Origin of the sequence: Streptomyces afghaniensis (genome assembly GCF_044327915.1) — a bacterium.
GTDB classification, from domain to species: Bacteria; Actinomycetota; Actinomycetes; order Streptomycetales; family Streptomycetaceae; genus Streptomyces; species Streptomyces afghaniensis.
Map to the genome: position 1 here is coordinate 451462 of NZ_JBIRGJ010000008.1, position 55268 is coordinate 506729.

At 71.8% G+C, this 55268-nt stretch carries 55 protein-coding genes, 2 pseudogenes and 1 riboswitch (1 of these 58 running past the window's edge); of the genes and pseudogenes, 31 read left to right on the plus strand and 26 right to left on the minus strand.

Features of this window, described 5'->3' with window-relative positions:
* Positions 1-14: 14 nt before the first annotated feature.
* Both ACH4G3_RS30910 and ACH4G3_RS30915 read right to left on the minus strand, forming a co-directional pair.
* Positions 15-881 carry a calcium-binding protein gene (locus ACH4G3_RS30910; RefSeq protein WP_397627598.1) on the minus strand — a complete coding sequence of 289 codons (867 nt, stop codon included), beginning with the start codon at positions 879-881 and terminating at the stop codon, positions 15-17.
* 173 nt (positions 882-1054) lie between these two features.
* Positions 1055-4201 carry a sacsin N-terminal ATP-binding-like domain-containing protein gene (locus tag ACH4G3_RS30915; RefSeq protein WP_397627599.1) on the minus strand — a complete coding sequence of 1049 codons (3147 nt, stop codon included), beginning with the start codon at positions 4199-4201 and terminating at the stop codon, positions 1055-1057.
* Positions 4202-4444: 243 nt separating this feature from the next.
* Here ACH4G3_RS30915 and ACH4G3_RS30920 point away from each other — a divergent pair.
* Positions 4445-4657 (plus strand): annotated as a pseudogene (locus tag ACH4G3_RS30920) (hypothetical protein); the annotation flags it as partial.
* Between the two features lie 111 nt (positions 4658-4768).
* On the opposite strand, the gene ACH4G3_RS30925 reads toward ACH4G3_RS30920, so the two are convergent.
* The gene (locus tag ACH4G3_RS30925; protein ID WP_397627600.1) at positions 4769-5683 is read right to left on the minus strand and encodes a DUF3027 domain-containing protein; all 915 of its coding nucleotides are present in this window, start codon (positions 5681-5683) and stop codon (positions 4769-4771) included.
* A gap of 280 nt (positions 5684-5963) precedes the next feature.
* On the opposite strand from ACH4G3_RS30925, the gene ACH4G3_RS30930 reads away from it, so the two are divergent.
* The 4 genes from ACH4G3_RS30930 to ACH4G3_RS30945 all read left to right on the plus strand — a co-directional run bounded on the left by ACH4G3_RS30930 (position 5964) and on the right by ACH4G3_RS30945 (position 9445).
* On the plus strand, positions 5964-7397 hold the full coding sequence (locus tag ACH4G3_RS30930; RefSeq protein ID WP_397627601.1) for an MFS transporter: 1434 nt from the start codon (positions 5964-5966) through the stop codon (positions 7395-7397).
* A 62-nt stretch (positions 7398-7459) separates the two neighbouring features.
* Complete coding sequence (locus tag ACH4G3_RS30935; protein WP_397627602.1) at positions 7460-7933, plus strand: DUF2771 domain-containing protein; 474 nt, start codon at positions 7460-7462, stop codon at positions 7931-7933.
* Entirely contained in the window at positions 7903-8607 is a 705-nt protein-coding gene (locus ACH4G3_RS30940) for a futalosine hydrolase (protein ID WP_397627603.1), read from the plus strand. Before ACH4G3_RS30935 ends, ACH4G3_RS30940 begins: the two co-directional genes overlap by 31 nt.
* Positions 8597-9445, plus strand: a complete 849-nt coding sequence (locus tag ACH4G3_RS30945; protein WP_397627604.1) for a 1,4-dihydroxy-6-naphtoate synthase — start codon at positions 8597-8599, stop codon at positions 9443-9445. The genes ACH4G3_RS30940 and ACH4G3_RS30945 overlap by 11 nt, the downstream gene beginning before the upstream one ends.
* A 7-nt stretch (positions 9446-9452) precedes the next feature.
* On the opposite strand, the gene ACH4G3_RS30950 is transcribed toward ACH4G3_RS30945, so the two are convergent.
* Positions 9453-9836, minus strand: a complete 384-nt coding sequence (locus ACH4G3_RS30950) for a cold-shock protein (RefSeq protein ID WP_010035896.1) — start codon at positions 9834-9836, stop codon at positions 9453-9455.
* Positions 9837-10000: 164 nt separating this feature from the next.
* Between ACH4G3_RS30950 and ACH4G3_RS30955 the strand changes: the two genes are divergently transcribed.
* Complete coding sequence (locus ACH4G3_RS30955) at positions 10001-10249, plus strand: hypothetical protein (RefSeq protein WP_010035898.1); 249 nt, start codon at positions 10001-10003, stop codon at positions 10247-10249.
* Here the strand turns inward: ACH4G3_RS30955 and ACH4G3_RS30960 are convergent.
* Both ACH4G3_RS30960 and ACH4G3_RS30965 read right to left on the minus strand, forming a co-directional pair.
* Positions 10228-10851 carry an HAD family hydrolase gene (locus tag ACH4G3_RS30960; protein WP_397627605.1) on the minus strand — a complete coding sequence of 208 codons (624 nt, stop codon included), beginning with the start codon at positions 10849-10851 and terminating at the stop codon, positions 10228-10230. The two genes, ACH4G3_RS30955 and ACH4G3_RS30960, sit on opposite strands and share 22 nt — an antisense overlap.
* A 59-nt stretch (positions 10852-10910) precedes the next feature.
* Positions 10911-11945: a hypothetical protein gene (locus ACH4G3_RS30965; protein WP_397627606.1), complete on the minus strand. Its 1035-nt coding sequence runs from the start codon at positions 11943-11945 to the stop codon at positions 10911-10913.
* A gap of 129 nt (positions 11946-12074) precedes the next feature.
* Between ACH4G3_RS30965 and ACH4G3_RS30970 the strand changes: the two genes are divergently transcribed.
* From ACH4G3_RS30970 to ACH4G3_RS30980, 3 genes are all read left to right on the plus strand, one after another.
* Positions 12075-14609, plus strand: coding sequence for a helicase-associated domain-containing protein (locus ACH4G3_RS30970; RefSeq protein ID WP_397627607.1), 2535 nt, complete (start codon positions 12075-12077; stop codon positions 14607-14609).
* Positions 14610-14789: 180 nt separating this feature from the next.
* The gene (locus ACH4G3_RS30975; protein WP_020270984.1) at positions 14790-14921 is read left to right on the plus strand and encodes a hypothetical protein; all 132 of its coding nucleotides are present in this window, start codon (positions 14790-14792) and stop codon (positions 14919-14921) included.
* 108 nt (positions 14922-15029) lie between these two features.
* A complete protein-coding gene (locus ACH4G3_RS30980; RefSeq protein WP_397627608.1) occupies positions 15030-15218 on the plus strand; it encodes a hypothetical protein in 189 nt (62 codons plus the stop codon).
* Here the strand turns inward: ACH4G3_RS30980 and istB are convergent.
* Entirely contained in the window at positions 15196-16473 is a 1278-nt protein-coding gene (gene istB / locus ACH4G3_RS30985; RefSeq protein ID WP_397627609.1) for an IS21-like element helper ATPase IstB, read from the minus strand. The genes ACH4G3_RS30980 and istB overlap by 23 nt on opposite strands.
* Before the next feature lie 199 nt (positions 16474-16672).
* On the opposite strand from istB, the gene ACH4G3_RS30990 reads away from it, so the two are divergent.
* A complete protein-coding gene (locus ACH4G3_RS30990; protein ID WP_397627610.1) occupies positions 16673-18316 on the plus strand; it encodes a DNA repair helicase XPB in 1644 nt (547 codons plus the stop codon).
* Here ACH4G3_RS30990 and ACH4G3_RS30995 read toward each other — a convergent pair whose 3' ends face one another.
* Positions 18317-18505 carry a hypothetical protein gene (locus ACH4G3_RS30995; protein WP_397627611.1) on the minus strand — a complete coding sequence of 63 codons (189 nt, stop codon included), beginning with the start codon at positions 18503-18505 and terminating at the stop codon, positions 18317-18319.
* A 296-nt stretch (positions 18506-18801) separates the two neighbouring features.
* Between ACH4G3_RS30995 and ACH4G3_RS31000 the strand changes: the two genes are divergently transcribed.
* Positions 18802-20856, plus strand: coding sequence for a HelD family protein (locus ACH4G3_RS31000; RefSeq protein ID WP_397627612.1), 2055 nt, complete (start codon positions 18802-18804; stop codon positions 20854-20856).
* An 80-nt stretch (positions 20857-20936) separates the two neighbouring features.
* Here the strand turns inward: ACH4G3_RS31000 and ACH4G3_RS31005 are convergent, their stop codons facing one another.
* The 4 genes from ACH4G3_RS31005 to ACH4G3_RS31020 form a co-directional block, all read right to left on the minus strand.
* Complete coding sequence (locus tag ACH4G3_RS31005) at positions 20937-21677, minus strand: SDR family NAD(P)-dependent oxidoreductase (RefSeq protein ID WP_397627613.1); 741 nt, start codon at positions 21675-21677, stop codon at positions 20937-20939.
* Between the two features lie 83 nt (positions 21678-21760).
* The gene (locus tag ACH4G3_RS31010; RefSeq protein ID WP_397627614.1) at positions 21761-23278 is read right to left on the minus strand and encodes an AfsR/SARP family transcriptional regulator; all 1518 of its coding nucleotides are present in this window, start codon (positions 23276-23278) and stop codon (positions 21761-21763) included.
* Positions 23279-23360: 82 nt separating this feature from the next.
* A complete protein-coding gene (locus ACH4G3_RS31015; protein WP_397627615.1) occupies positions 23361-24053 on the minus strand; it encodes a copper homeostasis protein CutC in 693 nt (230 codons plus the stop codon).
* A 117-nt stretch (positions 24054-24170) separates the two neighbouring features.
* Positions 24171-24848: a maleylpyruvate isomerase family mycothiol-dependent enzyme gene (locus ACH4G3_RS31020; protein ID WP_397627616.1), complete on the minus strand. Its 678-nt coding sequence runs from the start codon at positions 24846-24848 to the stop codon at positions 24171-24173.
* Positions 24849-24895: 47 nt separating this feature from the next.
* Here ACH4G3_RS31020 and ACH4G3_RS31025 point away from each other — a divergent pair, with 47 nt between their 5' ends.
* Both ACH4G3_RS31025 and ACH4G3_RS31030 read left to right on the plus strand, forming a co-directional pair.
* Positions 24896-25558: an HD domain-containing protein gene (locus tag ACH4G3_RS31025; RefSeq protein WP_397627617.1), complete on the plus strand. Its 663-nt coding sequence runs from the start codon at positions 24896-24898 to the stop codon at positions 25556-25558.
* Between the two features lie 34 nt (positions 25559-25592).
* Complete coding sequence (locus tag ACH4G3_RS31030) at positions 25593-26645, plus strand: GNAT family N-acetyltransferase (protein ID WP_397627778.1); 1053 nt, start codon at positions 25593-25595, stop codon at positions 26643-26645.
* Here ACH4G3_RS31030 and ACH4G3_RS31035 read toward each other — a convergent pair.
* The gene (locus ACH4G3_RS31035) at positions 26618-26905 is read right to left on the minus strand and encodes a DUF4031 domain-containing protein (RefSeq protein ID WP_397627618.1); all 288 of its coding nucleotides are present in this window, start codon (positions 26903-26905) and stop codon (positions 26618-26620) included. The genes ACH4G3_RS31030 and ACH4G3_RS31035 overlap by 28 nt on opposite strands.
* The gene (locus ACH4G3_RS31040) at positions 26902-27285 is read right to left on the minus strand and encodes a hypothetical protein (RefSeq protein WP_397627619.1); all 384 of its coding nucleotides are present in this window, start codon (positions 27283-27285) and stop codon (positions 26902-26904) included. The genes ACH4G3_RS31035 and ACH4G3_RS31040 overlap by 4 nt, the downstream gene beginning before the upstream one ends.
* Before the next feature lie 55 nt (positions 27286-27340).
* Here ACH4G3_RS31040 and ACH4G3_RS31045 point away from each other — a divergent pair, with 55 nt between their 5' ends.
* The 3 genes from ACH4G3_RS31045 to ACH4G3_RS31055 all read left to right on the plus strand — a co-directional run bounded on the left by ACH4G3_RS31045 (position 27341) and on the right by ACH4G3_RS31055 (position 29758).
* Positions 27341-28243, plus strand: coding sequence for a MurR/RpiR family transcriptional regulator (locus ACH4G3_RS31045; RefSeq protein WP_397627620.1), 903 nt, complete (start codon positions 27341-27343; stop codon positions 28241-28243).
* A gap of 47 nt (positions 28244-28290) precedes the next feature.
* Positions 28291-29226, plus strand: a complete 936-nt coding sequence (gene murQ, locus ACH4G3_RS31050; protein ID WP_397627621.1) for an N-acetylmuramic acid 6-phosphate etherase — start codon at positions 28291-28293, stop codon at positions 29224-29226.
* Between the two features lie 67 nt (positions 29227-29293).
* On the plus strand, positions 29294-29758 hold the full coding sequence (locus ACH4G3_RS31055; protein WP_397627622.1) for an SRPBCC family protein: 465 nt from the start codon (positions 29294-29296) through the stop codon (positions 29756-29758).
* An 80-nt stretch (positions 29759-29838) separates the two neighbouring features.
* On the opposite strand, the pseudogene ACH4G3_RS31060 reads toward ACH4G3_RS31055, so the two are convergent.
* Positions 29839-30054 (minus strand): annotated as a pseudogene (locus ACH4G3_RS31060) (hypothetical protein); the annotation flags it as partial.
* Here ACH4G3_RS31060 and ACH4G3_RS31065 point away from each other — a divergent pair.
* The 5 genes from ACH4G3_RS31065 to ACH4G3_RS31085 all read left to right on the plus strand — a co-directional run bounded on the left by ACH4G3_RS31065 (position 29996) and on the right by ACH4G3_RS31085 (position 33382).
* On the plus strand, positions 29996-30820 hold the full coding sequence (locus tag ACH4G3_RS31065; protein ID WP_397627779.1) for a helix-turn-helix domain-containing protein: 825 nt from the start codon (positions 29996-29998) through the stop codon (positions 30818-30820). The pseudogene ACH4G3_RS31060 and the gene ACH4G3_RS31065 overlap by 59 nt on opposite strands.
* Positions 30804-30995 (plus strand): DUF397 domain-containing protein, encoded by a 192-nt coding sequence (locus tag ACH4G3_RS31070; RefSeq protein ID WP_354738517.1) that lies wholly within the window; start codon positions 30804-30806, stop codon positions 30993-30995. Before ACH4G3_RS31065 ends, ACH4G3_RS31070 begins: the two co-directional genes overlap by 17 nt.
* 208 nt (positions 30996-31203) lie before the next feature.
* Positions 31204-32058, plus strand: coding sequence for a hypothetical protein (locus ACH4G3_RS31075; protein WP_397627623.1), 855 nt, complete (start codon positions 31204-31206; stop codon positions 32056-32058).
* A 59-nt stretch (positions 32059-32117) separates the two neighbouring features.
* Positions 32118-32798: a Uma2 family endonuclease gene (locus tag ACH4G3_RS31080; RefSeq protein WP_397627624.1), complete on the plus strand. Its 681-nt coding sequence runs from the start codon at positions 32118-32120 to the stop codon at positions 32796-32798.
* Between the two features lie 14 nt (positions 32799-32812).
* Entirely contained in the window at positions 32813-33382 is a 570-nt protein-coding gene (locus ACH4G3_RS31085; protein ID WP_397627625.1) for a hypothetical protein, read from the plus strand.
* A gap of 2 nt (positions 33383-33384) precedes the next feature.
* Here ACH4G3_RS31085 and ACH4G3_RS31090 read toward each other — a convergent pair whose 3' ends face one another.
* The 6 genes from ACH4G3_RS31090 to thrC form a co-directional block, all read right to left on the minus strand.
* Entirely contained in the window at positions 33385-34935 is a 1551-nt protein-coding gene (locus tag ACH4G3_RS31090) for a carboxylesterase/lipase family protein (RefSeq protein WP_397627626.1), read from the minus strand.
* 89 nt (positions 34936-35024) lie between these two features.
* Positions 35025-36152, minus strand: coding sequence for an NADH:flavin oxidoreductase (locus ACH4G3_RS31095; RefSeq protein WP_397627627.1), 1128 nt, complete (start codon positions 36150-36152; stop codon positions 35025-35027).
* 180 nt (positions 36153-36332) lie between these two features.
* Positions 36333-37955, minus strand: a complete 1623-nt coding sequence (gene groL / locus ACH4G3_RS31100) for a chaperonin GroEL (protein WP_221755515.1) — start codon at positions 37953-37955, stop codon at positions 36333-36335.
* Positions 37956-38495: 540 nt separating this feature from the next.
* A complete protein-coding gene (locus ACH4G3_RS31105) occupies positions 38496-38699 on the minus strand; it encodes a cold-shock protein (RefSeq protein WP_010035953.1) in 204 nt (67 codons plus the stop codon).
* A gap of 447 nt (positions 38700-39146) precedes the next feature.
* Entirely contained in the window at positions 39147-39422 is a 276-nt protein-coding gene (locus tag ACH4G3_RS31110) for a ubiquitin-like small modifier protein 1 (RefSeq protein ID WP_010035955.1), read from the minus strand.
* 128 nt (positions 39423-39550) lie between these two features.
* Entirely contained in the window at positions 39551-40837 is a 1287-nt protein-coding gene (gene thrC, locus ACH4G3_RS31115; protein WP_397627628.1) for a threonine synthase, read from the minus strand.
* An 18-nt stretch (positions 40838-40855) separates the two neighbouring features.
* Positions 40856-41011, minus strand: a riboswitch (SAM riboswitch).
* Positions 41012-41166: 155 nt separating this feature from the next.
* Between thrC and ACH4G3_RS31120 the strand changes: the two genes are divergently transcribed.
* From ACH4G3_RS31120 to otsB, 3 genes are all read left to right on the plus strand, one after another.
* A complete protein-coding gene (locus ACH4G3_RS31120; RefSeq protein ID WP_397627629.1) occupies positions 41167-42111 on the plus strand; it encodes a glucosyl-3-phosphoglycerate synthase in 945 nt (314 codons plus the stop codon).
* Between the two features lie 73 nt (positions 42112-42184).
* The gene (locus ACH4G3_RS31125; protein WP_397627630.1) at positions 42185-43573 is read left to right on the plus strand and encodes an alpha,alpha-trehalose-phosphate synthase (UDP-forming); all 1389 of its coding nucleotides are present in this window, start codon (positions 42185-42187) and stop codon (positions 43571-43573) included.
* A gap of 7 nt (positions 43574-43580) precedes the next feature.
* On the plus strand, positions 43581-44435 hold the full coding sequence (gene otsB, locus ACH4G3_RS31130; RefSeq protein WP_397627631.1) for a trehalose-phosphatase: 855 nt from the start codon (positions 43581-43583) through the stop codon (positions 44433-44435).
* A 6-nt stretch (positions 44436-44441) separates the two neighbouring features.
* Here the strand turns inward: otsB and ACH4G3_RS31135 are convergent, their stop codons facing one another.
* Positions 44442-44687, minus strand: coding sequence for a DUF3263 domain-containing protein (locus ACH4G3_RS31135; protein WP_397619618.1), 246 nt, complete (start codon positions 44685-44687; stop codon positions 44442-44444).
* 35 nt (positions 44688-44722) lie between these two features.
* Entirely contained in the window at positions 44723-45976 is a 1254-nt protein-coding gene (locus ACH4G3_RS31140; protein ID WP_397627632.1) for an ABC transporter substrate-binding protein, read from the minus strand.
* Between the two features lie 133 nt (positions 45977-46109).
* On the opposite strand from ACH4G3_RS31140, the gene ACH4G3_RS31145 reads away from it, so the two are divergent.
* From ACH4G3_RS31145 to ACH4G3_RS31155, 3 genes are all read left to right on the plus strand, one after another.
* A complete protein-coding gene (locus ACH4G3_RS31145) occupies positions 46110-47051 on the plus strand; it encodes an ROK family protein (protein WP_397627633.1) in 942 nt (313 codons plus the stop codon).
* Positions 47051-48262: an N-acetylglucosamine-6-phosphate deacetylase gene (nagA, locus tag ACH4G3_RS31150; RefSeq protein ID WP_397627634.1), complete on the plus strand. Its 1212-nt coding sequence runs from the start codon at positions 47051-47053 to the stop codon at positions 48260-48262. The genes ACH4G3_RS31145 and nagA overlap by 1 nt, the downstream gene beginning before the upstream one ends.
* A 123-nt stretch (positions 48263-48385) precedes the next feature.
* Positions 48386-49315 carry a 1-phosphofructokinase family hexose kinase gene (locus tag ACH4G3_RS31155; RefSeq protein ID WP_397627635.1) on the plus strand — a complete coding sequence of 310 codons (930 nt, stop codon included), beginning with the start codon at positions 48386-48388 and terminating at the stop codon, positions 49313-49315.
* A 12-nt stretch (positions 49316-49327) separates the two neighbouring features.
* Here the strand turns inward: ACH4G3_RS31155 and ACH4G3_RS31160 are convergent, their stop codons facing one another.
* Positions 49328-50275, minus strand: a complete 948-nt coding sequence (locus ACH4G3_RS31160; RefSeq protein WP_397627636.1) for a carbohydrate-binding protein — start codon at positions 50273-50275, stop codon at positions 49328-49330.
* A gap of 118 nt (positions 50276-50393) precedes the next feature.
* Positions 50394-52052 (minus strand): diguanylate cyclase CdgB, encoded by a 1659-nt coding sequence (cdgB, locus tag ACH4G3_RS31165; RefSeq protein WP_397627637.1) that lies wholly within the window; start codon positions 52050-52052, stop codon positions 50394-50396.
* A gap of 338 nt (positions 52053-52390) precedes the next feature.
* Here cdgB and ACH4G3_RS31170 point away from each other — a divergent pair, with 338 nt between their 5' ends.
* Together ACH4G3_RS31170 and ACH4G3_RS31175 are read left to right on the plus strand one after the other, a co-directional pair.
* Positions 52391-52975, plus strand: a complete 585-nt coding sequence (locus ACH4G3_RS31170; protein WP_082319751.1) for a flavin reductase family protein — start codon at positions 52391-52393, stop codon at positions 52973-52975.
* A gap of 49 nt (positions 52976-53024) precedes the next feature.
* A complete protein-coding gene (locus tag ACH4G3_RS31175) occupies positions 53025-53507 on the plus strand; it encodes a GNAT family N-acetyltransferase (protein ID WP_397627638.1) in 483 nt (160 codons plus the stop codon).
* A 1-nt stretch (position 53508) separates the two neighbouring features.
* Here the strand turns inward: ACH4G3_RS31175 and arfB are convergent, their stop codons facing one another.
* Positions 53509-53946 carry an alternative ribosome rescue aminoacyl-tRNA hydrolase ArfB gene (gene arfB, locus ACH4G3_RS31180; RefSeq protein ID WP_397627639.1) on the minus strand — a complete coding sequence of 146 codons (438 nt, stop codon included), beginning with the start codon at positions 53944-53946 and terminating at the stop codon, positions 53509-53511.
* 146 nt (positions 53947-54092) lie between these two features.
* Between arfB and ACH4G3_RS31185 the strand changes: the two genes are divergently transcribed.
* Together ACH4G3_RS31185 and ACH4G3_RS31190 are read left to right on the plus strand one after the other, a co-directional pair.
* On the plus strand, positions 54093-54668 hold the full coding sequence (locus tag ACH4G3_RS31185) for a TerD family protein (protein ID WP_033312269.1): 576 nt from the start codon (positions 54093-54095) through the stop codon (positions 54666-54668).
* Between the two features lie 106 nt (positions 54669-54774).
* Positions 54775-55268 carry the 5' portion of a GNAT family N-acetyltransferase gene (locus tag ACH4G3_RS31190; protein ID WP_397627640.1) on the plus strand. Its footprint extends 31 nt past the window's final position, so the window shows 494 of its 525 coding nt (coding positions 1-494); it begins with the start codon at positions 54775-54777; the stop codon falls past the right edge of the window.

Sequence of the window (55268 nt, forward strand, 5' to 3'; positions counted from 1 at the left end):
CGTGCGGGACGGTGTTATCGCACGTCGACGAAGTCACCCGTGGCGTTGACGGCCGGGGTGGTCGTCGTGCCCGCGAAGGAGTAGCGGAAGTAGCCGTCGGTGGCGGCCTTGACGGTGGTCTTCAGCTCACCCGTGCTGTTCGAGGTGATGGTCTTCACCGTGGTGTAGGTGTCGGAACCCTTCTTGCGGAACTGCAGCTTCACCGGCTGGTTGGTGTAGCCGTGGTACTTGTGGTCCTCCCAGTTGGCCCGGGACAGCTTGCCGGTGACGGTGATGGTCTTGCCCTTGGCCACCGGCTCCGGGGAGGCGTTGACCGTCAGCTTCGAGGCGCGCTGGACCTTGGCGGTCTTGTAGGCGTCGCGGATGATGTAGTCACCGTCGTTGCCGACGGCGCCGACCCACACCTTCCAGGTGCCGGCCAGGATGTTGCTGTAGAGGTCCACGGCCGGGTCGGCGATGATCGTCACCTTGCAGGTGGCGGTGGTGGCACTGGAGTTGGTGCAGTCGCCGACGAACTCCTGGTCCAGGCTCTCCGGGACGAGCGCCCCGTCGGCGGTGTCCGGGTCCGTGCCGTGCCACAGGACGGGGTAGGCGTCGTAGATGCCCTCCGGGTCGGTGGCCGTCACGGAGACGGTGAAGGACTTCTTGACGGTCGTACCGACGACGATGTTCTTGCCGCCGTTGACGGTGACGCTCGTGATCTTCGTGTCGCCCTCGCCCTCGTCCGTCGGGGCGGCGGCCGCGAACGGCGTGGCCTTCGAGGTGGAGGGGACCAGCGAGGCCAGGTTCGGCATGTGGTCGTCCGCCTGCGCGGCGGGGACGGCCAGGGCGGAAAGGGCCAGGGCACCGGTGACGGCGGCCACAGTGGCTCGGATACGCATGCGTTCTCCAGGTGGAGAGGGGCCCCGGCGCTCGTCGTCGGCTCCTGGGGCCCAAGTGATCGTGGAGTCTGTTGACTCACGTGATCAGATACGCGAGCAAGGCGCTTGGTTGTACGAACGGTGAAAAATTTGTGCGGGAGTTTTCACCGAACAGCCAAGCGCCACCGCATGCTTCAGTCGAACCACCGGTCCCGTGCCAGCTCCTCCGTCCGCGACGGATCCTCCAGCAGTGCCGCCACCTCGAACCGCCGCGGCCACTGCCCCGCCGCCCAGGCGAGCCCCGCGGCGACGCCCTCCAGCGTGGCGGCGTGCAGGACGCCGTCGTCGGTGAGCCGCCAGTCGATCTCCACGCCGTCGACGACGAGTTCCTCGTGCTCGAGGTAGGAGGAGGGGGTGCGGGGGCCGAGCAGGACGCGGACGGAGTCCGGGACGTCGTGTTCGGTGCCCTCGGAGGTGACCTGCCCCGTGACCGACTCGCTCAGGCGCCGTACCTGGAAGAGTTCGGCCAGTTCGGCGGCCCGGGACGGGCGGACCGGCAGCAGGGGGACGCCCGCGGTGAAGGGCAGCAGGTCCGGGGAGTCGCACACCACGGCGTCGGCCGCGTCCACGACCTCCACCCGGCCGTCGATGACGGCACGCAGCTCGTCCGGCAGGGTCACCTGCTCCGGGTCCAGTTCGGCCAGGGCCCCGTACAGCGCGTGCAGTTGGGCGTCCGTCACCTCGCGTTCCGGGTCGGCCAGCCGGTCGAGGAGTTCGGCGGCGCCGCCGGGCTCGTCCAGCAGCGCGGCGACGGACGTCCGTACGCCCAGCGCCCGCAGCACCTGCTCGTCCTCGAAGCCGGTCGCGTCGGCCTCCTCGTAGAGGCCGCGCAGCAGCGGATCGCCGCCGGCGGCCCGCAGTCCGGCCGGGCGGCGGCCGTCGAGCACCGGGTTGCCGCGCAGCCACCACGCCGTGTACGGCCGTACGACCTCGTGCGTGCCGTCCGGCAGCAGGACGCGCACGGTCTGGACGATCGCGTCCCGCAGCGGCGGCTGCGACAGCAGGGACAGGGCCTGGGGCCACTTGTCCTCGTCGACCAGGTCCAGATCCCGTACGGCGATGATCTCGGTCGCGACCGGCGGCACCGGGCTGTCCGGGAAACGGTCGAGGACGTCCTCCGCCCACACATCGACCGCGTCCAGCAGGCCCGGGTCGTCGGGCTCGGCGAAGTCGCCCTCGCGCGGCTCCAGTTCGTCGGGGTCGAGGACGACGTCGGTGGCGCGGACGAGGGCGAAGTTCACCAGGACCCCGCAGGCGGCCAGCGGCTGCTCGCCCCACTTCGAGGCCAGCTCGGCGTCCACCGCGGCCAGTTCGCCCTCACGCATGACCTGGGCGAACGGGCCACCAGGGAAGACGAGTTCGCAGGCCGGGGCCGGTTCGCCGTCCTCGTCGGGCAGCGCGAGCGCGCCGAGCCAGGGCTCGTCACCGGGCTCCAGACCGGCGTCCCGCACCAACGCGAGGACGGTGTCGGCGAGTTCCTCGGCGTCGAGGGCGTCCTCCTCCCACAGCGCGCCGCCCTCGTCGTCGAGCGACGCGGCGACGGCGGCCCTGACCTGCGGGGTGGTGAGCACGGCGCGCGGGGTCGCGGGCAGGGCGCCCAGCTTCTCCAGGATCGGGTGCGCGGCGTCCGGATGGGCGACCTTCAGACCGAGCCGGGCCAGGGTCTCCGGGTCGATACCGGTGGCGTCGGGGCTGGGCAGCAGGACCTGCCGGGGGCCGATCGTCGTACGGCCGTCCGCGAGCGGCACCGGCAGGCCCGACAGCCGGTCCGGGTCGACCCCGGCCAGGCTGTCGTAGAGCCGTCGCCACCAGCCGGGCTCCTTCTCCAGGCCGGCCAGCCGGTCGATCGCGTCGGTCAGCGGCACCCGGGCGACGCCCAGGGTGCGCAGCTCCGCCCGGCGTTCGAGACCGGCGGGCAGCAGCGTGGGCAGCACCTCGGCGAGCACCCGCACCGTGTCCGCGCCCGCGCCTTCGACGACCTCGGCGTCCCGGGGCCGCAGCGACTCGGGCAGCTCGTCGCCGTCGTGCTCGCGGCGCTCGGCGGCGGGCGGCAGGAACGACGTGCGCGGCAGCCGCTCCAGGATGGCCTGGCGCAGGGCGCCGTCCAGCTCGCCCTTGCCGAGCGGGCCGGGCACGAGGTCGATGAGCCCGGCCGTCACCGGCCGCCACTCGCCGAGGAGTCCGGCGTAGGAGTCGGCCGCGCGCTGGATCAGGAAGTCGGTCAGCGGGCCGGGGGCGGCGTGCCGGCGCGTGGAGTCCAGCGGGAACGAGGCGATGAGCAGGGCGGGGACGCCGAGCGGCTCGTCGCTGGGGGTGGGGGCGTGCACGACCGGGCTGGTGCGGGGCCGGGCCGGGCTGCCGTCGGAGTCCACGGGCACGGCCCAGGTGACCGACCAGTGGGGGCGCAGCCGTTCCTCGACGGGCCGGTCGGTGAGCAGCTCGGGGGTGAGGGGGCCGTGGGCGGCGGCGGTGCGCCAGTAGGTGACGCCGTCGCCGGAGTCGTCGACGACGGTGAAGGGGCCGTCGGTGCGGCGGGAGAGCGTCCGGGGGCTCTCGCCGTTGATCTCGACGACGACCTCTTCGAGACCGGCGAGGGTGAGCAGGAGCGCGTCGTCGACGGCCCGCAGCAGCCGTTCGGCGAGGTCGGCGGCGGGGGTGTCGCGCAGGGGCAGGATGACGGCGGTGTCGTACGGGTCGGGGGCGGTGCCCTCGGCGGCGAACGGCAGCCGCAGCAGCGGTACGTGACCGTCGCGCCGCCGGACCTCGTCCCCGAGGCCGGGGCTGTGCCGGGCGGTGTCGGCGGCCAGTTCCCGGGCCTCGGCCAGGGACCAGCGCACGCCGCCGTGCCGGCCGACGACGGCGGGCTCGTCGGTCACGGCGAGCACGGCGGCGAACCCGACGCCGAACCGCCCGACGGCCTGCTCGTGGGTCTCCCGCTTCGCGGAGGCACGCAGAGTGGACAGCGACTCCACGCCGGCCGCGTCGAGCGGCGCGCCGGTGTTCGCGGCGACGAGCACACCGTCACGCAGGGTGAGGCGCAACCGGCCCGGCACCCCGGCCCGGGCCGCCGCGTCGGCGGCGTTCTGCGCGAGCTCGACGACGAGCCGGTCCCGGTAACCACCGAGAACGAGGTCCTCCTCGGCGTTGGCGTCCTCACGGAACCGGGCGGGGCTGGTGGCCCACGCGTCCAGCACTCCACGCCGCAGACGTGCCGTACCGAACGGATCGGCACCCTCGGCGGCGGGCCGCACGAACTTGCTGCTCACGTTCCTTCTCCTCATCGACGAGAGGACGAAGGTACCGCCTGGGGAGCGGGGCTGCGCGCCCCGTCCGGCCCCCGTTCAACTCCCGGAGGCGAACGTCACGAAATCCGCCCATGCGGCGGAGACGACGACGAGCCGGGGACCGCCCTCGCTGGCATCCCGACCCCTGGCGCCCGCTCACCCGCCCGGGTGAGCCTCCCCAACTCGGCTGGCCTGGCGCCTGGTTGTCGGCCCTACTCGCAGCGCAACACAACCGCAGACATGCGACGGCCCCCGCCGGGACGGTGCCGCCCCCACCGCACCCTGCTCCGGTTGGAGACCGAGGACGACGACCCGTTACTTCTCGCGGTCGAGGCGCAGGGCAAGAAGGACCCGGACAAGCCCGCGAGCTGGGCGTACTACGCCTCGTACCTGCTCACGAAATACCGGCTCCAGCCACTGCTCCTGGTCGTCTGCCTAACGAGCGCATCGTCAGCTGCGGTGATCCCGAGACTCTGCGCCGCTGGCACCGGCGTGCCGTGATCGCCCCCTCCGCCGAGCAGATCTTCTCGGAGGAGCAGGACGAGTAGGCGATGGCGGCTGCGGCTACGAGTGGCCCAGTTCCTCCGTGTCCTCGTCCGGCGTCGCCGGGACCGAGCCCGAGTCCGCGGCCGGGCGCAGGGGGAACGGGTCCACTCGGGTCTCGTCGATGACCGGCGGGGCCGGCTGCGGCGGCTTGGGCATGACCGCGGCCTCGGAGTGGCCGCCGCAGCCGTAGGCCAGGGAGACGACGCGGCCGTCGGCCGGGGAGAACTCGTTGGCGCAGACGCCGAAGGCCTGCCCCAGGGAACCGCCGATGCGGAGCAGGAAGCCGCAGCTCACGCAGGCCGCGGGGGCCGCCTGCGCCATCGGGGTCTTGGGACCGAACGCTTCCTCCCAGCGGTCGGCAGCGATGTGCAGGCCATAGCGGGACAGCACCCGGGCACGGCGCACGCCGAGTTCCTCGGCCACCGCCGCGATCGAGCCGCGGGCGGGCACGGCCAGGGGCCCCGCCGTGACCTCCGCGTCCTCGGCCTCCGCCAGTGCTGCCATCTCGTCGGAGACGACGGAGTTCGGCGGCGGCTCGTCCTCGCCGGTCCAGCCCGGCTCCAGACGCAGATCCTCGGCGTCGGTGGGCAGCAGATCGCCCGGGCCCATGTCGCCGGGGCGCAACCGCTCGCTCCACGGCACCCACTCGGGCGCGAGCACCGCGTCCGGGCCGGGCAGCAGCACCGCCTCGTCCACCGTGACGATCTTCGCCCGGGAGGCCCGGGCCACGGTCACGGCCCAGCGCCAGCCCCGGTACCCGAGCTCCCGGCACTCGAAGAAGTGCGTGACAACGCGATCCCCCTCGGAGACCAGCCCCACGTGCTCGCCGACGATGCCGGGTGCCGCGGCCTCCTCGGCGGCGCCCCGTGCGAGGTCGACGGCCTCGGCGCACAGACGGTCAGGGGTGCGGCTTCGCGTTGTCGCTGCGCTCACAGGTATCGCTTCTCTCCATACGCCGTCTCACGTGTGCGCCACTCCCAGCGCCGGGGGCGGACGGAGCGGACCAGGGGACCGCGTCGACGTCCTTCATCCATTTTGCGGGATGGCTGAGATACGCACGCTACCCCTCCGCCCCACTTCGCGTACACCGACGGTCCTGACCGACGGCTCCGGCGACCGTACCGACCGGCCCCGCAACCCGGACAGTCACCCCACAGGCCCTATACACGCGGTAATGGCACTACCCACAGCCATCTCGGGGCACTATGACGTCGTGGCAGCCGCGAGGACGCCCCAGGGCGCCACCGGGACCGGTGGTTCGAAAGGGGTCAAGGGAAGCAGCCGACTGAACGGACCGGGCCGTCTGGGCGGCTCCCTCCGCGCGGTCGGCCGTGCCCTGCACTCCCCGTTCACCGGCACCGCCCGCGGCATCCGCAAGGCCACCCACGCGCACGGCGCCGGCGAGTCCGGCCTCGGCAAGCTGATCGAGCTGCACGGCGTGAACGGCGCCGGAGACATGATGATCACCGTCGCCCTCGCCTCGACGGTGTTCTTCTCCGTGCCGACCGACGAGGCCCGCGGCCGGGTCGCGCTGTACCTCGCCATCACCATGGCGCCCTTCACCCTCCTCGCGCCGGTGATCGGCCCGCTCCTCGACCGCATCCCGCACGGCCGCCGGGCCGCGATGGCCGGGGCGATGCTGGCCCGGGCGCTGCTCGCGCTCATCCTGTCCGGCGCGGTCGTCAGCGGCAGCCTCCAGCTGTATCCGGCGGCGCTCGGCGTCCTCGTCGCGTCGAAGGCCTACGGGGTGGTCAGAAGCGCCGTCGTGCCCCGGCTGCTGCCGCCGGGCTTCTCGCTGGTGAAGGCCAACTCGCGCGTCACCCTCGGCGGGCTCCTCGCCACCGGCATCGCCGCGCCGGTCGGCGCCGGACTCCAGCAGATCGGGCCGCGCTGGCCGCTCTACGGCGCGTTCGTGATCTTCGTGGCAGGGACGTTCCTGTCGTTCACGCTGCCGCCGAACGTCGACTCCGCCAAGGGCGAGGACACCGCCCTGCTGGCCGCGGACGAGGAGCACCTGCACGGGCCGCACCGCCGTCCCGTCAAGCGCCCCGGGCTGCGCACGGTCGGCCCGGCCGTCACCCACGCCCTGGCCGCCAACGCCTCCATCCGCTGCCTCACCGGCTTCCTGATCTTCTTCCTCGCCTTCCTGCTGCGCGAGCATCCGATCTCCGGCCAGAGCGCCGCCGTGTCCCTGGGGATAGTGGGCGTGTCGGCCGGCGTCGGCAACGCGCTCGGTACGGCCGTGGGGGCGTGGCTCCGGTCCCGGGCGCCGGAGATCATCATCGTGACGGTCGTGGCGTGCGTGCTGGGCGCGGCGATCACGGCCGCGCTGTTCTTCAGCACGGTCCTGGTGGCCGGCCTGGCCGCGATCGCCGGCTTCGCGCAGGCCCTGGCCAAGCTGTCGCTCGACGCGCTGATCCAGCGGGACGTGCCCGAACTGGTCCGCACGTCGGCCTTCGCCCGCTCCGAGACACTGCTCCAGATGTCCTGGGTGCTCGGCGGGGCGGTCGGCATCGTGATGCCGCTCAACGGCACGCTCGGGCTGGCGGTGGGCGCCGCGATCGTCGGCACGGGCTGGCTGACGACCGTGCGGGGGCTGATCGGCTCGGCCCGGCGCGGTGGTGCGGCACGGCCGCGTGTGGCGTAGGCCGACGGGCACGCCGTACCCCGCGTGGGCGGTCCGGGCGGTGGGGCAGATAGCCTTCGCCCATGACCAGGTTGCAATCCGCTGTGCGACGCCGCCGCGCCGTCGCCGCCGCCGGCGTCGTGTCCGCCGGACTGCTCGTCCTCTCGGCCTGTGACAAGCCGACTCCGATGGCCACGGTCACCGTGGGCCAGGATTCGGTGAACTCCGAGGCCACCTGTGGCGGCGAGGGCGATGCCCTGAAGCCGTCCGATCTCAATCAGTGCCTGAAGGACAAGGGCATCAAGAGCATCTCCGTCGACCCGGACGAGACCGTGCGCTTCGGGGTCGACCCGGAGATCGCGGACAAGGGCTGGACGATCCTGATGAACGGTCAGCCGCTGACCGACTCCAGCACGAAGACGTACCGCACCATTCCGGGCAGCGTGTTCTTCAACGCGCAGTACGGGGCGCAGGGCGACTCGACGCTGGTGTCCATCAAGGAGGGCGAGAAGGACGCGTCGGGGTTGTGGAACTTCAAGCTGGAGAAGGACGCGTAATCACTGCCGCTGGGCTGGGCAGGGTGCTTGTCGCCACCGCGGTTCCTGTGGAACGGGACGCGGTGGCCGCCACTGCCCACGGCGGTGTCGATGTGATCGCGGCCGGTGTGGGGCCCGCCCTCGCCGCTGCCTCCACCGCTTCCGCCCTGACCGCCGCCGCCCTCGAAGGTACCCCCTACGACCTCGTGGTTTCCGCCGGGATCGGTGGGGGGTTCCTGCCCGAGGCGCGCGTGGGATCGCTCGTTGTCGCCGATGAGATCGTCGCGGCCGACCTGGGGGCCGAGACCGATGACGGGTTCGTGCCGGTCACCGAGCTCGGGTTCGGGACCGTGCGTCATCAGCCGCCCGCGGAGCTCGTGCGGCTGGTCGCCGACGCCGTCGGGGCGCGTACCGGGGCCGTCCTCACCGTGTCCACCGTGACCGGGACCGCCGAGCGGGCCGCCGTGCTCCGGGAGCGTCACCCCACCGCCCTCGCCGAGGCCATGGAGGGCTTCGGCGTGGCCGAGGCCGCCGCCGTGCACGGGGTGCCCGTGCTGGAGGTACGGGCGATCTCCAATCCCGTCGGGCCGCGCGACCGCGCCGCCTGGCGGATCCCCGATGCCCTGGCGGCCCTCACCGAGGGTTTCGGGAAGCTCGTGCCCGTACTGGAGAGTTGGAACCGGCATGACCAGTGAGCAGCTGAAGATCGCCTACTCCCCCTGCCCGAACGACACCTTCGTCTTCGACGCCCTGGCCCACGGCCGCGTCCCCGGCGCCCCCGCCCTCGACGTGACCTTCGCCGACATCGACATCACCAACGGCATGGCCGAGCGCGGCGAGCTCGACGTGCTGAAGGTGTCGTACGCCGTGCTGCCGTACGTGCTGGAGCAGTACGCCCTGCTGCCGTGCGGGGGCGCGCTGGGGCGGGGGTGCGGGCCGCTGGTGCTGACGCGGGAGCCGGATGCCGACCTGACCGGCCGTACGGTCGCCGTGCCCAGTGAGAAGTCCACCGCCTATCTGCTGTTCCGGCTGTGGGCCGCGGACACGCTGGGCGACGGGGTCGGCGAGATCGTCGTCATGCCGTTCCACGAGATCATGCCGGCCGTGCGGGACGGGAAGGTCGACGCGGGGCTCGTCATCCACGAGGCCCGCTTCACGTACCGGAACTACGGACTGCACAAGCTCGCCGACATGGGCGAGCACTGGGAGAACACCACCGGGCTGCCGATCCCGCTGGGCGCGATCATCGCCAAGCGGTCGCTGGGCGAGCAGAAGCTGCGGCTGCTCGCCGACTCCGTCCGGACGTCCGTGCGCGCCGCCTGGGACGACCCCGAGGCGTCCCGGCCCTACGTCATGGAGCACGCCCAGGAGATGGACCCGGCCGTCGCCGACCAGCACATCGGGCTGTACGTCAACGAGTTCACCGCCGACCTTGGCGAGGACGGCTACGCCGCCGTACGCGGGCTGCTGACACGCGCGGCGGCCGAGGGGCTGGTGCCGCCCCTCGGCCCGAACGCGCTCGCTTTCCCCTGAGCGGGCGTCACACGTCCAGCTGGTCGGCGACCGCGCGCAGGAGGCCGGCGATCTTCTTGCCGGCGGTCTTCTCGGGGTAGCGGCCCCGCTCCAGCATCGGCGTGATGTTCTCCAGGAGGGTCGTCAGATCCTGGACGATGGAGGCCAGCTCGTCCGGCTTCTTGCGGGTCGCGGCGGCGACCGAGGGGGTCGGGTCCAGAATCGTCAGGGACAGCGCCTGGTCGCCGCGCTGTCCTGCGACGACGCCGAACTCCACCCGCTGTCCCGGCTTGAGCGTCTCGACTCCGGCGGGGAGGACCGAGGAATGGACGAAGACGTCACCGCCGTCGTCGCGGGAGAGAAAGCCGAAGCCCTTCTCGCTGTTGAACCACTTGACCTTGCCGGTAGGCACGTCTGTCCTCGTCCTCGTACTCGTCGGAAAACTGCTTCTGGAAACGGCTCTTGATAGCACTCGGGCGGGTCGTACGGACCCGCCGGTACCAAGGCTAATGGTCTTCAGGCCGGTGACAAGACGTCACCCGGTTGTTCCTTCGCGCTGGGAACTACCCTGGTCGGGTGCGTGACAAAACCCAAACGAATTCCGCCGCTCCCGGTGACCGTCTGGTCCGTGCCGGTGCCATCGTCTTCTTCATCGGCGCCGTGGCCACACTGGTCACGGTCGCCCCGCTGTTCCTGGGGACGACGCCCTTTCCGACGTACATGTTCGGCCTGAGCATGCTCATGGCGGTCGGATTCCTGATGGCCGGAGCGGGAGTGCTGCGTTCCGTCGCCGCGGGCCGGCGTCAGGCGCGTGCGGGACGGTAGTCCGAAAACCACCCGGGGAATTCCGTCAGGTCGGAGAGGACGACGTCCGCGCCCGCCGCGCGCAGTTCCTCCGGCGGGCAGGGGCCGGTGGCCACCGCGACCGACAGCGCGCCGGCCGTCCGGGCGCCGCGCACGTCCCCGACGTGGTCGCCGACGTAGACGCCCGCGTCGTGCTCGCGCAGCGCCTCCGCCTTCTGTTCGGCCCACAGGTCACCGATGACGGCGTCGGGCTCGATGCCGAGGTGGGCGAGGTGCAGTTTGGCGTTGGGCTCGTACTTGGCCGTGACGACTATCGCGCGTCCCCCGGCCTCCCGTACGGCCGCGATGGCCTCCCGGGCGCCGGGCAGCGCGGGGGTCGCGGCGATCGCGATGGACGGGTACATCTCCCGGTAGACGTCCGCCACCGTCTCGACCTCGTCGGCCGGGAACCAGTTGATCAGCTCCTCGGCCAGCGGCGGTCCGAGCCGCGTGACCGTCAGATCGGCGTCGATGTACGTCCCCGTCCGCTCGGACAGCGCCTGGTAGCAGGCGCGGATGCCGGGGCGGGAGTCGATGAGGGTCATGTCGAGGTCGAAGCCGACGGTGATTGCCATATGGGCCATTGTGCCCACACGGTGTGCACGGCAGACGTCCCCCTGTGATGGGCTGGAGCCGACAGGGCCTAACGAGAGCGCTGGGAGCGCCAGACCAGGAACAGTGCCGACGCCACCGCCGCGCCCCTGACCACCCACGGCCAGGTCTCCGCCACCGCGTCGTTCATGTGGCCCTCCGCGATCGGGGCGCCCCAGCGGTCGTTCGTCCTGCCCCACAGCCAGAGAACGCCGGCCGCGACGGAGAGGCCGGGGAGGATCACCACCGCCCACTTCGTCTCCGCCGGGGTCAGGCGGCGCGAGGCGTAGGCGATGAGCCAGCCGAGGATCAGCACGAACCAGTTGCCGAGCACGGCACCCGCGACGAGGAGACCGGCGGCGATGAGGAGGAGCGGGTTGCTCCAGCCGCCCGCGGGCAGGCCCGGGAGACGCCGGCGGGCCGCCTTGCCCGCCGTTTCCTCCGGCGCCCCGGCCACCTCGACCGCCGGCGCCGGCTCCTCGTCGGCCGCCTGCTTCTCCAGCTCCGGCTTCCTCGGTCCCGGCGGCTTCAGCAGGTCCGGCAGCTCCACACCGCCCACGAAGCCCGGCACGTCGTCGCCCGCCCCGAAGGGGCTGCTGTCCACCCGCCACCAGTCCGGCTGGACCGCGCTGTCCCCGAGTTCGTGCCCGGCGGCCAGGTGCGGCGGGGCCGCGCCCCCGGCGGCGGGATGTGACTCCTCGGCGGGCCGGGCCGGGCGGGGGCGCGGTACGACGCGCCGCAGGACCCCCTTCGGCCGCTCGCCCGGCTCCTCCGGCTCGCGTGCCTCGCGCTGTACGGGCACGGCGGCCGGGGCGTTGTGCGCCGTACCGCCGCCGACCGTGCCCGCGCCGGTGCCTGTGCCGTCCGCTGCCGCCGCCACGATCTCGTCGGGGCTGCCGAGGCGGGACAGGATGCGGCGGACGGCGGCGGGCGAGTCGACGGTGGCCTTCGCGCGGCGCTTGTCGATCTCGTTGCGCAGGTCCGCGACCAGACGCATGCGGGTGGCCGACGACAACTGGCGCTGCTGGGCCACGTCGCCGACGCGGCTCAGATACTCGTAAACGACCTGGTCGCTCTCAATCCCCACGAAGTCCCCTCCGGGGCGTGTGCGTTGGCTGACGCCGTCGGTCGACGGTACCGCGAGTGCGGACGGGCGACCCACATGCCCGCGCACAGTCGCCCCGGCCGCCGGAGGCGACCCGCTACCGTGGACCGGATGAGCACCGAGGACAGGCCTTCGGCCCCCCGTTCCCTCGCGGAAGCGCTCCGCGGGCGGGACGACGTCTCGCTGGGCGCGCTCCTGCGCAGCCGTCCGGATCTCATCACGCCCGTCCCCACCGACCTCACACAGCTCGCGACCCGCGCCGGCACCCGGGCCTCGGTCGTGCGGGCCCTGGAGCGGCTGGACCGGTTCACGCTCCAGACGGCTCAGGCGCTGGCCGTCGCGGCGGATCCGGCGACGTACGACGAACTGCTCGGGCTCATGGCCGGGGACGACGCCGACCCGGCCGTCGCCCAGGCCCTGCCGCACGCCCTGGGCGTCCTGCGCGAGCAGGCCCTGGTGTGGGGCCGCGACGACCGGCTGCGGCTGGTCCGCACGGCCCGTGAGCTGCTGGCTCCCTCGCCGCAGCACCCCTCCCCGACAGGGCTCGGTCCGACGGTCCAGGAGGCCACCGCCGGGATGTCCCCGGGGCGCATCCAGGAGATCGTCACGGCCGCCGGGCTGCCCTCGACCCACGACTCGGTCTCCGCGGTGACGTCCCTGACCGAGCTGTTCTCGGACCGGCGCCGGATGGCCGCGCTGCTCGCCGGGGCCCCGGCCGACTCCCTCGACGTGCTGGAGCGGCTGGTGTGGGGGCCGCCGTACGGGCAGGTCACGGCCGATCCGGCGCCCCGGCTGCGCTGGCTGCTGGACCGGGGGCTGCTGCTGCCGACGGCGCCCGGGACGGTTGTGCTGCCGCGCGAGGTCGCCCTGCACCTGCGGCGGGGGCTCGCGCACCGGACGCCCGAGCCGGTGCCGCCGGCGGTCGAGGCGGCCGCCGTTCACCGTCCACAGGTTGTGGACAGCACCGCGGCCGGGCAGGCGTACACCGCGCTCGCGACCGTCGAGGAACTGCTGAAGGACTGGGACGAGGGCGGGCCGGCGGTGCTGCGGGCCGGCGGGCTGAGCGTGCGGGACCTGAAGCGGACCGCCGTCGCCCTCGACGTGCCCGAGCCGGTCGCCGCGTTCTGGGTGGAGCTGGCGTACGCGGCGGGCCTGATCGCCCCGGACGGGGAGGCCGACGAGCGGTACGCGGCGACCCCGGCGTACGACGAGTGGCGGGAGCTGCCCGCCGCCGAGCGCTGGTCGCGGCTGGTCACGGCGTGGCTCGCGGCGACCCGGACGGCGGGGCTGGTGGGCGGGCGGGACGCGAAGGACCGTACGTTGTCGGCGCTCGGGCCGGGTCTGGACCGTTCGGCGGCGCCCGAGGTACGGCACCGGGTGCTGGCGCTGCTGGCCGGGCTGCCGGAAGGGGCCGCGCCGGCCGCCGAGTCGGTACTGGCACGACTGCGCTGGGAGCGCCCCCTGCGCGGCGACCGGCGCGAGGACGACCTGCGCGGCCGGCTCGCCGAGTGGGCCCTGTCGGAGGCGGAAATGCTGGGCGTCACGGGCAGGGGCGCGCTGTCGGCCCACGGCCGGGCCCTGCTGGGCGCACCCGCGGCTCCCGCCAGGAGCCCGGAGGCGGAGCCGTCCGGTCCTGGGGACAAGCTCCCCGTGCACCACCGCCCCACCCATGTCCCCACCCTCTCCGCCACGGAACAGGCCGTCGCCTCCGCCGCCGCGGCCCGGCTGCTCACGCCCCTGCTGCCCGAGCCGCTGGACCACGTGCTGCTCCAGGCCGACCTGACGGCGGTGGCGCCCGGGCCCCTGCAGCCCCCGCTCGCCGACATGCTGGGCGTGCTGGCGGACGTCGAGTCCAAGGGCGGGGCCACCGTCTACCGCTTCACGCCCGGCTCGGTGCGGCGCGCCCTCGACGCCGGGCGGAGCGCCTCGGACCTGCACGCCTTCCTCGCCGCGCACTCCCGTACGCCGGTGCCGCAGCCGCTCACGTACCTGATCGACGACGTGGCCCGCAGGCACGGGCAGCTGCGCGTGGGCGCGGCCTCGGCGTACGTCCGCTGCGACGACGACGCGGTGCTGGGCGAGATCCTCGCCGACAAGCGGGCCGCCGCCCTGGGGCTGCGCCGGCTCGCCCCGACCGTGCTGGCCGCGCAGACCGACCCGGCGGGGCTGCTGGAGGGCCTGCGGGCGATGGGGTTCGCGCCGGCCGCCGAGTCCGCCGAGGGCGATGTGCTGATCACCCGCGCGCACGCGCACCGCACCCCGCCTCGCAGCGCGCCCGAGCCGGTGCCGGACGGCCCGCCGGTCCCCGACGACACGCTCCTCGCGGCGGCGCTGCGCGCCATCCGGGCCGGCGACCTCGCCTCCACCACCCCGCGCAAGTCCGGCACGGCTCCGGCGGCCGACGGCGAACTGCCCCGCACCGGTTCCGCCGAGACCCTCGCCACCATGCAGGCCGCCGTCCTGACCGGCGAGGCCCTGTGGATCGGCTACGTCAACGCCGAGGGCACCGCGAGCCAGCGGGTCATCGCCCCGATCCGCGTCGAGGGCGGTTTCGTGACGGCGTACGACCACACGGCGGACGAGGTCCGTACGTACCCGCTGCACCGGATCACCGGGGTCGCGGAGCTCGCCGACGACGCGGGCTGACGACGGCCCGTTCCGCCCGGCCCGGTCGTCTCACCCGTTCGGGTGCACGCCGGCGTTCATGCACGCCACGCCGGGGATGTCCCACCCTTGGGCGACCTTGCCGGGCGTGCCGCATTCCGCCGTTCGCGCGGGGGCAGCCACCGGGTGTCCTGTGAGCCCTTGTCGAAAGGAAGTCCCAGCATGCGCGTTGTCCGTCGAGTCGCCGCCGTCCTGGCCACCGCCGCCCTGATGACGTTCGGCGGGCTGGCCACTCCGGCCGCCGCGGTGAGCATCGATGTCGCCGGCCTCGTCCTCGAGACACCGCAGGTCTGATCCGCTGATCCGCCTGCCGCGCACCATCGGGCCGGCCCCGGCGTCCCCGGGCCGGCCCGCGGTGGGGTGTCCCTCGTCTCTCGACCCGTGAAAGGCCCTGTCGTTCCCATGCGTGAAAAGCTCCCCGCCGTCGCTCTGTGCGCCGTGGTCCTCGTGGGCGTGCTCGCGCCCTCCGCCGCCGCGGCCCACGCGCCGCCGCTGCCCCTGCCGGCCGCCGCGGGCGATCCCCTGATCAGCGAGGGGGTCGGCATCGAGGGGCCGCTGATCAACAACGTCAGTCTGCCCACGCTGAAGTAGCGCGGCGCGTCCGGTAGCTGTCCCCGTCCAGCCGGACGAGCTCGGCGTGATGGGCGAGGCGGTCCACCATCGCCGCGGCGGAGGCGCCGCCGAAGACCTCGTCCCAGCGGCCGAGCGGGCGGTCGCTGGTCACGATCAGCGAGGCACGCTCGTAGCGGTGGGCGACCAGCCGGAAGAACAGTCCGGCGGTCGCCGCGTCGATGGGCGTGTAGCCGACCTCGTCGACGATCAGCAGGGGGTAGTCGTCGAGGGCGGCCAGTTCCGCGTCGAGCCGGCCGGCGGCCCGGGCCTCGGAGAGCCGGGCGGCCCACTCGGCGGCGGTCGCGAACAGCACCCGGTGCCCGGCCCGGCAGGCACGCACGCCGAGGCCGATGGCGAGGTGGGTCTTGCCGGTGCCGGGCGGGCCCACGAGGACCACGTTGCGCCGGGCGGCGACGAACTCGGCCTTGCCGAGCCGGGCCAGGGCCTCCCGGTCGAAGCCCCGGGGGTGCTGCTGGTCGAAGTCCTCCAGCAGCTTGCGGGCCGGGAAGCCGGCCGCGCGGATCCGGGCCTCGGCGTCCGCGTCGGGGGAGTGCTGGCGAGGCAGGGCGGGGGTGGCGGCCGGGTCCTGGGGCTTCGGAGCCTCGGGCTGTTCGGCGTGGACGGGGACGCTGCCGGTGTGCTGGCCCTCGTCCGGGGACCGGACGGCCGACGAACGGTCGGCGTGACCGCGGTCCGCATGACCGCGGTCCGCATGACCGCGGTCCGCCTGCGCGGCCATCGGCCCCGACATGTACGCGAGGATCGCCGCCGAGACGATGAACGCCATGTGGATCACCGTCCCCCACAGCAGGGCGTGGCGGGAGGTGTGATGGACGTCCACGAACATCTGGAGCAGATGGACGGAGGAGATGCCCACGATCGCCGTGGCGAGCTTGACCTTCAGTACGTTGGAGTTGACGTGCGAGAGCCATTCGGGCTGGTCACGGTGGCCCTGGAGGCCGATGCGCGAGACGAAGGTCTCGTAGCCGCCGACGATCACCATGATCAGCAGGTTGGCGATCATGACGACGTCGACCAGTTTGAGCACCGCGAGCATCACGTACGTCTCGGTGGCGTGCCCGCTCACGCACATCCGGATTAAGGTCCACAGCTCCTTGAAGAACTTGTAGACGTAGACCCCCTGGGCGGCCACCAGCCCGAAGTACAGCGGGGCCTGGAGCCAGCGGGTGGCGAACAGGGCGTATCCGAGGGTGGTGGTCGTTGGGTTTCGCACGGTTGGCCATTCTTCGGGGCTGCCGTGGAAAACCTGAATTCACACCACACGTTGGGATGAAAAGGCATTCAGTAGGACCGGAGCCGCCCCGGTCCCGCGCAGATCACACCCTCGGGACCGTGACGATCAGGCACACTGGACGTTTGGCCGAGTCGTTCGAGCCGTCCGAGCCGTCCGGCCGTGGGAAAGGGTGCCACGCGTGAATGGTCCGCTGATCGTCCAGTCCGACAAGACCCTGCTCCTGGAAGTCGACCACGAGCAGGCCGGCGACTGCCGTCGGGCCATCGCCCCGTTCGCGGAGCTGGAGCGGGCGCCGGAGCACATCCACACCTACCGGGTGACGCCGCTGGGCCTGTGGAACGCCCGGGCTGCGGGTCACGACGCCGAGCAGGTCGTGGACGCGCTGGTGCAGTACAGCCGCTACCCCGTGCCGCACGCGCTGCTGGTCGACATCGCCGAGACGATGGACCGCTACGGGCGGCTCACCCTGTCCAAGCACCCGGCGCACGGGCTGGTCCTGACCACCACCGACCGTCCGGTGCTGGAGGAGGTCCTGAAGTCGAAGCGGATCGCGCCGCTGGTCGGCGCCCGCATCGACCCGGACACGGTCGCCGTGCACCCCTCCGAGCGGGGTCAGATCAAGCAGACCCTGCTGAAGCTGGGCTGGCCTGCCGAGGACCTCGCCGGGTACGTCGACGGTGAGGCGCACCCGATCGAGCTGGCCGAGGACGGCTGGGCGCTCAGGCCGTACCAGAAGCAGGCCGTGGAGAACTTCTGGCACGGCGGGTCGGGCGTGGTCGTCCTGCCCTGTGGCGCGGGCAAGACGCTGGTCGGCGCCGGGTCGATGGCGCAGGCGAAGTCCACGACCCTGATCCTCGTCACGAACACGGTCTCCGCCCGGCAGTGGAAGCACGAGCTGGTGCGCCGGACGTCGCTCACCGAGGACGAGATCGGCGAGTACAGCGGCACGAGGAAGGAGATCCGGCCCGTCACGATCGCCACGTACCAGGTGCTGACGACCAAGCGGAAGGGCGTCTATCCGCACCTGGAGCTGTTCGACTCCCGGGACTGGGGCCTGATCGTCTACGACGAGGTGCACCTGCTGCCGGCCCCGGTGTTCAAGTTCACGGCGGATCTCCAGGCGCGGCGGCGGCTGGGTCTCACGGCCACGCTGGTGCGTGAGGACGGGCGCGAGTCGGACGTGTTCTCCCTGATCGGGCCCAAGCGGTTCGACGCGCCCTGGAAGGAGATCGAGGCGCAGGGCTACATCGCGCCGGCCGACTGTGTGGAGGTCCGGGTCAATCTGACGGACGCGGAGCGGCTCGCGTACGCCACGGCCGAGGCGGAGGAGAAGTACCGCTTCTGTGCGACGACCGACACCAAGCGGAAGGTCACGGAGGCGATCGTCCGCCGCTTCGCCGGGCAGCAGATCCTCGTCATCGGCCAGTACATCGACCAGCTCGACGAGCTGGGTGAGCACCTCGGGGCGCCCGTGATCAAGGGCGAGACGTCGAACGCGCAGCGGGAGAAGCTGTTCGACGCGTTCCGGGAGGGCGAGATCAGCGTGCTCGTCGTGTCCAAGGTCGCGAACTTCTCGATCGATCTGCCGGAGGCGACGGTCGCGATCCAGGTGTCCGGCACGTTCGGGTCGCGCCAGGAGGAGGCCCAGCGGCTGGGCCGGGTGCTCCGCCCGAAGTCCGACGGTCACAAGGCCCACTTCTACTCGGTGGTCGCCCGGGACACCCTCGACCAGGACTTCGCCGCGCACCGCCAGCGCTTCCTGGCGGAGCAGGGGTACGCGTACCGGATCATGGACGCGGACGAACTCCTGACCGAGAGCTGATCACTTGCGGCGGACCACGCCCACTTCCTCTCCGTACTGACCGAGGATGATCACGTCGAAGGCGGCGCCCGCGAAGACCTTCACGGCGCGCAAGGCATCGCCGAGGCGGTGACGGTGGCTGCCCGTCACGGCGGTGGCGCCGGGCGGGCGGCCGGGTGCCGGTGCGGGGGAGATGGTTGCTGCGCTCATGTCTCCATGGTGCGTTTCGGCCCGTAAGCCCCGCGTCGGTCTCGGGGCCGAACCCGGCTGCCCCGCTCGTACGCCTGCGGACCGACTCCTGCCCCTCAGGGAGGAGGGCCTCGTCCCCTAGGGGACGAGGGACGGGGGGCGAGAAGCAGGGGCGAGAAAAACCGTTGGCGGTCGCCTCCCCCGCTCCTCTAGGATCTCCGCTCTTGCCCGCCTCCCTCACGGAGCGCCGCCGACCGGACGGAAACCGGCCGGCATCTCACCGCCATCTCTTCAGCAGGTCCTCCGGAGGCACCCCCTTGTCCACGCCCGTCGACGACCCGCTCTCCCGTGAGCGCTCCCACCTCGCCGCCTCCCGTTCCGCCCTGCGGGCCATGCGCCAGGACGTCGAGGCCCTCGACATCAGCGACGTCACCGCGAACTGGGTCAACGCCGAGGTGCTCGCCCACCAGATCGAGGAGCGCATCAAGGCCCTGGCCGACCTCAGCGACACCCCGTTGTTCTTCGGGCGGCTCGACTACCTGCGCGCACCGGGCGCCGAGCAGGCCGAAGGCGCGGGAGGGGAGCGCTTCTACATCGGGCGGCGGCATGTGCACGACCACGACGGCGACCCGATGGTGATCGACTGGCGCGCACCCGTCTCCCAGCCGTTCTACCGGGCCTCCAAGAAGGACCCGATGGACATCGCGCTGCGCCGCCGCTTCGGCTACACGGGCGGCGACCTCACGGCGTACGAGGACGAGCACCTGTCGGACCCCGGCGAGGCGGCGCGCACCAGCAAGCTGCTCCAGCAGGAGATCGAGCGGCCCCGCGTCGGCCCCATGCGGGACATCGTCGCGACGATCCAGCCCGAGCAGGACGAGATCGTCCGGTCGGGGCTCTCCGGCACGGTGTGCGTGCAGGGCGGCCCGGGCACCGGGAAGACCGCCGTCGGCCTGCACCGGGTCGCCTACCTCCTCTACGCCCACCGCGAGCGCCTCGCCCGCACCGGGACGCTCGTGATCGGACCGAACCGGTCCTTCCTGCACTACATCGAGCAGGTGCTGCCCGCTCTCGGCGAGTTGACGGTCCAGCAGGCCACGGTCGAGGACCTGGTGGCGCACGTGGAGATCAAGGGGACGGACGACGCCACGGCCGCGGTCGTCAAGGGCGACGCCCGCATGGCGCAGGTGCTGCGCAGGGCCCTCTACTCGCACGTCACGATGCCCACCGAGCCGGTCGTGGTCGTGCGCGGCTCCCGCCGCTGGCGGGTGGCGGCGTACGAACTGGAGGAGATCGTCCGCGAGTTGCTCGACCGCGACATCCGCTACGGCGCCGCCCGCGACGCCCTGCCGCAGCGCATCGCGCACGCCGTGCTGGTGCAGATGGAGCGGTCGGGAGAGGCGCCGGACGACCGGGTGCAGGACGCGGTGGCGCGCAACAGCGCGGTCAAGGCGGCCGTCAAGCAGGTCTGGCCGGCCGTCGACCCGGCGAAGCTGGTGCTGCGCCTGCTGTCCGACGCGGACTTCCTCGCCGGGCACGCGGAGGGGATCCTCGACGAGGAGGAGCAGAAGGCGGTGCTGTGGGCGAGACCGGCACGCAGCGTCAAGTCCGCCAAGTGGTCGGCCGCGGACGCCGTCCTCATCGACGAGGCCACCGACCTGATCCAGCGCACCCACTCCCTCGGCCATGTCGTCCTCGACGAGGCGCAGGACCTCTCCCCCATGCAGTACCGGGCCGTCGGCCGCCGCTGCACGACCGGCAGTGCGACCGTCCTCGGCGACCTGGCGCAGGGCACCACGCCGTGGGCGACCCGGAGCTGGCAGGAGGCACTGGCCCACCTGGGCAAGGCGGACGCGATGGTGGAGGAGCTGACGGCCGGTTTCCGCGTGCCGACGGACGTCATCACCTACGCTTCCCGGCTGCTCCCGCACATCGCCCCGGGGCTCACCCCGGTCGTGTCGATCCGTGAGAATCCGGGCCACTTCGAGGTCCGGGAGGTCACGGGCACCGCCGACGTGGTCGACGCCTGCCGCGCGTCGCTGCGCCACGAGGGCTCGACGGGCCTGATCGCGGCGGACGCCCGGATCCCGGAACTGGCGGCCGCCCTGACGGAGGCCGGCATCCCGTATCTCGGGCCGGGCGAGGAGACCACCCGCGAGACCCGTCTGACCCTGGTCCCGGCATCACTCGCCAAGGGTCTGGAGTACGACTACGTCGTCCTGGACGAGCCCCGGGCGGTGGTCGACGGCGAGCCGGACGAACGCACGGGCCTGCGACGCCTGTACGTGGCGCTGACGCGAGCGGTGTCCGGCCTTGTCGTCACGCACGCGGCCGGGCTGCCGCCGCAGCTGGCGTCGGCTCCCCCTCGCTGAAGCGTCGGGCTCGCACGGCGGGCATCACTGGCGGTGATGCCCGCGGGAGGCCCTTCAGCGCCAAGCAGCCGCTCCTGCGCTCAGGTCGCGACCAAGCCGCCGTCGGCGGTGAGCACCGCGCCGGTGATGTAGCTGGCCTTGTCGGAAGCCAGGAACAACACGGCCTCGGCGATCTCCTCAGGCTCGCCGGCGCGGGTGAGCGGTGTGTTCCGGCTGAACGCCTCGAACATCTCTCCCACGGTGTCGACGGCCGTGTCGGTCCGGATCGGGCCGGGCGCCACGGAGTTGACGCGAACACCCGCCGCGCCGAACTCGACGGCCCACGACCGGGTCAGCGCGTCCATCGCGGCCTTGGAGGCGTTGTAGACGGAGCCGACCGGGGTGCCGATCTGCGCGGCGACCGACGACACGTTGACGATCGCCCCCTTCTTCTTGGCCACCATGGCCGGCACGAGCGCGGCTGTCAGGAAGTAGGACGCACGAACGTTGATGTCGAACACCTGCTCGTAGCTGTCGAGCGACTGCTCGGGGGTCGGCGAGAACGGGAAGATGCCCGCGTTGTTCACCAGCACGTCCACCTCGCCGACCTCCTCGGCGAGCTTGCGGACGTCGTCGATCTTCGCGACGTCCGCGACGACGAAGTGGCCCGTCCCGCCCGCCTGCTCGATCAGCTCGACGGTCTCCTTGCCGAGCTCGGCCCTGCGCCCCGTCACGTAGACGGTGGCACCCGCCTCCGCGAGCTTGACCGCGATCGCGCGTCCGATACCCGACGTGGCGCCGGTGACGAGTGCCTTCTTGCCCTGAAGTTCGTTGGTTGACATGTCTGCAAACCTGGCCGTGTCAGATCGTCAGAGCATAATTTCCGGATATACGGCCTGGTCAGGTCGAGGGCTTCGAAATGAAATCAGGCGGTCAGGGCCGCTGTGCGCCGCCCGAAGTAAAGGCGCACGAACTGCGGCAGCTGGTAGCGGCCGAGTACGAGCGGCTCGATCAGGTGCACGCCCGCGAGTGACTCCAGCACCAGCTCGATCTCACCGGGGTCGCCCCCGGACATGTCCGCCGCCTTGTGGATGTCGATCACCTCGGCGTCCTGGCGCGCGAAGCACATGAGCATGTGCCGTTCCGGATCGCTGAGCTGCTTGTCGGCCGCGATCAGCGGGGCCAGCATCGCGGCGCAGTCGGACGGGATCGCGCCGGCGAGCTTGCTCTCCCGCTCCATCTGCAGCAGAACCATCCCGATCGTCCAGTGAGGACGCGAGCTGAGCCTGCCGCCGACCACCCTGATCGGGCTCGGCAGTCGCGAAAGGCGTTCCAACAGCACCTTGGCCTGCTCGGGTTCCGCGTCCGCGCGCGCCGGGCCGAAGGTTTTACGGAGGAACTCCCGTGCCTCCCGCTCGGTCAGCCCGGCGATCTTCAGCCAGGTCACCCCCGGCAGCTCGTGCAACCGGCGGACGCTCGTGAGAATCATCGCCGACCCGGGCGTGGCGAGATCGCGTACGGCCGCCGCGTCCTGCACGTCGTCGACCACTACCAGGAACCGCTTGCCGCGCGCCTTCTCCCGCCACAGTGCGGCTTTGTCGCCGACGGGGTTCTCCACGCCGACCGAGCGCAACAGCTGGTCGGCGACGTCCCCGCCCCTGACGAAGATCTGCCCGTCCGGGAAGCGGCCCCTGACGAGGTGGCCGATCCGGGTGGCCAGCATGGTCTTGCCGCTGCCCCGCATACCTGTGATGCCCACGGTGCCCGGCAACGTCCGGAGAGCCTGCGCGATCTCCTCGGCGCGGCCGGTGAAGTCGATCAGATCCGGCAGCAGCTGCTCCGGCCTGCGCGGCGGGTCGAGGTCGCCGTTGAGGATCTGCGCGTGGACCTTGCGCAGCTCCGGCCCCGGGTCGAGGCCGAGCTCCTCGTTGAGGAGTGCGCGCGCCTGGTGGAAGTGGTCAAGTGCTTCCCCCTGCCTGCCCTCCAGGTAGAGCGCGCGCATCAGGAGGGCGCGCGGTCGTTCCCTGAGCGGGAAGGCGGCGACGTGCTTCTGCAGTTCCAGCACGTCGAGCTCGCGTTCGAGGAAGTCCTCCCGCGCCTTGAGCCGGTAGTCGCCGAGCCGCACCCGTTGCGCGTCGAAGTAGGCGCTCCGGAGGCCTTCCAAGGGCTCACCGCGGCAGTCGTCGACGATCTCGGCGCGGACCGTGTACCCGCCGTCCCTGGACTTCAGGTTCAGCTCCGGAAGCAACTTGCGGATCTTGTACACGTACGTCCGCAACGCCATCACCGCGCTCGGCGTCGGGTCGTCCCAGACCATGCCGATCAACTGATCGTTGCTCAGCCGGATGCCGTTGTTCAGCAGCAACGCCGCCAGCACCGCCCGCTGCTGGCGCGGCCCCAGTTCGATCTCCTCTTCGTCGCGCCAGGCTCGTACGGGACCCATCAGTGAGAAGCGCAGGCTCATGCAACGGCACAACGCACGGGCACATCCCCTGCTTCCCAGGGTCACCGTCGCCCGGGGGCGTTCAGACGGAGTCCAGGGCGGCCCGCCACCTCGCGACGGCATCCGCCGACACCGGTGCCTCCCAGCCCTCCGGCCGGGCCGCCCCGCCGATGTGGAAGCCGTCGACCCCGGCCGTCAGCAGCGTCGGCACGTGGTCGAGCCGCAGCCCGCCCCCCACCAGGAGATGCTGCTCGTACCCCGGCTCCCCCTGCCGGGCCGCCTCCGCGAGCAGTACGGAAAGCCCGTCGTCGACCCCGCCCGCCGACCCGGCCGTCAGGTACGTGTCCAACCCCGGCATCCCGTCCAGCTGCTTGCGCAGGGCGTCCCGGTCGGCGGCCCGGTCGATGGCCCGGTGGAAGGTCCAGGGGCAACCGTCCAACGCCCCCACAACCCGCTCCACAGCCGCCAGATCGACCCCACCCTCCACGTCCAGGAACCCCAGCACGAACTCCTCGGCACCGGCCTCCCGCAGCTCGCCCGCCACCCGCACCAACCGGTCGACGTCCCCGGCCGCGAACCCGTCGGCGAGCCGCAGCATCACCCGCAGGGAGATGTCGACGGCCCGGCGGATCCCGGTGACGGTGGCGGGCGACGGGGTGAGCCCGTCGGCCGCCATGTCGGTGACCAGCTCCAGCCGGTCCGCGCCTCCGGCCTGGGCGGCGACCGCGTCCTCGACGCCGAGGGCGATCACCTCCAGGACTGCACGCTTGCTCATGGGGCCCCTTCGTCGGCATGGCGTCGGCGTACGACCACAGGTCTAGGCCAGACAGGTCTAGTCCAATCAAGACTACGCTGCCCGCTGCCGCCGCCTCCCACGCCCCGCCGACCCGGCTCATCCGAAGATGTTCAGGTCCTTCGCCTCCACTCCGACCAGTTCGAACTCGGCCCCGTCGACCGGCCGCCCCGTGTACAGCCGCACCAGGGTCGGCCCGTCCCCGATGAAGCGCCCCGGGGGCCGTTCCCCGCCGCTCTCCCCGAGCCGCAGCGGTTCGTCCAGGTCGTCGAGGTCGGCGTGCAGCGGCACATGCCCGCGCTCGCGGGTGATCCGGGCCAGCAGCGCCAGCGCGTCCGGCAGCCCGGCCCCGCCGTACGCCCCGGGCTCGCCGAAGGCCTCGCGCACGTCCCCGGCGTGCACCCACTCCCCCAGCGCGAGACCGTCCAGCTTCCCGCCCGCCCCGGCGATCACCGGCCCGGCCTCGGTCATCCCGCGCTCCAGCTCGTCGACCACACGCGCGTTGCTCCAGCCGTCCCGCTCGGCGATGTCCCGGTCGTTGGACTCGGGCGAGAACACGCCCTCCTCGAACCGGTTCTCCACCACCCGGGTGAGCGCGGCCGAGCAGTGCGCCAGCACCGACCGCACCGACCAGCCCGGGCACGCCGCCACCGGCAGCGCGAAGTCCTCCTCGGCCCTGGCCCGCAACAGCGGGACCAGCGCGTCACGCTCGATCGCGAGCAGCCTCCCGGGTTGCTCGGGGTCCCGTACGTCGTGCACATCAGCAGGAGTAGTCATGGGACCCACGCTAGGTGTCCGACCCCGCTCCGCGGGAGAATGCCCCCATGGCCGATCTCGACGCCCTCCGCGCCCGCTTCGCCCGCACCCTGGAAGCGGCCCGGGGCCCTGCCGCCGGCCCGGACCCGGCCCCGTACGCCGAGGACCTGCTCGGCCGCTGGCAGGAGCCGCAGCGCCGCTACCACACGGTGGCGCACCTCACGGCGGTCCTGGACCACATCGACGTGCTGGAGAAGTACGCGCACGACCCGGACGTGGTCCGGCTGGCCGCCTGGTTCCACGACGCCGTCTACCTCCCCGAACGCTCCGAGAACGAGGAACGCTCCGCCCGCCTCGCCGAGCGCGCCCTCCCCGAGGCCGGGATGCCCGCCGCCAAGACCGCCGAGGTGGCCCGCCTGGTCCGCCTCACCGTCGGCCACGACCCCGCCGACGACGACCCCGACGGCCAGGTCCTGTGCGACGCCGACCTGGCGATCCTCGCCTCGCCCCCGTCCGCGTACGCCGCCTACACCGCCGCCGTCCGCGAGGAGTACCACTTCGTCCCGAACGAGGCCTTCCGCACCGGCCGCGCGGCGATCCTGCGCCAACTCCTCGACCTGCCGAGGCTGTTCAGGACGCCGTACGGAGCGTCGCAGTGGGAGGCGACGGCCCGCTACAACCTCACCGCCGAGCTGGAAATGCTGTCGCTTCCACCCGCCGGCCCCTCGTAACCTGCCCGGCATGTGGACAACGGGCGCGGAACAGGTGGAGCAGGCCGTCGACGAGTGCGTGGGCCTGCTGGGGGCGGTCACCGACCGGGACTGGGAGGCGGTGCGCGCCGGGCGGCTGGAGTGGAACTGCCGGGAGACGGCGGTGCACCTCGCCGACGACCTCATCGCGTACGCGGGGCAGCTGGCGGGGCGCGAGCAGGAGGCGTACACGCCGTTCGAGATCTCGCTGGAGGAGGGGACGGACAACGCGGGCGCACTGCGCGTGATCCGCACGATGGGCACCCTGTTCGCCGCCACGATCCGCACCACCCCGCGCGAGGTCCGGGCCTTCCATCCGTATCCGTTCCGCAGCGCGAACCGTGAGGGGTTCGCCGCGATGGGCGTGGCCGAGGTGCTGCTGCACACCCACGACATGGCCGAGGGCCTGGGCGTGGCGTACGAACCGGCCCCCGAGCTGTGCCACTTCGTCCTCACCCGGCTCTTCCCGCACGTCCAGCCCGGCCCCACCCCGTGGCGGACCCTGCTGTGGGCCACCGGCCGGGGCGACCTGCCCGGCCGCGAGCCGGTGACCGAGTGGCGGTGGAGCAACAACCTCGTGATCCCCACCGACCGGCTCACCCTTCAGGGCGTCACCCCGGCGGCGGCGAGCGACCTCTCCACGGTCGGCGACGGCGGCTTCGAATGGCTCGACGGCGGCCCGATCGAGGGCACCCGGGTGGGTGCCGGGCTGGTGTTCAAGCAGTACGAGGACGGCGTCCACCGGCCGGAGTGGGGCATGTACGTCCTGGTCCGGCGGGAGGACGGCCGCGCGCTCGGCGCCATGGGCTTCCACAGCGTGCCGGACGAGTCCGGGCGGGTGGAGGTCGGTTACGACCTGGTCGAAGCGGCCCGTGGCCACGGTTACGCCACCGAGGCGCTGCGCGCGCTGTCCGCCTGGGCGCTGTCCCGGGACGAGGTACGGACCGTCGTCGCGCACGTCGAGCGGGACAACGCGCCCTCGCACCGCGTCCTCGCCCGCGCCGGGTTCGAGGCCGTCTCGGAGGACACCGAGCAGATCGGCTACGAGCTGCGCGAACCCCGCGGCTGAGTCCGCCCCTTCGGCCTGCGCAGCCCCGCCCCGTGCAGCAGCCGCACCACCTCGCGGCTGCTGACCTCCACGGCCCCGGCGGCCACGGCCTCCGCGTACCGCTGGGCGGGGATGTCGTAGTGGTCCCGCTCGAAGGCCCGCCGGGGGACACCGAGGCGTTCGGCGAAGGTGTGCAGCTCTTCGAACGAGACGTCGCTGATCAGGTGGGACCACATGCGCCCGTGGCCGGGCCAGGTCGGCGGGTCGATGTAGACGGTCACGAGGACGCCGCTCCGCCGAGGGCCTCGCCCAGCGACCCCAGCGCCGCGACCTTCACGCCCGCCTCGCTGCACACCCAGTGCGGGTCGGGCCCCAACTCCGGTTGCACATCCAGCGCGTGCGGCTCGCCGGCGCCGCACACCGGGCACAGCGGCCAGCGGCCGTAGCGCTCCAGCAGGGCGTCCTGCACGTCCTGCGCGACCAGACCGGCGACGTACTGCGCGCCCTCCGGCCACTGCTCGACCCACCAGCGCCGCTGCACGACGGACTCCTCGACCAGGGAGACGACGTCCGCCTCGGCGACGCGTCCCGCGACGAGGTCGGCCAGCACGAGGGCGCGCGCGGCGTGCAGTGCCTGCTCCAGGGGGCTGATGGGGTCCATGCCCCCATTGTGCGCACTCTTGACCACAACGCCGAGCCGAAAATATCTTTCAGAAGTGACCCCAAGAGTGAAGGAAAGTTTCGGCACCCCGCCCGCCCCCGCCGCCCTCGCGGCCAAGGTCCGTACGCTGGGCCCGTCGATGACGCGTTCCATGCAGCGCGTCGCCGAGGCCGTCGCGGGCGACCCGGCGGGCTGCGCGGCCCTCACGGTCACCGGCCTCGCCGAACTCACGGGCACCAGCGAGGCGACCGTCGTACGCACCGCCCGGCTGTTGGGCTATCCGGGTTACCGGGACCTGCGGCTGGCCCTCGCCGGCCTCGCCGCGCAGCAGCAGTCCGGCCGTGCCCCGGCCATCACCACGGACATCGCGGTCGACGACCCGATCGCCGACGTGGTCGCGAAGCTCGCCTACGACGAGCAGCAGACCCTCGCCGACACCGCCGCCGGCCTCGACACCGTCCAGCTGGGCGCGGCCGTCACCGCGCTGACCGGTGCCCGCCGCACGGACGTGTACGGCGTCGGGGCGTCCGGCCTGGTCGCCCAGGACCTCACACAGAAGCTGCTGCGCATAGGGCTGGTCGCGCACGCCCACAGCGATCCGCACCTGGCCGTCACCAACGCCGTGCAACTGCGCGCGGGCGACGTCGCGATCGCCGTCACGCACTCCGGGTCGACGGGGGACGTCATCGAGCCGCTGCGGGTCGCCTTCGAGCGCGGGGCGACGACGGTGGCGATCACCGGCCGCCCGGACGGCCCGGTCACGCAGTACGCCGACCACGTCCTCACCACGTCCACGGCCCGGGAGAGCGAGCTGCGTCCCGCGGCGATGTCGTCCCGGACCGGTCAGCTTCTTGTGGTGGACTGCCTGTTCGTGGGGGTGGCGCAGCGGACGTACGAGACGGCGGCGCCGGCGCTCTCGGCGTCGTACGAGGCGTTGGCCCACCGGCACCGCCCCTGAGCCGGCCCCCGCCGGCACGCACCGGAAGACACGGAAAGAGCCCTCCCATGACCTCCACCTCCGATTCCCGTGACCTCAGAGCCGAGTTGGAGTCCCTGACCACCGAGGCGTTCCGGCCGGAGCTGGCCGGCATCGACCGGCTGCCCACGCTCGACATCGCGCGGCTGATGAACGGCGAGGACGCCACCGTGGCCGGGGCGGTCGCGGCCCGGCTGCCTCAGATCGCCGGCGCGATCGACGCCCTGGCCGAGCGGATGGCCCGGGGCGGCCGCCTGGTCTACGCGGGGGCCGGCACGGCCGGCCGGCTGGGCGTCCTGGACGCCTCCGAGTGCCCGCCCACCTTCAACACCGACCCCTCCCGGGTCGTCGGGCTGATCGCGGGCGGCCCGCAGGCCGTGGTCACCTCGGTCGAGGGCGCGGAGGACTCCCGGGAACTGGCCCGTGCCGACCTGGAGCCCCTCGGCCTGACCCCGGACGACACGGTGGTCGGCATCTCGGCCTCCGGCCGCACCCCGTACGCCATCGGCGCCGTCGAGTACGCCCGCGCCCGCGGCTCCCTCACCATCGGCCTCGCCTGCAACCCGGGGAGCCCGCTCGCGGCCGCCGCCGAGCACGGCATCGAGATCGTCGTGGGCCCCGAACTGCTCACGGGCTCCACCCGGCTGAAGGCCGGCACGGCACAGAAGCTCGTCCTCAACATGCTCTCGACGATCACGATGATCCGCCTCGGCAAGACCTACGGGAACCTGATGGTCGACGTCCGCGCGTCCAACGACAAACTGCGCGCCCGCTCCCACCGCATCGTCGCCCTCGCCACCGGCGCGGGCGACGAGGAGATCGAACGGGCCCTGGCCGCCACCGACGGCGAGGTGAAGAACGCGATCCTGACCATCCTGGCCGACGTGGACGGCCCGACGGCGGCCCGGCTGCTGGAGGAGTCCGACGGGCATCTGCGGGCGGCCCTGGAAGCGTGCCGCCGCTAGGGGGTGTGCTGCCACCGGGCCACCGGGCCGCCGACCGATTGTCGGTCCCCGGTGCTTTCATGGGGGCATGAGCAGCAGAAGCGTCGTCGTGGAGCGGCGGATCGCCGCCGGGCAGAGTGCCGTGTGGGAGGCCCTGACGGACCTCGGAGGTATGGAGCGCGTGCTCAGCGGGGTCGCAAGGGTCGAGGTCATCACCGAGGGCGGCTTCGGGGTCGGCACGCGGTGGCGGGAGACCCGGCGGATGTTCGGCAAGGAGGCCACCGAGGAGATGTGGGTCACCGCCTGCGAGGCGCCCGAACGCTATGTCGTGGAGGCCGACTCGCAGGGCACCCATTACGTCTCGGAGTGGCAGCTGCGGGCAGACGGTCCGTCGGCGACCACGGTGCGGATGACGTTCGGCGCGGAGCCGGGCAGCGGTGCCCGGGGGCTCCTCGCCAGGCTTCTCGGCGGCGTGGGGGCGCGGGCCGTACGCAAGGCCATCGAGAAGGATCTCGACGACATCGCCTCCGCGGCGGAGGAACGCAACGGCTGAGTCGACGCACCTCACCTCGCCTTCGGCTCCCGGTTGACCTGCCTCACCCGCGCCCGCAGTGTCTCCCGCGCGGGCAGCGATCTCAGTACGTCGGTCAGATGCTCGGCCGTCCGTACGTTGCACCGGCCGAGATCGACGAGGGCGAACGGCTCGTCGCTCGCGGCGGTGACCGGATCGACGCACAGGGACGGCAGCACGACACCGACTCCCGCGAGTGCGTCCCGCAGCGACTTCACGATCTCTTCGGTCGAGCCCTCCCCGCGGGCCCTCCTGGGCGCCGAACTCCGCCACGCCAGCGAGAAGGCAGGCCTCAGCCAGGAGGAACTGGGGCAGCGGCTGTTCGTGAGCGGGTCGTTCATCGGGCAGTTGGAGGCGGGGACGCGGAGGTTGCAGCGGGAGTATGCGCGGTTGCTGGACGAGGTGCTGGGGACGGAGGACTTCTTTCAGCGGAACTGTGCGGCGGCGGCGAAGTCCAGATATCGCGAGCACTTCGCGGAAGCCGCAGAGGCAGAGACGCAGGCTACTGCCATCAGGGAGTACGCCTCGATGCTGATCCCAGGATTGCTCCAGACGCCGGCATACGCACGAGCTGTCAGCCGTGCTTACCTGCCCTCGACGGCAGGGGAGTTCATCGAGGAGCTGGTGACAGGCCGGATGGAGCGGGCGCGGATCCTCGCCGATCCAACAAGGCCGTTGTTGTGGACGGTGATTGACGAGGCCGCACTGTGTCGGGTGACGGGCGGGCCGGAGGTAATGGCGGGGGCTCTGCGCCACCTCATCGGCCTGATCCGCCAGAGCCGTGTCATCGTTCAGGTGCTGCCGTTCGACGCGGGAGCCCACCCAGGGATGCAGGGTTGCGTCAGGTTGATGGACTTCGCCGACGCCCCTCCGTTGGTCTACCTCGAAGGAGTCGACACCGGACGGCTGGAGGACGACCCGGCCACCGTCGCGCGCTACCGGCTCTACTTCGAACTCCTCACGGCTTCAGCCCTCTCGCCTGAGAAGTCTCTGGCCCTCCTTGATGCGATGGCGCAGGATTACGGCCATGAGGAACACGCCTGAGTGGTACAAGTCCAGCTACAGCGGCGGCACCGGCGACAACTGCCTGGAAGTCACCCAGGCACTCCCTGATGTCATCCCCGTCCGCGACTCCAAGAACCCCCACGGCCCGAAGCTCGTGTTCCGGGCCACTGCCTGGTCCGCGTTCGTCGCGAACCTCAAGGACGAGACGGCCTGAGCTTCGGGACCCGGGCTTCGAGCTCTCTTTTCAAGGAACGGCTGGAGGGCCTCAACCCACCCTCCCACCCGGCGAGTTGACGTGACGCATCCGGCTTGCCACGGACAGTCACGTACCTCTACCGTTCCCGCATACGCAACAGCCCCCGCCCGGTGCGCCAACACCTGCGGGGGCTTAACCAACGGCATCGAAAAACAGGTTCGATCCCATGGCTGAGTCCCAGCTTAGTGCTGCCTCCCCGTCCGCGCACCCAATGGCGAACCCGGGCTACGGCAAGCGCTCCGCCCCCGATCAACTCGCCCGCACAAGCAACGACTTCCCCCACCTCCCACCGCGCGAAGCCGCCATCGCCGCCTACCTGGACCGGCTCCCCGACGGCGCCGACATCTCCGTGAAGACGCTGGCCAAGCACCTGCCGTACGGACAGTGCGCCCTCGGCACCGCCCTCAACCGCATCCAGCAGGCGGGCCACCTGCGCCGAGGCCGGGAGTGCATGACGGCCGACGACGGCAGCTCCCGATGGATCACCCGATCGTGGTGGTCCCGCACCGCCCGGGATGACGACTGGTGGACCGCCTTCACCCGCGGCGACGTACCGCAGCCGCAGGCAGCGCGCCCCACCCGCTCCCGGGCCCACATCCTCCTGGCCGCCCTCGGCCGCACGGCATCCGTCCTGTCCCTCTCCCAGGCCGACTGCGCGACGCTCGCCCCACTGGTGACGGAGTGGTTCGAGCGGGGCGCCTCGGAGGAGGACGTACTGCGTGCGCTCACGGCCGGCCTGCCGACACCCGTCCATCACCCCGCCGCGCTGGTCCGCAACCGCCTGACCAGCAAACTCCCGCCTCCACCCGCCCCACGTCCGCCGCTCCGGATCCTGGAGTGCGCGAACTGCGGCGCCCCGGGCCGTCCCGAAACCCTGCCAGGGGGACGTTGCAGCGCCTGCCGGGGCGAACGCGCCCCCGCGCAACCGCCCGCACCCCTGTCCGCCCCCACGGTTCACGACCACGCAGCCCAGATCCGCGCTGCGATGTCCCGACGACGACAAGAGAGGGCACACACATGACGGCTCCTACCGTCCGGCGCCACCAGCCCGGGGCACGATGGAGGGAAGGAGGCGACGCCATGACCCGAGACACGACCGACCGCCCGCAGATGGATGTCGAGGACTTCGACGAACTCGTGAGCAGGGCTCCGAGGGAGATCCGGAACAGGCTGGAGTTCCTGGGCGGGCGCCTGTGCATCCGGCACGGCCCGCTCGACGTGGACGAGTTCGAGGAGCTTGCCGCGGTAGCGCCCGAGACGGTGCGGCTTGAGTACATCAATGGAAAGGTAGAGGTCAAAGCTGTGCCGGACGGCAACCACCGCTCGATCTTCATGTGGCTGCTGCGCCAGTGCATGCAGCACCGGCCTGATCTGGACCTCGTTCCCGAGTCCGGCGTCAAGGCCGAGGCCTACCGCAAGGGCCGCGCTCGCACGGACGGAACTCTGGTGCCAGTGGACCACTTCCGAGGCGACGGCGATTGGTCCGACCCCGACGGTGCCCTGATGGCCGTGGAGATCACCTCCCACGACCGCGACACCGACCAACGCGACCGCATCGACAAGCCCGTCGGATACGCGGCGGCCGACATCCCCGTCTACCTCCTCATCGACCGCGACAACAACACACTCACCGTCCACAGCGAACCGAAAGACGGCCGCTACCAGCAGATCTCCCGACACCCCTGGGGCGCCACCGTCGAGCTCCCCGCCCCCGTGAACATCACCCTGGACACCGAGAAGCTCAAGGACTACGCCGACTGACGACAATGGACACCATGAACCACGCCCAGCTCACCGCCCTAGGCCGTGCCCTCCGTCTTCTCGGTGAGCACGGGGAAGTCCTCACCTCCGACACTCCTGACGCCAAGCTGCACGAGGTCAGGGCTGATCTGAAGCGCGCCCTGGACCTGCTGGAGGAGAGCGTCTCGAACGCCGCGCCCAGCACCCGCTGCCCCGAGCATCCGAACGGACCCGTCGACGAGGCCGCCCCCGACCTGTGCCTGCTGTGCGAAACCCGGCGCCGGGCCGCCCGCCGGGCGGAGTTCAACGGCCCCGCCCCGCAGCACCGGCCCACCGAGCCGGTCCAGTCCCGCTACGGCGTCAGCGGTGACCGCCCCCAGCCCCAGCAGCGCTGGCTGCCGGAGCTGTGGAACGGCCAGACCTGGCAGCTGTGCGGCACCCCGCGCCGCGACCGCCGGGAGGCCGAGCTGTACATCGCCGCCCAGCGCAAGGCTCCCCGGGCCGCCATGGCGTACCGGCTGGTGCACGAGTTCACCGACTACGAGGTGCTGCGGGTGTGGGGGACGCCCGTGCGGGTCGACATCGAGCCGATGGGCAACCTGTAGCCCTACAGCAGCGGCAGGGGCAGGAACTCGTACCCCTCCCACAGCCGCCGCGACCGCTCCTCCGGATACGCCGTGACCACCGGCTCCGCATCCAGCACCTGCACCAGCCGCCGCTCGCCGTCGTACGCGGGCCAGCCCGGGTCGCCCGTCCTCGCGAAGGACGTCCAGGACGCGCGGAAACGGGAGGACAGCGAAAGCGCCTCGGCGGACGGCTCCGCGCCCGCGAACAGCAGAAGTCCCAGGTCCGCCCCGTAGGTGCCGAACAGCAGCGGGATGTCCAGGCCGTGGCAGGCACCGAGCGCACCGCCGTTGCCGGGGGCCGGCCAGGTCAGTTCGTAGACGTGCGCGCTGCCGCCGCCCGCGCGCTGCGCCTCGGCCAGGTGCAGGGACGGCATGTTGAACAGCCAGTCCGTCTGGACGCGTTCGTAGAGCTCGCTCGGGGAGGCGTCGGGGAAGGCGGCGCGGTACGCCTGTTCCTCCCCGGGGGCGAAGAGGCGGAGGGCCGCTGCCGCCCGCTCCTCGGTGATCTGGCCCAGTTGGCCCGCCATGGCGACGAAGAGGCGGTACTCGTCACGGTTGTGGCCGACGAGGAGGTCGATGTTCCGGGCCGACCCGGCCGCCAGCGCCTGCCACGGGCTCGTCGGCAACACCTCGCCGTCGGCCACCGGGGAGAAGGGCGTGACCGTGGGCGCCGCCTGCCCCCAGCGGTCGACGTACTGGAGCATCTTGGCGCTCAGCGTCTCACCGGCCGACGTCAGCCGGTGCGGGGCGATCGTCGCGAGATCGGCAACCGTGGGGCGCAGGCCCACCTCCGCGGCGAGAGCGGCACCGATGTCCCGCGCCAGCGCGTCCGAGAAGAACGTCCCCGGCACGCTCTGCGCGATCGCCCGCCGGAACAGGCCCGCCGCCCTCGGCATGGCGAGCAGCGAGGCGATCGAACCCGCGCCCGCCGACTCGCCGAAGACCGTGACCTGGCCGGGGTCGCCGCCGAACGCCTCGATGTTGTCCCGGACCCACTCCAGGGCGGCCACCTGGTCGAGCAGGCCGCGGTTGGCGGGAGCGCCCTCGATGAACGCGAAACCCTCCATGCCCACGCGGTAGTTGAGCGACACGACCACCACGTCGCCGTCGGTGGCGATGTGCCGGGCGTCGTAGCCGGGGCTGCCGGAGTGGCCGAGCTTGTAGGCGCCGCCGTAGATCCACACCATCACCGGGCGGCGGGCCACCGGGTCGGGCTCGGGCGTCCAGACGTTGACCGTGAGCCACTCGTCGCCCTCGGGCAGGCCGACCAGGCCCGGGCCGCCCAGGTTGCCGAGGTCCTGCGGAGGCGGCGGGCCGAAGGCGTAGGCGTCCCGTATGCCGTCCCAGGCGTGGGCGGGGCGCGGGGCCATGAAGCGGGCCTCGCCCACCGGGGCTTCGGCGAACGGGATGCCGCGGAAGACCGCGAGCCCCTCCTCCCTCCGGCCCCGGACCGCACCGGTGGTCGTGCGGACCACCGGTGCGGGCTCCTCCGAAGGGCCGCCCGCCGACGGGCGGGACTCGGTCGTCGTCATCTGGATCTCCTCACGGAATGCCGGTGAACAGGCGCTCGGCCAGTGTCCTTGACTGACGCAAGCAGATCCAGAGGGTCAGGTGACGGGTGTCAGCTGAGGGTCTTCAGCGCCGCCGGGTCGTACGGCGCCAGGTCCTCGAAGCGCCCGTCCAGGACCTTCCGGGCCCACTCGGGGTCCTGGAGCAGGGCGCGGCCGACGGCGACCATGTCGAACTCGTCGCGCTCGAAGCGGTCCAGGAGGTTGTCGAGGTCGCCGATCTCCGCGCCCTCGCCCTGGAAGGCCTTGATGAAGTCGCCGTTCAGGCCGACCGAGCCGACGGTGATGGCGGGCTTGCCGGTGAGCTTCTTGGTCCAGCCGGCCAGGTTGAGGTCGGAGTCGTCGAACTCGGGGACCCAGTAGCGGCGGGTGGAGGCGTGGAAGGCGTCCACACCGGCCGCGGCGAGCGGGGTCAGGATGGCCTCCAGCTCCTCGGGCGTCTCGGCGAGGCGGGCGTCGTAGGCCTCCTGCTTCCACTGCGAGTAGCGGAAGATGACGGGGAAGTCGGCCGAGACGGTCTCGCGGACGGCCGCGACGATCTCCGCCGAGAACGCGGCACGGGCGACCAGGTCGCCGCCGTAGGCGTCGGTGCGGCGGTTGGTGCCCTCCCACAGGAACTGGTCGAGCAGGTAGCCGTGGGCGCCGTGGATCTCCACGCCGTCGAAGCCGATGCGCTCGGCGGCGGCCGCGGCCTCGGCGAACGCGCCGATGACGGCGTCGATGTCGGCCTGGGTCATGGCCTTGCCGGTGGGCTCGGTGGCGCCGAGGCGCAGGCCGGAGGGGCCGACGGCCGGGGCGTCCGCGACGGGCGGCTCGCCCTGGTTGCGGACCATGCCGATGTGCCACAGCTGCGGCACGATCGTGCCGCCCGCGGCGTGCACCGCCTCGGCGACCTTCGCCCAGCCCGCGAGCTGCTCCTCACCGTGGAACCGCGGCACGCGGTCGCTCTGCCCGGCCGACTCGTGGCCGACGTAGGTGCCCTCGGTGACGATCAGACCGACGCCGGCGGCGGCGCGGCGGGAGTAGTACGAGACGACGTCCTCGCCGGGAACACCGCCCGGGGAGAACATGCGGGTCATCGGCGCCATCGCGATCCGGTTCGGGACGGTCAGGCCGCCCAGCGATACGGGCCGGGACAGGATTTCGGCGGCGCGGGAGGCGGCGGAGGCGTCGACGGTCACGTGGGGGCTCCTCTTCGGATACCGGACAGTATGTGCATACGCATAGGACGTACGTTGCAACCATCCGGCCCTGCCCACCCCATCCCGTCCGCGCTGTGATCCATGACACGCCCGAGGGCGGCACCCCCTGTCGGAACAGGGAGTGCCGCCCTCGGCAAGGACGTTGATCGACCAGGTCGATCAGAAGTCCATGTCACCGCCCGGCATGCCGCCGCCGGCGGGCGCGGCGGCCTTCTCCGGCTTGTCGGCGATGACGGCCTCGGTGGTGAGGAACAGCGCGGCGATGGAGGCGGCGTTCTGCAGCGCGGAACGGGTCACCTTCGCCGGGTCGATGATGCCCTCGGCGATCATGTCGACGTACTCACCGGTCGCGGCGTTCAGGCCGTGGCCGACCTGGAGGTTGCGGACCTTCTCCACGACGACGCCGCCCTCGAGACCACCGTTGACGGCGATCTGCTTCAGCGGGGCCTCCAGCGCGAGCTTCACGGCGTTGGCGCCGGTCGCCTCGTCACCGTCGAGCTCCAGCTTCTCGAAGACCTGGGAGGCCTGCAGCAGGGCCACGCCACCACCGGCGACGATGCCCTCCTCGACGGCCGCCTTGGCGTTGCGGACGGCGTCCTCGATGCGGTGCTTGCGCTCCTTGAGCTCCACCTCGGTGGCGGCACCGGCCTTGATGACCGCGACACCGCCGGCGAGCTTCGCCAGGCGCTCCTGCAGCTTCTCGCGGTCGTAGTCCGAGTCGCTGTTCTCGATCTCGGCGCGGATCTGGTTGACCCGGCCCTGGACCTGCTCGGCGGAGCCGGCACCGTCGACGATGGTGGTCTCGTCCTTGGTGATGACGACCTTGCGGGCCTTGCCCAGGAGGTCGATCGTGGCGTTCTCCAGCTTGAGGCCGACCTCCTCGGAGATCACCTCGCCGCCGGTGAGGATGCCGATGTCCTGCAGCATCGCCTTGCGGCGGTCGCCGAAGCCCGGGGCCTTGACGGCGACGGACTTGAAGGTGCCGCGGATCTTGTTGACGACCAGGGTCGACAGGGCCTCGCCCTCGACGTCCTCGGCGATGATCAGCAGCGGCTTGCCCGACTGCATGACCTTCTCCAGGAGCGGGAGCAGGTCCTTGACGTTCGAGATCTTGGAGTTCGCGATCAGGATGTACGGGTCGTCGAGGACGGCCTCCATACGCTCCATGTCGGTGGCGAAGTACGCCGAGATGTAGCCCTTGTCGAAGCGCATACCCTCGGTGAGCTCCAGCTCCAGACCGAAGGTCTGGGACTCCTCGACGGTGATGACGCCTTCCTTGCCGACCTTGTCCATGGCCTCGGCGATGAGCTCGCCGATCTGGGTGTCGGCGGCGGAGATGGAGGCCGTGGAGGCGATCTGCTCCTTGGTCTCGACGTCCTTCGCCTGCTCCAGCAGGGCGGCGGAGACGGCCTCGACGGCGCGCTCGATACCGCGCTTGAGGGCCATCGGGTTGGCACCGGCGGCTACGTTGCGCAGGCCTTCCTTGACCAGGGCCTGGGCGAGCACGGTCGCGGTGGTCGTACCGTCACCGGCGACGTCGTCCGTCTTCTTGGCGACTTCCTTGACCAGCTCGGCGCCGATCTTCTCGTACGGGTCCTCGAGTTCGATCTCCTTGGCGATGGACACACCATCGTTGGTGATCGTGGGGGCGCCCCACTTCTTCTCGAGGACGACGTTGCGGCCCTTGGGGCCGAGCGTCACCTTGACGGCGTCCGCGAGCTGGTTCATGCCGCGCTCGAGGCCGCGCCGCGCCTCCTCGTCGAACGCGATGATCTTGGCCATGTGAAGTGGTCCCTCCAGGACTGGGGGTGATTACTTCGGACCGCGCCCGCGCCCGCGACGGACGGCTCGCCTGCCTCGTGGTTCCTTCCCACCCGGCCTGCGGGCCTCACCGACCCGGTCCTTACGTTGTCACTCTCACCTTCAGAGTGCTAACGCAATGATTAGCACTCGGGCATGGCGAGTGCAAGCGACTCCCACGGTTCGGGCGGGTGCTCAGCCCCCGGCGAACGGGGCGCACCCGGCTTGTCCCGCAGGCCGCGGGCAACGCCACGACGGGTCGAGTCAGCAGAGAAAAGCCTGGTCCCACGGCCCCCGGCGGCGACGAGGCCGACGCCACGAGCAGGTCCGGGGCGCACACCCCCGCCCTCTGCACCGGGGCGGACCCCGAAGCGTCTCCGGGCGCGGCGGGTTTCGACGAGCGGTCACCCGGCGCGCCCGCCACCCGGCCGCCGGCCCTCCGAACAGGCCGAAGGGCCCGCACCCCGGGGGTGCGGGCCCTTCAGAGAAGACCGGTCGCTTGCGCTTGGTCGTGGTGCGCGTTCAGGCAGAGACGCGAACCATGTCGGCCTGCGGTCCCTTCTGGCCCTGCGAGATCTCGAACTCGACCCGCTGACCCTCCTCCAGGGTGCGGTAGCCGTCCATCTGGATCGCGCTGTAGTGGACGAAAACATCCGCACCACCGTCGACCGCGATGAAGCCGTACCCCTTCTCCGCGTTGAACCACTTGACGGTGCCCTGAGCCATGCCTAACTCCCCTATTACTGGCCCTTGCACAGATCCACACTTCGCGGACCCGGGTCAGACCTCACCCCCCACGGTTGGGGGCGTGCGCCGGAACGCGTCGACCGCGGCTGAATGTATCTGTCCAACTGCCGTCTGCAACAGGTCAATCGGACGAGAATTCTGGACGCGCAGGATCCGGAATGTGGGGAGAATTCGCCAGACTTCAGGGCAAGTCGGGCCACACAAAGGGAACAAAAGCCGCGAAAGACGCACACACTTTGGCTACATCTTGTCGGGCGCGCGGCAGGAATTAAGGGCTCCCGATCAGGAGATCGGCGCTGCGTTCCCCAACTGTACCGCGCTCAATCACACAGAATTGCCCCCTCCGCTTCTCTCACGGAGGGGGCAATTCGATGAACTCTCAGTGACAGCCGTTACCGAAGGTAATAATCAAGCCGGTCGACCGGTTCAGCCACCCGCGACGGCGGGAATGATCGACACCCCGGCACCGTCCGGCGTCGCCGTCTCCAGCCCCTGCTCGAACCGCACGTCGTCGTCGTTGACGTACACGTTGACGAACCGGCGCAGCTTGCCCTGGTCGTCCAGCACCCGGGCGGCGATCCCGGTGTGGTTCTTCTCCAGATCGGCGATGACCTCGCCGAGGGTCGCCCCCTCGGCGGCGACCTCGGCCTGGCCGCCGGTGTAGGTACGCAGGATGGTGGGGATGCGAACGGTGACGCTCATCGGGATGTGACCTCCGGTTTTGTTTTGCAGCTACGGCTGGGGCGCGCCCTCAGGGGCGCGGGGCTGTGTCGACGTGCGGCTCCGCCGCGTGGCGCGACCAACCCCCACCGGCCCGCAGCGGACAACGATCAGACGAGCCCAGCCTCACGGAACGAATCAAGGTTGGGACGAATGGTCGCAGTGAGCCCGGTCCCGGCCACCGCATCCAGCGTCTTCAGACCATCCCCCGTGTTCAGCACCACGGTCGTCTTCGACGGGTCGAGCACCCCGTCCTCGATCAGCTTCTTCGCCACGCCCACGGTCACCCCACCGGCGGTCTCCGCGAAGATGCCCTCGGTCCGGGCGAGGATCTTGATCGCGTCGACGACCTGCTCGTCGTTGACGTCCTCCACCACACCGCCCGTCCGCCGCGCGATGTCGAGCACGTACGGCCCGTCCGCCGGGTTGCCGATCGCCAGCGACTTGGCGATCGTGTCCGGCTTCTGGGGACGTACGACGTCGTGCCCGGCCTTGAAGGCCGTCGACACCGGTGAGCAGCCCTCGGCCTGCGCGCCGAAGATCTTGTAGGGCTTGTCCTCGACCAGCCCGAGCTTGATCAGCTCCTGCAGGCCCTTGTCGATCTTCGTGAGCTGTGAGCCGGAGGCGATCGGCACCACGATCTGGTCCGGCAGCTGCCAGCCGAGCTGCTCGCAGATCTCGTACGCGAGAGTCTTGGAGCCCTCCGCGTAGTACGGCCGGAGGTTGACGTTGACGAAGCCCCAGCCCTCGCCGGCCGGGTCGCCGATCAGCTCGGAGCAGAAGCGGTTCACGTCGTCGTAGTTGCCCTGGATGCCGACGAGCTCGCCGCCGTAGACCGCGGCCATGACGACCTTGCCCTGCTCCAGGTCGTGCGGGATGAACACGCAGGAGCGGAAGCCGGCGCGGGCCGCCGCGGCACCCACGGCGCCGGCGAGGTTGCCGGTGGAGGAGCAGGACAGCGTGGTGAAGCCGAAGGCGCGGGCGGCCTCCAGGGCCTGGGCGACGACCCGGTCCTTGAAGGAGTGCGTCGGGTTGCCGGAGTCGTCCTTGATGAAGAGCTTGCCCGCCTCGACGCCCAGCTCGCGCGCGAGGTTGTCGGCCTTGACGAGCTGGGTCCAGCCCGGGTTGATGTTCGGCTTGGTCGCCACGTCGGCCGGGACCGGCAGCAGCGGGGCGTAGCGCCAGATGTTCGCGGGTCCCGCTTCGATCCGCTTGCGGAGTTCCTCGGTGTCGTAGGCCGAGAAGTCGTAGGCGATCTCCAGCGGGCCGAAACACTCCTCGCACGCGAAGACCGGGCCGAGGGGTACGCGGTGACCGCACTCGCGGCAGCTCAGGGCGGCGGCGGGGCCGAGGTCTACGGTGGAGTCAGTGGTGCTTGCAACAGTCTGCACAGCCATGTGAGGCGAGGCCCTTTCTCCTCATCTTCCTCACGACGCATCTCGCCGTGAGACGGATTTGGCACCTTCCCGAGCCGGGAGCCTCGCTGAGCGGTCGACAGTGACCTACGAGTATCGGCTGGAGGGTTGCCGGGGCTTCATCGGGCCGTATCCCTCTGCCCCTCTGGATGAGCTGTATTCGGTTGTAAACAACGGTTGACCCCGGACATGCGATGGTCATCCGCGTTGTTCAAGACTGTAACCGACGACCAGGACAGTTGAGATAGTCGTCCGAACCGCGAGATGGGTCACAGTCCGTCCCGCCGAGAGTACGCAGAGGAGCCGCCACGGTGCTGGAAGAAGTCGAGCGCTGGCTGAGCACCCGTTCCTGGTCAGCGACCGATCGTCCGCTCCACCAGATCCTGGCCGCCAAGCAGCGCACGGGCCAGACGGTGAGTGTGGTGCTGCCCGCGCTCAACGAGGAGGAGACGGTCGGTGACATCGCCGCGATCATCCGTCACGACCTGATGCGGCAGGTGCCGCTCGTCGACGAGCTCGTCGTCGTCGACTCGGGGTCGACCGACCGCACGTCGGAGGTGGCCGCCGCCGCGGGCGCGACGGTGGTGCACCGCGACGAGATCATCCCGCGGATCCCCGCCGTGCCCGGCAAGGGCGAGGTGCTGTGGCGCTCCCTGCTCGTCACCGGCGGGGACATCGTCTGCTTCATCGACGCGGACCTGAAGGACTTCTCGTCCGAGTTCGTCTCCGGGATCGTGGGCCCGCTGCTCACCGACCCGGACGTCGCCCTGGTGAAGGGCATGTACGACCGTCCGCTCGGCGGGGCCGCCGGGCAGGGCGGCCGGGTCACGGAGCTGATGGCCCGCCCGCTGCTCAACATGCACTGGCCGCAGCTGGCCGGCTTCGTGCAGCCGCTCGGCGGCGAGTACGCGGCCCGCCGCTCGCTGCTGGAGCAGCTGCCGTTCCCCGTCGGCTACGGCGTCGAGCTTGGCATGCTGGTCGACGCGCTGCACCTGGTGGGCCTCGACGCCCTCGCCCAGGTGGATGTCGGCGTGCGCAAGCACCGGCACCAGGACGGGCAGGCGCTGGGCCGGATGGCCGCCGCGATCTACCGCACGGCCCAGCTGCGGCTGGCCCGCGGGCATCTGATCCGGCCGTCCCTGACGCAGTTCGAGCGGGGCGGCGACGGCTTCGAGCCGCGGACGTACTCCGTGGACACCGAGGAGCGTCCGCCGATGGTGGAGATCGCCGAGTACCAGGCGCGGAGAGCGGCCTGACCGGGGTCGTTTTCGGCCGGGTGGGGCAGGGCCGTACGTTTGAGCGTTTCCGGGCCGGGCTAGGTTGAGGCGTATGGCTTCGACGTACGGTGCTGCACAGGTGCTGGTCGCCTCCAACCGCGGTCCGGTCTCGTACACGGTGGGCGAGGACGGTTCGCTGAACGCCAAGCGCGGCGGCGGCGGGCTGGTCTCGGGCCTGTCCGCGATCGGCTCGGACGCGGACGCGCTGTGGGTGTGCTCGGCGCTGTCCGACGGCGACCGCGAGGCGGTCCGGCGGGGCGTCGGCGAGGACGGCGTGCGGATGCTGGACATCCCGGCCGACGTGCACGCGGACGCGTACAACGGCATCGCCAACTCCGTGCTGTGGTTCGTGCACCACATGATCTACCAGACGCCGCTGGAGCCGGTCTTCGACGACGCGTTCCGGCGCCAGTGGACGTCGTACGAGACCTACAACCGGGCGTTCGCCGAGGCGCTGGCCGAGGAGGCGGCGCAGGGCGCGGCGGTGGTGGTGCAGGACTACCACCTGACGCTGGTGCCGGGCATGCTCCGCGAGCTGCGGCCGGACCTCAGGATCGGCCACTTCTCGCACACGCCGTGGGCGCCGCCCGAGTACTTCAGGATGCTGCCGGACGACGTGGCCGGGCAGGTGCTGCGCGGCATGCTGGGCGCGGACCGGCTGGGCTTCCTCACGCAGCGCTGGGCGGACGCGTTCACCGCATGCGCCGAGCAGTTCGCCGGCGGGCTCGGCGGCACTCGGATCGGCGTGCACGGACTGGGGGCCGACGCGGACTTCCTGCGCAAGCGGTCGCACGAGCAGGACGTCGAGGAGCGGATGGCCGCGCTCCGGGAGGAGATCGGCGAGGGCCGCCGCACCATCGTCCGGGTCGACCGCACGGAGCTGTCGAAGAACATCGTGCGCGGCCTGCTGGCCTACCGCCGGCTGCTTCAGACCCACGCCGAGTGGCGCGAGCGCGTGGTGCACGTGGCCTTCGCGTATCCCTCGCGGCAGGACCTCGCGGTCTACCGGGACTACACGGCGGAGGTGCGGCGGGTCTCGGAGGAGATCAACGCCGAGTACGGGACGCCGGGGTGGACCCCGGTCCTCCTCAACCTCAAGGACGACTTCGCCCGCTCCCTGGCCGCGTACCGGCTGGCCGACGTGGCGCTCGTCAACCCCATCCGGGACGGCATGAACCTCGTCGCCAAGGAGGTCCCGGTCGTCTCCGACGCGGGCTGCGCGCTGGTGCTGTCCCGGGAGGCCGGGGCGTTCGAGGAGCTGGGCGAGGACGCGATCGTGGTGAACCCGTACGACGTGACGGGGACGGCGACGGCCCTCCACGAGGCGCTGTCGATGCGCCCGGAGGAGCGCGCCGAGCGCAGCAAGCGGCTGGCCGCGGCGGCGACCGCGCTGCCTCCGGCGCAGTGGTTCCTGGACCAGCTCGACGCGTTGAGGGGCTGAGCGGCGGATGAGCGGCACCACACCGGCGGCGCAGCCGCTGCCCCCTCCCACGACGAAGGCGGGCCAGGAGGGTCTGGACGCCCTCCTCGCACGCCCCGGCCAGGCGCTGATCGGCCTCGACTTCGACGGGACGCTCGCGCCGATCGTCGCCGACCCCGAGAAGGCCCGGGCCCACCCGGACGCCGTGCCCGCGCTGGCCGCGCTCGCGCCGAAGGTGGCCGCCGTGGCGGTGATCACCGGCCGGCCGGCCGAGGTCGCGGTGCGCAACGGCGGCTTCGCGGACGTGCCGGGCCTGGAGCACCTCGTGGTCCTCGGCCACTACGGCGCCGAGCGCTGGGACGCCCGCACCGGCGAGGTCAGCGCCCCCGAGCCGCATCCCGGCGTCGCCGCGGTCCGCGCCGAGCTGCCCGAGCTCCTCGAACGGCTCGGCGCGTCGCAGGGGACCTGGGTCGAGGAGAAGGGCCGGTCCGTGGCGGTGCACACCCGCCGGGCCGCCGACCCGCAGGCCACGCTGGACTTCCTGCGCGAACCGCTCGCCGGCCTGGCCGGCCGCCACGGCCTGATCGTGGAGCCCGGCCGCATGGTCCTCGAACTGCGCCCGCCCGGCATGGACAAGGGCGCCGCCCTCGCCGGGTTCGCCCGCGAGATCGGCGCCGGGTCCGTCCTCTTCGCCGGCGACGACCTGGGCGATCTGCCCGCCTACGCGGCCGTCGACAAGCTCCGCTCGGACGGCACGCCGGGCCTGCTGGTGTGCAGCGGCAGCGACGAGGTGACCGAGCTGAGGGAGCGGGCGGACCTGGTGGTGGACGGCCCCGAGGGTGTCGTGCGCCTGCTCAGCGCGCTGGCCGGCCGGCTGTCGTGAGCCCTGTCAGCGTTCGGCCCGGCGCGTCTCCCGGATCCGCCGCAGCCGGTTCACCGTCACCGGGTCGTGGGCCAGGGCCCGGGGGTCGTCCAGCAGTGCGTTGAGGAGCTGGTAGTAGCGCACGGGGGCGAGGCCCAGCTCCTCCCGTATGACCCGTTCCTTCGCGCCGGGCCCGGAGAAACCGCGGCGTTCGAGCGCGAGGATGTCCCGCTCCCTGCGCCCGAGCCGCTCGTCACCCGTGTCCTCGTCCATGCCAGGCACCGTAACGCCCGCCACCGACAGCGGGACTACTCCGCGCTCTCCGCCCGGGTCGCCACGGCCTGCAGGTGACCCAGGACGCCCGAGGGACTGCCGGTGGGGGCGACGGCCTTGCCGATCTGCTTCTTGACCTGGACGCTGATGCCGGCCCAGGAGGTCTTGCCGACCGGGTAGAGCTCGGAGGCCGGCAGTTCCTCCAGGAACGGCTTGAGGTGCCGGTCCCGGCCGGAGGCGGCCATGGTCTGGGACGCGGAGCTGGTGACCGGCAGCAGGTCGTACTCGCGGGAGAAGGCCAGCACGTTCTTCTCGCTGTAGACGAAGTCGAGGAAGTCGCCGACCTGGTCGCGGTGGCCGTTCTTCCGGAAGGCCGTCATCCAGTCGGCGACACCGAGCGTGGACTTGCTCGTCCCGTCCTTGCCGGGCGTCGGCACCATGCCGTACTCGACGCCGTTCTTGGCGGCGATCTTCATCAGGGAGGGGTGGCCGTTGAGCATGCCGACCTCGCCCTTGGCGAAGGCGGCGAACGCGGCGGCCCGGTTGAGCTCGCCGGGCGCCACCGGCCCGGTCAGGTCCTTGGCGACCAGTTCGTTCTTCAGCCAGGAGAAGGTGTCGATGTTCTCCGGCGAGTCGATGCCGTAACTGCCGACGGTGTCGGCGTAGCCGCCCCCGCCGCTGAGCATCCACTGCATGGTCTCGGCCTGGGCCTCCTCCGGGCCGAGGGGCAGCGCGTAGGGGTACTTCACGCCCTCGTCCTTGAGCGCCTCGGCGTCGTCGGCCAGGTCGTCCCAGGTCTTGGGCGGGGTGATGCCGGCCTTGGCGAAGAGGGTCTTGTTGTAGAACAGCACGCGGGTGGAGGAGGCGAACGGCATGCCGTACTGCACGCCCTTGACCTGTCCCGCGGAGGCCAGCTGCCCGACGAAGTCGGCCTGCACGGGTATGGAGAGCAGGTCGTCGGCCTTGTAGAGCTGGTTCTGCGCCGCGTAGTCGGCGTACGCGCCGATCTGCGCCATGTCCGGCGGGTCGCCGGCGGCGACCATCTCCCTGACCTTGCGGTCGACGTCGTTCCAGGAGTAGACGCTGACGTCGATCTTGACGCCGGGGTGGTCGGCCTCGTACTCCTCTACCAGCTTGTCCCAGTACTTCTTCGAGCTGTTGGCCGCACTGTCGCCGTAGTCGGCGGCGACCAGCTTCAGGGTCACGTCGGCGGAGCCGCCCGTGACGCCACAGCCGCCGAGGACCGCCGTCATGCCCAGTGCGGACACCACCGCGATCGTTCCTGCCATCCGCCGCCGCTGCACCGCTGTTCTTCCCCAACCCTGGCGTCACCGCCACTGAAACTTTTCGATATGCGGATTAAGGTCTACACCACGTGAGTGGACTAGACCTCTTGCGGGTCCCCGGGTCACACTGTTCTCCGTGAGACATGTCATCGCCCTCGACGTGGGCGGCACCGGAATGAAGGCCGCCCTGGCCGGGCCGGAGGGCGAGGTCCTGCACCGGGCCCGCCGGGCCACCGGCCGCGCGCAGGGACCGGACGCCGTGGTCGCGGGCATCCTCGACTTCGCCGCCGAGCTGCACGCGTACGGCGCCGAGCACTTCGGCACGCCCGCGTCCGCCGCCGGCGTGGCCGTCCCCGGCATCGTCGACGAGGCGCGGGGCGTCGCCGTCTACGCGGCGAACCTCGGCTGGCGCGACCTCCCCCTGCGCGATCTGCTGACGGAACGGCTGGGCGTCCCGGTCGCCCTCGGCCACGACGTGCGCACCGGCGGCCTCGCCGAGGGCCGGGTCGGCGCGGGCCGGGGCGCGGACCGGTTCCTGTTCGTCGCGCTGGGCACCGGCATCGCGGGCGCCATCGGCGTCGACGGCCGGGTCGAGGCGGGCGCGCACGGCTTCGCGGGCGAGATCGGCCACATCGTCGTACGCCCCGGCGGGACACCGTGCCCCTGCGGCCAGCACGGCTGCCTGGAGCGCTTCGCCTCGGCGGCGGCGGTCAGCGAGGCCTGGGCCGCGGCCTGCGGGGACCCGGGGGCGGACGCGGCGGACTGCGCGAAGGCGGTGGACTGCGGCGACCCCAGGGCACTCAAGGTCTGGCAGGTGGCGGTCGATGCCCTCGCCGACGGCCTGGTCACTGCCCTGACTCTGCTGGACCCACGCACCCTGATCATCGGCGGGGGCCTCGCCGAAGCGGGAGAAACCCTGTTCACCCCGCTACGGGAAGCCATCCGTCACCGCGTCACCTTCCAGAAACAGCCGTCACTCGTCCCCGCGGCCCTGGGGGACAGCGCCGGTTGCCTGGGGGCGGGCCTGCTGGCCTGGGATCTTCTGGCATCGACCGACCGCATGGAGGTAACGCCCTGATGGCAGCCCACCCAGGGGCGCGGGGAACTGCGCGACCAGCCACGACGCACCCGCATCCCGCGACGGCCGGACAGCCCACGGTCCTGACCGGCGCGACGGTAGTACTCCCCACCGGAACCGTCGAAAACGGCCGACTGATCATCGACGGCACCCGCATCACCGCCACCGCCCCCGAAAACGCCCAGATCATCGACGTGACCGGCCACTACCTACTGCCCGGCTTCATCGACATCCACAACCACGGCGGCGGCGGAGCCTCCTTCACCTCCGGGTCGGCCGAGGACATCCTCAAGGGCATCCACACCCACCGCCTGCACGGCACGACCACCCTGGTCGCCTCGACCGTCACCGGCGACATGGACTTCCTCGCCCAGCGCGCGGGACTGCTGAGCGAGCTGGCCGAGCAGGGCGAGATCGCCGGCATCCACTTCGAGGGCCCGTTCATCTCCCCCTGCCGCAAGGGCGCGCACTCCGAGGCACTGCTGCGCGACCCCGACCCGGCGGAGGTCCGCAAACTGATCGACGCGGCCCGGGGCAGGGCGAAAATGGTCACGCTGGCCACGGAACTCCCCGGCGGCACCGACTCCGTACGCCTCCTGGCCGAACACGGCGTGATCGCGGCGATCGGCCACACGGACGCGACGTACGAGCAGACGGTCGAGGCCATCGACGCGGGCGCGACGGTCGCCACCCACCTCTTCAACGCGATGCCGCCGCTCGGCCACCGCTCCCCCGGCCCCATCGCCGCGCTCCTGGAGGACGACCGGATCACGGTCGAGCTGATCAACGACGGCACGCATCTGCACCCCGCCGCACTCCAGCTGGCGTTCCACCGCGCGGGTGCGGACCGGGTGGCGTTCATCACGGACGCGATGGACGCGGCCGGTTTCGGTGACGGGCGCTACTGGCTGGGCCCGCTGGAGGTGGAGGTCGCGGACGGCGTGGCCCGCCTGCTGGCGGACGGCACGATCGCCGGCTCGACCCTCACCCTGGACCGCGCGTTCAAGCGGGCGGTCACGGTCGACGGCCTGTCCGTCGAGGACGCGGTGACGGCCCTCTCGGCCACCCCGGCCCGGCTCCTCGGCATGGACGACCGGATCGGCTCCCTGGAGCCCGGCAAGGACGCGGATCTGGTGCTCCTGGACGCGGACTACGAGCTCAAGGGCGTGATGCGCCGCGGCGAATGGGTGGTCGGTCCCCAACTGCACTGATCCGTCCCGCAGTAGGGAGACGGTGGCCGACGCCAGGACTGGGCCGACCGCCGTCTCTTTGGCATGATCGGACTACCTGAACATTCACGGCGGCAAGCGCATTCTCGGGGGAGGTCGGCCCAGGTGATCCTCACGGTCACGCTGAACACCGCTCTCGACATCACCTACCGCGTGGGGTCGCTCAGGCCGCACGCCTCCCACCGCGTCTCCGAGGTGACGGAACGCCCCGGCGGCAAGGGCGTCAACGTGGCCCGGGTGCTCGCGGCGCTCGGGCACGAGGTGACGGTGACCGGTTTCACGGGCGGGGCGACGGGACGGGTCGTGCAGGAGCGGCTCGCGTCGGTGCCGGGCGTGGTGGACGCGCTGGTCCCGGTCACGGGCGCCACCCGCCGCACGATCGCCGTGGTCGACGAGCAGACCGGCGACACGACGCAGCTCAACGAACCGGGCCCGATGGTCTCGCCCGCCGAATGGTCGGCCTTCCAGGAGGTCTACCAGGACCTGCTGCCGTCCGTCTCCGCGGTGGCGCTGTGCGGGAGCCTGCCCCCGGGCGTGCCGGTCGGTGCGTACGCCGGCCTGGTCCGTACGGCCCGTGCCGCTGGAGTCCCGGTCCTCCTGGACACGAGCGGCGAGCCCCTGCGCCGGGGTGTCGCGGCCCGCCCGGACATCATCAAGCCGAACGCCGACGAACTGGCGGAACTCACCGGCTCCCACGAGCCCCTGCGCGCCACGCAGGACGCCCGCCGCCGGGGCGCGGCGGCGGTCGTGGCGTCCCTCGGCCCCGAAGGCCTCCTGGCCGCGACCCGAGAGGGCCGCTGGCGAGCCACCCCACCGACCTCGGTCCGAGGCAACCCGACGGGCGCGGGCGACTCGGCGGTGGCGGGCCTGCTGTCGGGGCTGGTGGACCACCTCCCCTGGCCGGACCGCCTGGCTCGCGCGACAGCGTTGTCCGCGGCGACGGTGGCAGCACCGGTGGCCGGGGAGTTCGACCGGGGGGTGTACGAGGAGCTGCTGGGGCGGGTGGCGGTTTCGGGGGAGGTCAGCGCGGCCTAGGTCCGAGCCGGCTCAGTCCTTGACCTGGCCCGCCTTCAGCCACAGCTGGTCCAGCAGGACGTTGCACTTGTCGCCGTCCTGGCAGGAGACCGTGATCGTGTTGGTGCCCTTGTTGAGGGTCGGCCAGGCGTAGGTCTTCGTCCAGCCCTTGGTGAAGTCGCCGTCCGAGGTGTGGGTGAAGTTGCCCATGTTCAGCTTGCTGCCGAACGGCTTGCCGTTGACCGTGAGGGTCATCTCCTGGTCCTCGTCGACCGTGCTGTAACGGGCGAAGACGGTGTAGGCACCGTCCTTGGGGATCCCGTTGACCGTCCAGGTGACCGAGGAACCGACCTGGTTGAGGTTCCCCACGTAGATGCCGCCGTCGGACTGGGCTCCCTTGACGTCCTGGGCGAGGGTCGCGCCACCGCCGAGGCGCAGGGCCTTGGCGTCGATCTCCGGCAGGTCGACCTTGCTCTCGCCGCCCTTGCTCGGCGACGGGCTCGGCTTCGACTGCTGCGACTGGGCCGGGGCCGCGCCGGCCTCGTTGCCCGAGTCCTTGTCGTCCTTCCCGCCGCCCAGCATGGCCACGCCGATGCCGATGACGACCGCGGCGACCACCGCGATCGCGCCGATCAGCAGGCCCTTGGTGTTCGGCCCGCGACCACCACGGCCACCGCCGCCGCCCGGCACCTGCTGCTGCGCGGTGGGGGCACCGCCGGGCAGCGTCTCCGGTGCCGCGTAGTGCGCGTTCGGCCGGCCGGGAGCACTCTGCTGCGGGACCTGGCCGTACGGGGCGGTCTGGCTCGCCTGCGGCTGCTGGCCGTACTGGCGTGTGCCGACCGCCCGCACCCGGTTGACCGAGTTCGGGTAGCCGTAGCCCCCGGACGGCGGCTGGGCCCCGTTGGCCTGCCCGTCGGCGTAGAGATAACCGAACGGGTCGTCGTCCTCGGGCGTGCTCGCGCCGTTGTTGCCGGGCGTCATCCCTTGGTCTCCTAAATCAGGTGCGGTGCATGCGGTACGGGTCGTGAGAGAGCGAGCCTACCCGCTCCCAGTGACCCAAACGGGTGACTCAGACCGCATCCACTCGCTGACCTGGGGCTCAGCCCGCGCGTCTGTGTTGTTTGGGACGAGATCGTTTCTCGACGTACATCCGCTCGTCAGCGGATTTCAACACTTCGTCCGCGGTCATTCCACAGTGTGCCCATCCGATGCCGAAACTGGCGCCCACCCGGACGGCCCGCCCCTCGGCGCGGATGGGCTGGATGATCTCGTTGCGGAGACGGACCGCGAGGTCCTGCGCGTCGGCCCGGCCGAGCCCGTCGGCGAGGATGACGAATTCGTCACCACCGAGCCGGGCGACGGTGTCGCCGTCGCGGACGCCGTTGCTCAGCCGGCGGGCGACCTCGATGAGAACCGCGTCACCCGCGTTGTGCCCGAACCGGTCGTTGATCGACTTGAAGCCGTCGAGGTCGCAGAAGAGCACGGCGAGGCCCTTCGTGCCGTCGTCGTGGGCCCCGTCCGGGGCGACGGTGTGCACGTGGTGGTCGTAGGCGTCGTACGGCTCCACACCCTGCCGGAAGTCGAAGCCGGGCCCGACCACGTCGAAGTCGGGATGACCGTAGGCCGCGTCGTGGGACTCGGCGACGGCGGAAGACGGAGCGGCGCGCTGACACAGGCGCGCGGACAGTCGGGAGCGCAGCTCGGCGGAGTTCGGCAGGCCCGTGAGCGAGTCGTGGGAGGCGCGGTGGGCGAGCTGGAGTTCGCGGCGCTTGCGCTCCTCGATGTCCTCGACGTGGGTGAGGAGGAAGCGCGGGCCGTCGGCGGCGTCCGCGACCACGCTGTTGCGCAGGCTGACCCAGACGTAGGTGCCGTCCCGGCGGCCGAGGCGGAGCTCGGCGCGGCCGCCCTCGGCGGAGGTGCGCAGGAGCGTGCCTATGTCCTCGGGGTGGACCAGGTCGGAGAACGAGTAGCGGCGCATCGCGGACGCGGGGCGCCCGAGCAGCCGGCACAGGGCGTCGTTCGTGCGCAGGATCCGGCCGTGCTGGTCGCCGCCCATCTCGGCGATGGCCATGCCGGACGGGGCGTACTCGAAGGCCTGCCTGAAGCTTTCCTCACTCGCCCGCAGTGCCTGCTGCTCGCGCTCCAGCCGGACGAGTGCCCGCTGCATGTTGGCGCGCAGCCGGGCGTTGCTGATCGCGATGGCGGCCTGGAAGGCGTACATCTGGAGCGCCTCGCGGCCCCAGGCGCCGGGGCGGCGGCCGTTGCGCGGCCGGTCCACGGACAGCACGCCGATCAGCTCGCCGCAGGCCGCGCTGCCCTGCGGGCCGGGCGCGTACATCGGCGCGAAGAGCCGGTCGGCCGGGTGCCACTCGTCCTCGAAGCGGGGGGCGGGGCCGTCGGTGTACCACTGCGGGACGTCGTCGTCGTCGAGGACCCAGCCTTCGGTGTGCGGTATGAACACGAGGTCGCCCCAGTGCTCGCCCATGCCGAGGCGGCGTTCCCAGGACTCGCGCGAGCCGACGCGGCCGGTGATGAGGGCCTCGGCGGCGGGGTTCCCGGCGAAGGCGGCGACGACCAGGTCGCCGTCGGGCCGTACGAGGTTCACGCACGCCAGCTCGTACCCGAGGGCGGCGACGACGCCCTCCGCGACGGTCTGCAGTGTGTCCGCCAGGCTGCGGGCCGTGTTCATGTCGGCCATGACCTGGTGCAGTTGCCGCAGGGAGGCAAGGCGGACGTAGGGCTCCGACTCGGTCTCCATGCTCGCCCTCCCCCCGAGACCTCGCAGCGAATCAAGGGTTCTCATCGGCGTATCGTCCTGGCAGCTTCCCAGCCACTGAATCACAGCGCGCTGCCCACTCGGTACACAGGGTCAACAATTCCTGCCCCTTGTGACTCAAGTCACAGGCAAACCTGAACAATTGAGTGGAGTTTCAGCGTTCTTCACGTGCGGCTACCGAACGCAAACTTTGTCAGGTTGCGCACATATTTTCCGCCGCGGCCTTCGGGGGTCCGTCGGTAGTCCGTCGGGAGTCCTAAGACCGTGATCGGGCGGGAGCCCGATGCGGGGCGCCGGAGAGGAAGATTAGCGTTTCGGGCGTGCCGAACACTCCCACTGCCACATCCCCGATCATGCCGCCGCCCGCCTCCGGGCATGCTGAGGGGGTGAGCAACGACGAGTTCCGCGCCGCCATGTCCCGGCTGGCCTCAGGCGTGGTCCTGGTGACCGCGCAGGAGCCGCCGCTCGACCCGGACGACCCCTCGGCGCCGGGCAGCGAGGACGTGGGCATGACGGCCACGGCCTTCATGTCGGTGTCCCTGGACCCGCCCCTGGTGCTGGTGAGCCTGCGCGAGGGCTCCCGCATGGACGAGCTGCTCGACGAGCAGCCCCTGTGGGCGGTCTCGGTCCTCTCCGAGAGCCAGCGGCACATCGCCGGCCGCTTCGCGATGAAGGGCCGCGTCAGCGACCGCCTGCTCTTCGCGGACATCCCGTACACGCGCGGCGAGTACACCGACGCGCCCCTGGTCGGCGGCGCCCTGGCCGTCCTGGAGTGCCGCACCGAGCAACGGGTCCGGGCCGGCGACCACACCCTGGTCATCGGCCGCGTCCTGACGGCCCGGGTCCCGAGCGCGGACGGCGGACCGCTGACGTACTTCCGGGGGCGGTACCGGCATTTGGGGTAGGGCGTAAACCCGGTGGCCCGGGGTGATTCGGCACCCCTAGGGTGCGCGCATGACAACGACGGGCCCTCGCCTCGAAGAGATCACCGCCGGGAACCTCGACGCCGCACTCGGCATCCGCGTCCGCCCCGACCAGGAACACGCGGTCGCCCCGGTCGTGAAGTCCCTCGCCGAGGCCTATGTGCACCCCGGCGTCGCCTGGCCGCGCCTGATCGTCGACGGCGACCGCCCGGTCGGCTTCCTCATGGCCTTCTTCGACATCGACTGGCACGAGGACGGCAGCGTGCTGCGCTCGGGCCTGTGGCGGCTGAACATCGCGGCCGGGGAGCAGGGCAGGGGCTACGGCCGCTTCGCCGTCGAGTCGGTCGGGGCGGAACTGCGCCGGCGCGGCACCAAGGAGCTCTACGTCACCTGGCATCCCGGCCCCGACGGCCCCGAGGGCTTCTACCTGGGGCTCGGCTTCCGCCGGAACGGGGAGGTCAGCGGGGGCCAGACGGTCGGAGTGCTGGAGCTGACCTGGTCCGGCTGGAGCTGACCTAGTTCCAGTTCCGTGCGGAGCGGCCCCGCTTGGTCTCCGAGCGCTGCTTCTTCTCGCGCAGCCGCCGCTCGTTGATGCCCCGGGGGATCCGGGTCGGCTTGCGGGGCTTGGGCGGGGGTGCGGTGGCCTCGGCCAGGAGCGCGGCGAGGCGTACGGCGGCGGCCTCGCGGTTGCGCCACTGGGAGCGGTGCTCGGAGGAACGTACGGTGACGACCCCGTCGACCAGGCGCCCGGCCAGCCGCTCCAGTGCCCGCTTCTTCCACACCTCGGGCAGCGCCTCGGTCCTCGCCAGGTCGAAGCCGAGCTCCACCTTCGAGTCACTGGTGTTGACGTGCTGCCCGCCCGGCCCCGACGACCGCGAGAAACGCCAGATGAGCTCGGCCTCGGGCAGGGAGACGGAGCCGCGGATGACGTGGGGACCGGACATGCCCTCCATGTTCCCGCTCCTGACCGGTCCACGTCACCCGAATAATCGCGCGTAAAGAAAGTAAAGGACCTGGAACCTCGCGTACCCCTCTCCACGTTCATGGGGGTAGCTGTAGCTTCTTTGCCGTACGTAAACGAGGGAAGGGACTCCCAACAATGGCTGTAAGCCTGTCCAAGGGTGGCAACGTCTCGCTCACCAAGGAGGCTCCGGGCCTGACCGACGTCACCGTGGGCCTCGGCTGGGACGTCCGCACCACCACCGGCACGGACTTCGACCTCGACGCCTCCGCGATCGCGGTCAACACGCAGGGCAAGGTCTACTCGGACGCCCACTTCGTCTTCTTCAACAACAAGCAGACGCCGGACAACACCATCGTCCACACCGGTGACAACCGCACGGGTGAGGGCGCCGGCGACGACGAGGCGATCAACGTCAACCTCGCCGCCCTCCCGGCCGACATCGACAAGATCGTCTTCCCGGTGTCCATCTACGACGCCGAGAACCGCTCGCAGAACTTCGGCCAGGTCCGCAACGCCTACATCCGCATCGTCAACCAGGCCGGCGGCGCCGAGATCGCGCGCTACGACCTGTCGGAGGACGCCGCCACGGAGACGGCCATGGTCTTCGGCGAGCTGTACCGCAACGGCGCGGAGTGGAAGTTCCGCGCGGTCGGCCAGGGCTACGCCTCGGGCCTGGTCGGCATCGCCCAGGACTTCGGTGTGAACGTCTGACGGACGCCCCCACCTGTGGCAGAAGCCCCCGGCGCCGGTCCATCGGCCCGGGGGCTTCCCCGTCCTCGTCCGCGCCCCTCCGCCCCGCCCGCGATACGTTCCCGACGTGATCCTCGAACCCCTGCTCCCACCACCCCCCGGCCACCCCCTCCCCGACCGCCTCCTCACGGAACTCACGGCCCTCCACGCCTCCAACCACGCGTTCCACACCCTCACCGGCGACTTCCCCGACCCGCACGACATCCGCCCGGAGCAGGTGGCACACGCCCTGTCGGAGGAATGGACCCAGCCCGGCACCGAGGTCCTGCTCGCCCGCAGCTTCGGCCATCTGACCGGGATCGCGATCACCCTCGCCCACCACCCCGACCCCGCCGACCCGGACCCGTGGATCGGCCTCCTGCTGGTGGACGCCCGCCTGCACGGCCAGGGCCACGGCCGCCGCCTGGCCACCCTCGTCGAGGACCGCTTCCGCGCGGCCGACCGCACCGCCGCGCGCCTCGCCGTCCTCGACAACAACCCGAAGGCCCTGGCCTTCTGGACCGCCCTCGGCTACGAGGTCATCGACCGTCGCGAGGACCTGCAGATGAAACGCCCGTGTGC

Excerpts from the sequence above, each read along its gene's own strand:
- ACH4G3_RS30910 (WP_397627598.1), bottom strand. The coding sequence starts at position 881 with ATGCGTATCCGAGCCACTGTGGCCGCCGTCACCGGTGCCCTGGCCCTT.
- ACH4G3_RS30915 (WP_397627599.1), bottom strand. The coding sequence starts at position 4,201 with ATGAGGAGAAGGAACGTGAGCAGCAAGTTCGTGCGGCCCGCCGCCGAG.
- ACH4G3_RS30935 (WP_397627602.1), top strand. The coding sequence starts at position 7,460 with ATGACCAGGTTGCAATCCGCTGTGCGACGCCGCCGCGCCGTCGCCGCC.
- ACH4G3_RS30945 (WP_397627604.1), top strand. The coding sequence starts at position 8,597 with ATGACCAGTGAGCAGCTGAAGATCGCCTACTCCCCCTGCCCGAACGAC.
- ACH4G3_RS30960 (WP_397627605.1), bottom strand. The coding sequence starts at position 10,851 with ATGGCCCATATGGCAATCACCGTCGGCTTCGACCTCGACATGACCCTC.
- ACH4G3_RS30970 (WP_397627607.1), top strand. The coding sequence starts at position 12,075 with ATGAGCACCGAGGACAGGCCTTCGGCCCCCCGTTCCCTCGCGGAAGCG.
- ACH4G3_RS30975 (WP_020270984.1), top strand. The coding sequence starts at position 14,790 with ATGCGCGTTGTCCGTCGAGTCGCCGCCGTCCTGGCCACCGCCGCCCTG.
- ACH4G3_RS30980 (WP_397627608.1), top strand. The coding sequence starts at position 15,030 with ATGCGTGAAAAGCTCCCCGCCGTCGCTCTGTGCGCCGTGGTCCTCGTG.
- ACH4G3_RS30995 (WP_397627611.1), bottom strand. The coding sequence starts at position 18,505 with ATGAGCGCAGCAACCATCTCCCCCGCACCGGCACCCGGCCGCCCGCCC.
- ACH4G3_RS31005 (WP_397627613.1), bottom strand. The coding sequence starts at position 21,677 with ATGTCAACCAACGAACTTCAGGGCAAGAAGGCACTCGTCACCGGCGCC.
- ACH4G3_RS31010 (WP_397627614.1), bottom strand. The coding sequence starts at position 23,278 with ATGGGTCCCGTACGAGCCTGGCGCGACGAAGAGGAGATCGAACTGGGG.
- ACH4G3_RS31015 (WP_397627615.1), bottom strand. The coding sequence starts at position 24,053 with ATGAGCAAGCGTGCAGTCCTGGAGGTGATCGCCCTCGGCGTCGAGGAC.
- ACH4G3_RS31020 (WP_397627616.1), bottom strand. The coding sequence starts at position 24,848 with ATGACTACTCCTGCTGATGTGCACGACGTACGGGACCCCGAGCAACCC.
- ACH4G3_RS31025 (WP_397627617.1), top strand. The coding sequence starts at position 24,896 with ATGGCCGATCTCGACGCCCTCCGCGCCCGCTTCGCCCGCACCCTGGAA.
- ACH4G3_RS31040 (WP_397627619.1), bottom strand. The coding sequence starts at position 27,285 with ATGGACCCCATCAGCCCCCTGGAGCAGGCACTGCACGCCGCGCGCGCC.
- murQ (WP_397627621.1), top strand. The coding sequence starts at position 28,291 with ATGACCTCCACCTCCGATTCCCGTGACCTCAGAGCCGAGTTGGAGTCC.
- ACH4G3_RS31055 (WP_397627622.1), top strand. The coding sequence starts at position 29,294 with ATGAGCAGCAGAAGCGTCGTCGTGGAGCGGCGGATCGCCGCCGGGCAG.
- ACH4G3_RS31070 (WP_354738517.1), top strand. The coding sequence starts at position 30,804 with ATGAGGAACACGCCTGAGTGGTACAAGTCCAGCTACAGCGGCGGCACC.
- ACH4G3_RS31075 (WP_397627623.1), top strand. The coding sequence starts at position 31,204 with ATGGCTGAGTCCCAGCTTAGTGCTGCCTCCCCGTCCGCGCACCCAATG.
- ACH4G3_RS31080 (WP_397627624.1), top strand. The coding sequence starts at position 32,118 with ATGACCCGAGACACGACCGACCGCCCGCAGATGGATGTCGAGGACTTC.
- ACH4G3_RS31085 (WP_397627625.1), top strand. The coding sequence starts at position 32,813 with ATGAACCACGCCCAGCTCACCGCCCTAGGCCGTGCCCTCCGTCTTCTC.
- ACH4G3_RS31090 (WP_397627626.1), bottom strand. The coding sequence starts at position 34,935 with ATGACGACGACCGAGTCCCGCCCGTCGGCGGGCGGCCCTTCGGAGGAG.
- groL (WP_221755515.1), bottom strand. The coding sequence starts at position 37,955 with ATGGCCAAGATCATCGCGTTCGACGAGGAGGCGCGGCGCGGCCTCGAG.
- ACH4G3_RS31105 (WP_010035953.1), bottom strand. The coding sequence starts at position 38,699 with ATGGCTCAGGGCACCGTCAAGTGGTTCAACGCGGAGAAGGGGTACGGC.
- ACH4G3_RS31110 (WP_010035955.1), bottom strand. The coding sequence starts at position 39,422 with ATGAGCGTCACCGTTCGCATCCCCACCATCCTGCGTACCTACACCGGC.
- thrC (WP_397627628.1), bottom strand. The coding sequence starts at position 40,837 with ATGGCTGTGCAGACTGTTGCAAGCACCACTGACTCCACCGTAGACCTC.
- ACH4G3_RS31125 (WP_397627630.1), top strand. The coding sequence starts at position 42,185 with ATGGCTTCGACGTACGGTGCTGCACAGGTGCTGGTCGCCTCCAACCGC.
- otsB (WP_397627631.1), top strand. The coding sequence starts at position 43,581 with ATGAGCGGCACCACACCGGCGGCGCAGCCGCTGCCCCCTCCCACGACG.
- ACH4G3_RS31135 (WP_397619618.1), bottom strand. The coding sequence starts at position 44,687 with ATGGACGAGGACACGGGTGACGAGCGGCTCGGGCGCAGGGAGCGGGAC.
- ACH4G3_RS31140 (WP_397627632.1), bottom strand. The coding sequence starts at position 45,976 with ATGGCAGGAACGATCGCGGTGGTGTCCGCACTGGGCATGACGGCGGTC.
- nagA (WP_397627634.1), top strand. The coding sequence starts at position 47,051 with ATGGCAGCCCACCCAGGGGCGCGGGGAACTGCGCGACCAGCCACGACG.
- ACH4G3_RS31160 (WP_397627636.1), bottom strand. The coding sequence starts at position 50,275 with ATGACGCCCGGCAACAACGGCGCGAGCACGCCCGAGGACGACGACCCG.
- cdgB (WP_397627637.1), bottom strand. The coding sequence starts at position 52,052 with ATGGAGACCGAGTCGGAGCCCTACGTCCGCCTTGCCTCCCTGCGGCAA.
- ACH4G3_RS31175 (WP_397627638.1), top strand. The coding sequence starts at position 53,025 with ATGACAACGACGGGCCCTCGCCTCGAAGAGATCACCGCCGGGAACCTC.
- arfB (WP_397627639.1), bottom strand. The coding sequence starts at position 53,946 with ATGGAGGGCATGTCCGGTCCCCACGTCATCCGCGGCTCCGTCTCCCTG.
- ACH4G3_RS31185 (WP_033312269.1), top strand. The coding sequence starts at position 54,093 with ATGGCTGTAAGCCTGTCCAAGGGTGGCAACGTCTCGCTCACCAAGGAG.